Raw genomic sequence first — 56,267 nt, 5'->3', positions numbered from 1 at the left:
CCGACTGGTCCTTGATGAAGGTGCCGTTGTTCAGCTCCTTGAAGGCCTGCTTTAGCTCAGCCTGCGAGTTCATCACGATCGGCCCATGCCAAGCGACCGGCTCCTTGATCGGCTTGCCGGACACCAGAAGGAACCGGATCCCCTCGGGCCCCGAATTGACGACGATCTCGTCCCCGGTGCCGAAGCGCACCAAGGTCCGGTCGCCGGTCATGTCGCGCAGGTTGAGCTCCTCGCCGCGATACTCCTTCTCAACGAGAATCCCCTGCGGACGCGAGGCATCGCGGAACGTGCCCTTGCCCGCGAAGACATAGGCGAAGGTGTTGGAATAGGTATCGACCGGCAGCACCTTGCGGGTGTTGGGCGGCACCGAGACATCGAGCATCAGCGGATCGGCGGCGATGCCGTCGACCGGGCCGGTCTTGCCCCAGAACTTGCCGGTGATGATGCGCACCGCGGTGCCGTCGTCGTCGATCACGGTGTCGATGTCCGAACCCTTGATGTCCTGATAGCGCGGCGCAGTCATCTTCAGGGAACGCGGCAGGTTCGCCCAAAGCTGGAAGCCATGCATCTGGCCCTTGGCGTTCCCCTTGGGCATCTCCTGATGCAGGATGCCGGACCCCGCCGTCATCCATTGCACCGCGCCCGAGCCCAGCCGCCCCTTGTTGCCCAGCGAATCGCTGTGCTCGACGGTGCCTTCGAGGACATAGGTGATCGTCTCGATCCCGCGATGGGGATGCCAAGGGAAACCCTTGCGGTAGAGATCGGGCGAATCGTTGCGGAAGTCATCCAGCATCAGGAACGGATCGGATTCGGACGGATCGCCGAAGCCGAAGGCTCGATGCAGATGGACGCCGGCGCCCTCCATGGTCGGGCGGGCGCGGGTGGTCTTGGTCACGGGACGGAAAGACATGGTCGCACTCCTGTTTCAGGTCTGCAGCCAATATCGGTGCACAGGAGCGCGTTATCCAGCCCGGTCTCTGTGCGCGATGGCACAGAGCATGCGCGACTTAGTGGTCGTCGTGGGCGGCGTTGGCGTCCAGCACGTAGCGGGCGTCGCAATAGGGGCATTCGACCCAGCCGGTGTCATGCGGGATGGTCAGCCAGACGCGCGGATGACCCAGCGCTCCTTCGCCCCCATCGCAGGCAATGCGGCGGGCGTGGGCAACATGGGTTGCGGGCGCGTCATGGGCGGGCTGGGTGGCGGACATAAGCGCTTCCTTGTCTCGACGGGGCAATCGACCTAGGTGATGGGCCCATCTAGACGATTTTCGCGGGCAGGAGCAAGATGACCGACACCGTCTCCGTTAAGACGAGCGCCGAGGCGCCCGAGGGTGCCCCCGAAAGCGCCATCGAGATCCGCGGCCTGCGCAAGGTCTATGGCGCCTCGGGCAAATCCGCCCCCAAGGAGGCGCTGACCGGCATCGATCTGACCATCCCGCGCGGCTCTGTCTTCGGGCTCTTGGGGCCGAATGGCGCGGGCAAATCGACGATGATCAACATCATGGCCGGCCTCGTGCGCAAGACCGAGGGGCAGGTGAAAATCTGGGGCTTCGATCAGGACGTGAACCCGCGCCAGTCGCGCGCGGCGATCGGTGTCATGCCGCAGGAGCTGAGCGTCGATCCCTTCTTCACCCCGCGCGAGGCGCTGGAGGTGCAGGCGGGCCTTTACGGTGTGCCCCCACGCGACCGGCGCACGGATGAGATCCTTGAACTGATCGGCCTCACCGACAAGCAGAACGCCTATGCCCGGACGCTCTCGGGCGGGATGCGGCGGCGTCTGCTGTTGGGGAAGGCGCTGGTGCATGCGCCGCAGATCCTCGTGCTGGACGAACCCACGGCGGGCGTCGATATCGAGCTGCGGCAGATGCTGTGGAACAACGTCCGCGAGCTGAACCGGCAGGGGATGACGATCATCCTGACCACGCATTACCTCGAAGAAGCGCAGGAGATGTGCGACGAGATCGCCATCATCGACCGCGGCACGCTGGTGATCCGAGATTCGACCGAATCGATCCTTGCACGGATGGATTCGAAGACCCTTCTGGTGCGCGCGGCGGGTCCGGTCGGCTCGGTGGCTTTGCCCGAGGGCGTCACGCGTGAGGACCGCGCCGACGGCTGGCTGGCGCTGGGCTACAAGCGCAGCGCGATGGGCGCGGGCGCGTTGATCGCGGCCCTGCAGGCAGGCGGGGTGGAGATCCTCGACCTCTCGACGGCCGAGCCAGATCTGGAAGATGCCTTCCTGCAGCTGACCGCGCACAACGCGTAATCGCCGGATTTGAAAAGGCCCGCCCGGTGCATGACCGGGCGGGCCTTTCTGTACCGTATCCGGGGCCGCAACCGTTAGGAACAGCCCGGGTGCCCGCCACGCACCAGCTGGCGGCGCGCCGCGAAGACGTTGATGCGGGTGAACTCGTCGCCAACCGTGGGGCGGCTGACCGTGACGCCGGTGCATTGCAGGGCTTCGAGGATCTGCGCCACCGTCGCGTTGGGGACCGCGTCGCGCAGCAGGGCAAAGGCTCCGGCCACATGCGGCGCGGCCATCGAGGTCCCGCTGAAAGACACGGTGCCACGACGTGTGCCAGCCGCCGCAGCACGGATGCCGACGCCGGGCGCCATCAGGTCAACCATCCCGGGTGCCTGGTTCGAGAAATTCGCGATGTTGTCGTTGTCGTCCGTCGCGCCGACGGCGATCACGTTCGACAGGCAGGCCGGGAAGCCGATGCCCAGATTATAGCCGTTGTTTCCCGAGGAGGCGATGACGGCAACACCCATCGAGACAAGGTTTGCAACGGCTTGAACATAAGCAGGGTTGGCCGAACTATCGCAATCTTCCCGGAAGTAATTGCCCCCCAGGCTCATGTTCACCGCGACGATGTTATGCTGCGAGGCGATACGCGCAACGTATTCCAAGGCTTCGATTTGATCCGAGTCGTAGCTCAACACGCAGTCGCTGTAGATGCCAAACCGCTCACAGGCGGATTGCGGCGAGTGCGAGAACACCTGGATCGGGATCAACTGACCCTGAGGCGCCACGCCACGGTAGGCGCGGGGTGCACGACCCATGACGGTCGACGAGGTGTGGGTGCCATGGCCGCAGCCATAGAACGACGTGTCACATTCTCGCGCGGCCAGCGGAGCGATGTGTACTTCGCGCTCACCCCGGCACAGCGAGGTGACGCCCCCCGCCGCATAGTTGCTCGAGAAGCACGCCGCAGCCGCATGAGCATCGTTGAAGGCGCGGTGGCGAAAGGTGATGCCGGTGTCCAGCACGGCCACCGAGGTGTCGGTACCGTTGATCCCGGCGCGCCATAATCTGCGGGCGCCGATCAAGCCGGTGCTGGTGTCCATATGCGGCTGCGACAGCCCGTCCACGGTGACCGAAGTCACTTCGGGATCGGTCAGCAGCGCCTCCAGCTCGGCCGGGGTCACGGTCATCGTCACGAAGGGCACGGTCTCGAAGCGGTTTACCACCGATGCCTCACCGATGCGTCCGATGACCGAGCTTTGAGCGGCCGCGATCCGGCTGCGCTGATCACCGCGGGCGGCTTCGGACAGGCCGCCTTCGGGGGCTGCCGGGCTGCGGACGCCGACGATCACGCGCACGCTGCCTTCCGCTGCCGCCGCATTGCGCAGTGCCTGCGTCGCCATCGGGCTCGGCTCTTCGGGGGCACCCTGCGCGAAGGCGGGCGAGGTGAAGGGCGCGGCGAATGTGGTGCAGGCAAGGGCGGCAAGGGCCCCTAAGGTGCGGAAAACGAAACGAGACTTGTGCATCGGCAAACCCAGTCTGCGTGGAAAATTGACAACTAGAATCGCGCGATAGCATAGCGGAAAAAACCGGCCAAGTCACAAGGGCCGGTTTGAGGGCTTGACCAAAGGTCGCCTTGACAGGCTCAGGGCTGTTTCAACGCCTTGGCCAGCGCGCTGATGCCGAGGGCCAGCACCGCCACCAGCCAGAAGGCCACCGGCAGCCCGGCCAGATGAGCGATCCCACCAATCAGAGCCGGCCCCAGCACCATGCCGCCATAGCCCAGCGTCGCCACGCCCGCGATGGCCCGGCCCTGCGGCGTGTCGGGGTCGTTGGCAGCGCGCGACATGGCCAGCGGCATGACGACGGAATAGCCCAGACCCAGCAGGACGAAGCCGGCCAGCCCCGCCTCCAATGTCTGACCCAGCAGCGCGACGGCCAGCCCGGCGAAGGCCAGAACCCCGGCCACCCGCGCGGTCGGCACCGGGCCGAGGCGGTGAATCACCCGGTCGGCGCTGATCCGGGCCACGAACATCGCGGCGGAATAGACCGAGTAGCCCAGCGCGGCCCGGGCCTCGTCGGTGCCGGCGATGTCGATCAGGAAGACGGCCGACCAATCCGCCATCGCCCCCTCGCCGATGGACGAGCAGAAGGCGACCACCCCGGCCAGCACCAGAGGCTTCGTCGGCAGCGCAAAGCCGACGCCACCCCCGGCCCCCCGGCGCGACTCCCACGGGACCAGCGCGATCCAGAGGGTCAGCCCGCCCAGCAACGCCGCGACCAGCGTGAAATGGATCAGCGGCGTCAGCCCCAGCGCCACTGCCGCCCCGCCGCTCAGCGCGCCCAGACCGGCGCCGAGGCTCCACATCGCGTGGAACGAGGACAGGATCGGCCGGCGATAGACGCGCTCGACCTCGGCGCCCCAGCCGTTCATCGCCACATCCATCGCCCCGTGCCCCGCGCCGAACAGCAGAAGCGCCCCGGCCAGCGCCCAGGTGTTCGGCGCCAGCGCGATCAGGGGCAGGGCCAACGCGTAATAGAGGCCGATCCAGCGTGTGGCCCGGTCGGCGCCGATGCGGTCGCTCAGCCAGCCGGCCAGCGGGAAGGCAAGGATCGCGCCGCCTGCAAGGCACAACAGCAGGCGACCCAGCGTCGCCGGGTCCAGGGAGAAGGCCTCGACAAAGGCCGGCACCCGCGCCGCCCAGGCGCCGAACAGGATGCCGTTGAGGAAGAACATCGCGACGACGGCAAGGCGGACGCGGGACAGACGGGGTTCAGGCATGAAGGATCTCGAAAGGGGCCTCGGCCAGCGCCGGAAGGGCCCGGTCGGTGATCACGAGGTCGATGGTCTCGGGCGGCAGGGTCCGGTGCCGCGCGCGGGTGCCGACTTTCTCGGCCCCGGTGAGGATCAGGCAGCGCGGTGCACAGGCGGCCATCGTCGCCTTGACCGCGCTTTCGCCCGCGTCGTCGGAGGACAGGCCGAACTCGGCGTCCAGCCCGCAGGCGCCCAGCACGGTGACATCCGCGGCGATCCGTGCCAGCGCGGCGCAGGTCTCGGCCCCCGTGGCGATGCCGCCGCGGGCCGACATTGTGCCGCCGATCAGGGCGACTTCGATGCCGCAGGCCTGCGCGGCAAGGGCCACGGCGGGGGCGGGGGTGACGACCAGCAAGCCGGCCCGGGGTTGCAGCCGCGCCGCAAGCGCCGCGACCGAGGTTCCGCCGTCCAGCACCAGCGTGTTCGCGCCCGCCACTTGCGCCAGCGCCAAAGTTAGCACTGCCTCGGACAGGACATTGCGCCGCTCGGTCATCGGGACGGCAGGCACGGCGCGCGGCACGGCCCCGCCGCGCACCCGCTCGACCAGCCCGCGTTCCTCCAGCGCGATCAGGTCGCGCCGCATGGTGTCGGTGGACACGCCGAATTCCCCGGCCAGCGCGGCCAGATCCAACTCGCCCCCTCGGGCCAGCCGCTGCGCCAGCGCGCGCTGACGGATCTCGGGCGTGTTGAGGCTCATCGCATTGCCCTGCAAAAACTTGCAGAGAAATGCATCAGATTGCAGAAATCCGCAATCCCCCCTCACCTTGTTTCAAATACTCTGTCGCGGTCGCCAGCGCCCCGGTCAGCCCAGCTCGTCCGAGGGGATCACCGGGAAGAACTTCCCGCCGGACCACAGCCCGAACCAGCGCTTGCCCTGATGCTCGTGGTGAACGCCCAATTCCACCAGCCGATAGAAGCTCTTGCGGTCGATGAGGGCCTCCAGTCCGGCGCGGATCATCACATAAGGCGAAGGCTCGCCGCTCTCATCGCGCACCACACGGATCGGATGCTCGGGCCCGGCCTCGGCGAAATCGCCGACGTTCGTCTCGAAGCGCAGCAGCTGCCGCTCGCCCTCGCCCGAGACAGTGAAATCCACCGCCACGAAGGGCGCATCGTCGACCGTGATTCCCACCTTCTCGACAGGCGTGACGAGGAAATACTTCCCGTCCTCCAGCTTCAGGATCGTCGAGAAGAGCCGCACCAAGGGCTGCCGGCCGATCGGCGTGCCGAGGTAGAACCACGTCCCGTCGCGCGCGATCCGCATGTCCAGATCGCCACAGAACGGCGGGTTCCACAGATGGACCGGCGGCAATCCGCCCTTTTTCGCGGCCTTCTTCGCCTCGGCGGCCAGACTGTCCGCATTCGCTGCGGGAGGGGGGGTCACATTGTCTTGTGGCGCCATCATTTTATCCAACTTGGTCTGTGCGAAGGGCTTGCCCCTGACATATAACCCTGAACCAATGAAGGTCACACCTAAGAAGGTCACCGGAGGTACGCGCCCATGAGCGACACGTTGGTCCCCGCGATCGAGGCGCTGGGCGCCCGGCTGCAACAGGCGCGCGCCGCCATCGCCCCCCGTTTCATCGGGCAGGAGACGGTTGTCGACCTGTCGCTGACGGCGCTGTTGTCGGGCGGGCATGCCCTGCTGGTGGGTCTGCCGGGCCTCGGCAAGACGCGGCTGGTCGATACCTTGGCCACCGTCATGGGCCTGCACTCGAACCGCATCCAGTTCACGCCGGACCTGATGCCCGCCGATATCCTCGGCTCCGAGGTGCTGGATACCGACGCCGACGGCCGCCGCGCCTTCCGCTTCATCGAGGGCCCGATCTTCTGCCAGCTCTTGATGGCCGATGAGATCAACCGCGCCTCGCCCCGCACCCAGTCGGCTCTGCTGCAGGCGATGCAGGAGCGTGAGGTGACGATCGCCGGCCAGCACCGCAAGCTGGGCCTGCCGTTCCACGTCCTCGCCACGCAGAACCCGATCGAGCAGGAGGGCACCTATCCGCTGCCCGAGGCCCAGCTTGACCGCTTCCTCGTGCAGATCGACGTCGAATACCCCGATGCCGCGACCGAACGCGCGATCCTGCTGGCCACCACCGGCACCGAGGAAGGCGAGGCGCATGAGGTCTTCACCGCCGCTGACCTCTTGGCTGCGCAGACCCTGATCCGCCGCATGCCGGTCGGCGAGAGCGTCGTCGACACGATCCTGCAGCTGGTCCGCGCCTGCCGCCCCGGCACGCCCGAGGCCGACCCGAGCCTTGGCGACAGCCTCTCTTGGGGCCCCGGCCCGCGGGCTGCACAGGCGCTGATGCTGGCCGTCCGCGCCCGTGCTCTGCTGGAGGGGCGGCTCGTCCCCTCGGCCGAGGATGTCGCGGCGCTGGCCCGCCCGGTCCTGTCTCACCGCATGGCGCTCAGCTTCGCCGCCCGCGCGCGCGGCGAGACCTTGGGCGCGGTGATCGACCGTGTCACCGCCCGCGTCACCGACAAGCGGGGGAAAGCCGCGTGAGTTCAGCCGCCCCACGCGGAGCCGACCTGCGGCGCGCGGGCGAGGCGCTCTCGGGCGGGTTGCCGCCCCTTCTGGTCGCCGCCGAGCATCTGGCGCAATCGGTGCTGCCCGGCGCGCATGGTCGCCGCCGCTCGGGGCCGGGGGCCGAGTTCTGGCAATTCCGCCCGCTGATGCCCGGCGACGGGATCACCCGCATCGACTGGCGCCGCTCGGGCCGGGGCGATGATGTCTACCTGCGCGAAAGCGAATGGCAGGCCGCGCGGGCCGTCAGCCTCTGGGTCGATAGCGGCGCGGCGATGGGCTTCTCCGGCGACGCGGGACGCGAGACGAAATCCGACCGCGCGCGTCTGTTGGCGATGGCGCTGGGCCTCGTGCTGCTGCGCGGGGGCGAACGCGTCGGGCTGGCCGAGGCCGACATGCCGCCGCGCGCCGGACGCGCACAGGCGAATGCGCTGGCCACCGCGCTGGCCGAAGAGCCGCGCGCCGAGGGCGAACACGGCGCTATCGACCTGCATGCCGCGCCCTCGGGCGGGCATGTGGTGATCTTTTCTGATTTCCTCGGGGATCTGGGCAGCATCGAGGCCGCTCTGGCGCTGGCCGCCGCACGGACGATGCGCGGGATCCTTGTGCAGGTGCTCGATCCCAGCGAAGAGGCCTTTCCCTTCGACGGTCGCACCCGCTTTGAAAGCATGTCCGGGCATCTCAGCTTCGAGACCCTGCGCGCCGGCGACCTGCGAGCCGAATACCGACAGCGTCTGGCCGAGCGCAAGGATCGCCTCCACGCGTTGGCCCGCCAATCGGGCTGGCACGCGACGACGCTGCACACCGACCGGCCGGCAGCCGAGGGGCTGTTGTGGCTCTATCAGGCGCTGGGAGGCAGCCGATGAGCATGATCGGCTTCACCACGCCCGTGCTGCTGTGGGCGCTGCTGGCGCTGCCGATCCTGTGGTGGCTGCTGCGCGCCGTGCCGCCCGCGCCGGTGCGCCGCCGCTTCCCCGGCGTGGCGCTGCTGCTGGGCCTGCGGGACCGCGACCCCGAAAGCCAGCGCACACCGTGGTGGTTGCTGCTGATCCGGCTTGTGGCGCTGGCCGCGCTGATCGTCGCGCTGGCCGGGCCGGTGCTGAATCCTTCGCGCGCGCTGCCGGGGCAGGGGCCGCTCCTGATCGTCATGGACGGCAGCTGGGCCAGTGCCCGCGACTGGCCGCGCCGGACCGAACGCGTGGCACAGGCTTTGGACGAAGCGCAGCGCGCCGGGCGCACCGTCGCCGTCGTCTCGCTGACCGAACCGCAGGACGGCCCTATCGAGTTCCGCGCCGCCGATTACTGGCGGGAGCGTCTGCGGGGCCTCGCCCCGCGCGCCTGGGCCGCGGGCGCCGATCTGCCCGACTGGCCGGAAACCCTGCCCGAGGCTGCCGAAACCCTCTGGGTCTCGGACGGCTTGGCGCGCGACGGACGCGGGGCGCTGCTGTCGGCGCTGGAGGATCACGGCCCGGTGCAGGTGTTCCAGCCGCAAAGTCCGGTGCTGGCCCTCGCCCCGCCCAGCTTCGATGGCGAGACCGTCCTCTTGACCGCCCGCCGCACGCCCGGCCCGGCGCAAAGCCTCACCCTGCGCGCTATCGGTCGGGACCCGGCCGGGGCCGAGCGCGATCTGGCCCGTGCGCCGCTGGACTTCGCCGAAGGGGCCGTCAGTGCCGAGACCCAGTTCGACCTGCCGCCCGAATTGCGCAACCGCATCACCCGCTTCCAGATCGACGGGCAGCGCGGCGCGGGTAGCGTGACGCTGGCCGATGACAGCCTGCGCCGCCGCAAGGTCGGCCTGCTGTCGGTGCGCGAAGGCAACGAGTCGCTCGCCCTGCTGTCGCCGCTGCACTACCTGCGGCAAGCCTTGGCGCCGGATGCCGACCTGATCGAAAGCGCCTCGCTGGACGATCTGCTGCTGACCGGCCCGGATGTGATCGTGCTGGCCGACATGCCGGCGATGACCGGCGCGGAAACGCGCGAGCTGACGGAATGGGTCACCAATGGCGGCCTGCTGCTGCGCTTCGCCGGGCCGCGCATGGCGGGGGCAGGGGCCTCGGCCTCGGGCTTCTCGGCGGTGACCGAGGATGCGCTGCTGCCCGTGCCGCTGCGCGCCGGTGGCCGCACGGTCGGCGGCGCCATGAGCTGGGGCGATCCCCGCTCGCTGGCGCCCTTCCCTGAGGATTCGCCCTTCGCCGGCCTGCCCATCCCCGAGGATGTCGGCATCCGCGCGCAGGTACTGGCCCAGCCCGGCCCCGATCTGGCCGACCGCACGATCGCCGCGCTGGCCGATGGCACGCCCTTGGTCACGCGCGCCGCGCGCGGGGCGGGGCAGGTGGTGCTGTTCCACGTCACCGCCAATGCCGAATGGTCGAACCTCCCGCTCTCGGGCCTGTTCGTCGAGATGCTCGAACGGCTGTCGGTCTCGACCCGCGGCGCGGTGCCTGAGGCCGGCGAGATGGCCGGAACCCATTGGCAGCCCGAGGAAATCATGGACGGCTTCGGCCTGCTCACCGATGCCGACGACCGCGCCGCTGTGACCGGCGAGGCCCTCGCCCCCATCCTGCGTGGCGAGGCACGTCCGGGCCCCGATCTGCCGCCCGGCCTCTATGCCGGAACGGCGCTGCGGCTGGCGGTGAACGCGACCGACGCCCAGACCCCGCTGACGCCGGTGCAATGGCCTGCGGGCACGGCGCTGGACACCGGGGTCGAGACGCCGGAGCAGCCGTTGGCCGGCTATCTGCTGGCCTTGGTCGCGGGGGTGATGATGCTCGACGCGCTGGCCACGCTGGCGCTGGGCGGTCGATTGCTGCGCGCGGCGATGCTGTTGCTGGCGTTGGGTCTCGCCGCCCCGCGGGCCGAGGCACAGGCCCTCGACGCGCCGGTCGATCCGCGCATTCTGGAGGCCACGGAATCCGTGGTCCTCGGCGCGGTGCGCATCGGCGACACGCAGATCGACGACGTGGCCCTGGCCGGGCTTCGTGGCCTGTCCGCGGCGCTCTATGGCCGGTCCTCGGTCGAACCCGCCGCGCCCATGTCGGTCGATATCGAGGCCGACGAGCTGTCCGTCTTCCCCTTCCTCTATTGGCCGATCACCGCCGAGGCCCCGCTCCCTTCGACCGAGGCCTATGACCACCTGAACCGCTATCTCCGCACCGGCGGCATGATCCTGTTCGACACCCGCGACGCCGAGGCCGCCCGCCTGTCCGGCGGCACGACCTCCGCCGCGCGCCGCCTGCAAGAGATCGCAGCGGGCCTCGACATCCCGCCGCTGGAACCCCTGCCCGAGGATCACGTCCTGACCCGCACCTTCTACCTGCTGGGCGATTATCCCGGCCGCTACCAAGGCGGCACCGTCTGGGTCGAGGCCGCGCCGCCCGATGCGCAGCGCGCCGACGGCATGCCCTTCCGCAACCTCAACGACGGGGTGACGCCGGTGGTCATTGGCTCGAACGACTGGGCCTCGGCCTGGGCGGTCGACGAGCGCGGCATGCCCCTGTTGCAGGTCGGCCGCGGCACGACCGGCGAGCGTCAGCGCGAACTCGCCCTGCGCTTCGGGGTGAACCTCATCATGCATGTACTCTCCGGCAATTATAAATCCGATCAGGTCCATGTGCCGGCGTTGCTGGAAAGGCTGGGCCAATGAACGGCGCCTCCCTCGTCTTCGACCCGCTGCTGCCCTGGCCGGTGATCGCCGCGCTGGGCGTGGCCGCGCTGCTGGTGACCATCCTGTCCCTCTGGCGCGGGCTGGCCGGCTGGGCGTTCCGCTTCCTCGGCTTCGGGCTGGTGCTGGCGGCGCTGGCCAACCCGTCGCTGCAGACCGAGGACCGCCAGCCCCTCAGCGACATCGCCCTGATCCTGCGCGACGAGACCGGCTCCAACCGGCTGGCCGACCGCGCCGCGCAATCCGAAACCGCCGTCGAGGCCCTGAGCGCCGAATTGGCGCGGCTGGGCGTCGAAGAGCGCGTGGTCTCTGTCCCCGACGCGCCGGACAACGCCGGCTCCACGCTGAACGCCGCGATCGAGGCCGCCATGGCCGACCTGCCGCGCGACCGGCTGGCCGGGGTTTTCGTCGTCTCGGACGGGCTGGCCCATGACACGGCGGGCGTGACGCCGCCCGCGCCGGTGCATGTGCTGCAAACCGGCGAAGACAGCGACTGGGACCGCCGCCTGATCGTCCGCAACGCCCCGGCCTATGGCATCCTCGGCGAGACGCTGACCCTGACCCTGCGGATCGAGGACGAGGGCAATGTGCCCGAAAACCTGCGCGACCGTCCGGTGCAGGTGGGCTTCGCGCTGAACGGCGAGGACCTGCGCTATGCCACCGCGCCCGTCGGCACCGACATGCAGCTGGACCTCACGCTGGATCGCGGCGGGCTCAACGTCCTGCGCTTCGTCCTGCCGACCGAGGACGGCGAGCTGACCGACCGCAACAACGCCGCCGTCGTGCAGATCAACGGCATCCGCGACCGGCTGCGCGTGCTGCTGGTCTCCGGTGAGCCGCACACGGGCCAGCGTACCTGGCGCAACCTGTTGAAATCCGACCCGTCCGTCGACCTCGTCCACTTCACCATCCTGCGCCCGCCAGACCGTCAGGACGGGGTGCCGGTCAATGAACTCTCGCTCATCGCCTTCCCGACGCGCGAGCTGTTCATCGAGAAGATCGACGAATTCGACCTGATCATCTTCGACCGCTACCGGCGGCGCGGGATCTTGCCGACCTCGTATTTCGACAATATCCGAAGATATGTGATGGAGGGCGGCGCTTTGCTGGTCGCCGGCGGGCCGGAACTAGCCTCGGCCGAGTCGATTTACCATTCGCCGCTGGGCCGCATCCTGCCCGCCGAGCCCACCGCGCGGGTCTTCGATCAGCCCTTCACGCCGCATCTGTCCGACATCGGCCAGCGCCACCCGGTGACCGCCGGGCTGGACGCGGACTACCCGCCGCAGGGCGGGGGAGAGCTTCCCGGCTGGGGCCGTTGGCTGCGTCAGATCGAACTGACCCCCAACGCCGGCGACGTGGTGATGCAGGGGATCGGCGACCGGCCGCTCTTGGTGCTGGACCATGCCGGTGAGGGCCGTGTGGCGGAACTGGCCTCGGATCAGGCCTGGCTCTGGGATCGTGGCTTCGAAGGCGGCGGCCCGCAGGCGGAATTGCTGCGCCGTCTGGCCCATTGGCTGATGCGCGAGCCGGATCTGGAAGAAGAGGCCCTCTCGGCCACCGCGCAGGGTCAGACGCTTCAGATCACCCGCCGCTCGCTTCAGGACGGCCCGCATTCGGTGACGATCGCCCGGCCCGACGACAGCACGATCACCCTCGATCTGACCGAGAGTGATCCGGGCCGTTTCACCGCCGAGTGGGACGGGCCCGAGCCCGGCCTGTATCGCCTGCGCTCGGACGATCTGGATACCGTGGCCGTTCTGGGCACCGCCAACCCGCGGGAATACGAGCGGGTGGTGGCGGATGGCAGCGCGATGCAGCCGGTGCTGGACGCCACACGCGGCGGCATGGTCGCCATCGCCGCCGGGATGCCCGGCTTGCGCGCGGTCGAGGCCGGGCGCCAGGCCTATGGTCGCGGCTGGCTGGGGATCACCCCGCGTGAGGCCTATGTCACGACCGACCTGCGCCTCAGTCCGTTCCTGCCCGCTTGGGCTTGGCTGCTGCTGGGCGCGGGGCTGATCCTGCTGGGCTGGATCCGCGAGGCGCGCCGCTAAGGGATCAGGCGGGGATCGACACGCTCCCCGCCGAGATCGCCACCGCCGACCCCGCCACGCGCACGGCTTTCAAGGCACCGCCTTCGACGACCACGGTCAGCCCGATGGCCGAGGGGCGGCCCATCTCGACGCCCTGTTCCAGCGCTACCGGCGTCTCGCCCTCGCCCACCAACCCGCGTGCGTGCAATTCCGCCGCGAAGATCGCACTGGCCGAGCCGGTCGCCGGGTCCTCAGGAATGCCCGCCGTGGGCGAGAACATCCGCGAGCGGTAGCCCGTGTCCGTCTTCACGTAGCACCAGGCGCTGTCGACCCCGGCGGCGTCCATCAGCTGCGACCATTGTGGCTCCATCGGGCGGGCCTTGGCCAGCGTCGGCAGATCCGGCAGAGGCACATAGAGGAAGCGCGGACCGCCCTGCCAGATCGCCGGGGCGATGTGCCCCTCGGTGCCGATCTGCGCCACACCCAGCGCGGCGGCGGCCAGCGCTGGATCAGCTTCGCCGGGGGCGGCGAAGGGGGTGACCGGGGCGGTGAACTCGGCCCGGACGCGGTTGCCTTTGCGGGTCACATGGACCGGGACCAGCCCGGCCTCCTCCTCCAGCACGAGGTGTTTTTCCGCGTCCGGCCCCGGCTCGACCAGACCCGAAAGGCAGATGGCGCAGCCGATGGTCGGATGGCCGGCGAAGGGGATCTCGGCGGTGGGGAAGAAAATCCGCACGCGGGCGGTATGCGCCGGGTCGCGCGGGGGCATGACGAAGATCGTCTCGGAAAGGTTGAACTCCCGCGCGAGAATCTGCATATGCGCCGTGCTCAAGCCGCCCGCGTCATGCACGATGGCCAAGGGGTTGCCGGAAAACGGGGTTTCGGTGAACACGTCCCAAGTCTCGAAGCGCAGCATTGGATCCTCCTGTCAGCCCGCAGGAAGATGGTCGGAGCCGGGCGCCGGGGCAAGCCTTGCCAGCGCAAGCGCGGGGGGCTATGTCGGCAGGGCTGAAAAATGGTTGGCCGGTACGGTTACCCCGGCCCCCGCGCGGCACGCCCCGCCCGGGATTTAGTCTCACGAACCCGCAGCGCCCTCCCCAACCGGGGTGCGCGGCGCATGAGACCGGCACCCCTTGTCCAAGGACCTGCCGATGCAACCGAAACCCATCCTTCTGACCGCGCAGCTGATCATCTCGGGCCTGATGGCGCTGATGATGAGCGGGATCATGCACCTTCTGCACGTGGGCGTTCACCCCGGCATGGTGCAGGCCTGGCTGATGACCTTCCTCACCGCCTGGCCCATCGCCTTCGTGCTGTCGCTGGGCGTGGGGCCGCTGGCCTTCCGGCTGGCCTATGCCCTCGCCGGCAAACGCCCGTAAGAAAAGGGCGCGCCCATCGCTGGGCACGCCCTCCTTCACGCTTCGGCGGCGGAGACCTCAGGCCGCCGAGGCGTCAACCAGTTGATTGCTCTGCTTCGCGCTGGCGATCTCGATCCGGCGCGGTTTCAGCGCCTCGGGGATCTCGCGCACGAGGTCGACATGCAGCATGCCATCGGCATGGGTCGCCCCGGTCACGCGGACATGGTCCGCCAGATGGAAGCGGCGCTCGAAGGCGCGGGTGGCGATGCCGCGGTGCAGATAGCTGCGCTCGGCCTGCTCATCGCCCTTGCGACCGGCGATCAGGAGACCGTTCTCCTTCATCTCGACGGTGAGTTCCTCGGCGCTGAAGCCGGCGACCGCGACCGAGATGCGATAGGCATTCTCGTCGGTCTTCTCGATGTTGTAGGGCGGGTAGGTCGGCTGCACGGGCTCGGCAGCGAGGACGCGATCCATGAGGTCGGCCATCCGGTCGAAGCCAACCGAGGCACGGAACAGCGGGGTCGGGTCAAACGTACGCATAGTGTCATCCTTTGATAAGCGATGTCAGTGTGTTGCCCGCCGGTCTGTCCGGCCGGGCCGATGTCCGAGCCCCTGTCTGGGCACCCGGTAAGACTGATGTGGGAAGCCGAAAACGGGGTTTCAAGACCCCAGCGTTTCAGGGGTTGGCGGGCGGCCGGATGAAGCGCGCATCCGACCTTGCCCCGTTCGACCCTGGGCTGCTGACCCCCGAGACGTCCTGATCGAGCGCGGTTTCCAGCGCGGCGACGCGGCCCGCAAAGCGCATGCCCAGCGACATCGGCGTGTCCGAGCTTTCCACCCGCGCCGAAATCACCGAGACGATCCGCCGCTCTCCATTGACCGTGGCCAGCACGGGCGAACCCGAGGATCCGTAGTCGATGTCGCAGGAGAACACCGACACCCCGTCTGGGCGCTGCTGCAGGACGTGGCAGGTCTCCTGGATCGAGGGCGCCTCGGCCCGGTTGCGGGCATAGGAGACCACGGTTACCGACCCGCCCGAGGCCAGGGGCGGCAGGTCGGCCACGCCGAAGGGGTGGATCGTGGTGCTGCGGATGGGGCGGTCAAGCTCCAGGACGGCGATGTCTTCGGAGACATTGTCCATGCCGGCGCCCGAGGCGAAGTTGAAGCGCGGCCAGATCGCGATCCGGTTGATGCCGCGTTCGGCCTCGGCCCGGCCAGTGCGCCAACCGGCGAGGAATTGCAGGTGCTCGGCCGGGATTCGGCCGCCGGTGCGCCGGTCATAGAGGCAATGCGCGGCGGTGAGGATGCGGTCGGGGGCGATGAGCGTCGCGGTGCAAAAGCCGACGCCCGCCATGTCGAGCCGCCCGATGGCTTCCCACCCTTGGGCGGCAAAGCCGGTCTGCAGGGATTGCAGGCGGCTGTCCTGCGCCTGAGCGGGCAGGGCGGCGAGGAGTGTAAGGGCAAGGACACGGATCAGGGACATGGCACCGGCGTGGTCTGGGGCGGGTGCAGGATGTCGCGCGATGGTGGCGGAAATGGGGCACTTGCGGCGGTGGGAGGTGGGGTGAAACCCCACCCTACAGGCGCGGCGTAGGGAGGGATTTCATCCCACCGATCCCTCACCTCAGGATGGGCACGCCCTTGGCACTGAGGCCCCGCGGCTTCGGCCCACCGGTCGCCCAATCGACCAGCTCGATCGTATGCACCACCGGCACTTCGGTCCCCGAGCCGATCTGCATCAGGCAGCCGATATTCCCCGCCGAGATCACATCGGGCGCCTTCGCCTCCAGCGTCGCCACCTTCCGGCGCTTCAACTCGCCCGAGATCTCGGGCTGCATCAGGTTGTAGGTCCCTGCGGACCCACAGCACAGATGCGGATCGGCGGGTTCCAGCACCGCGAAGCCCAGCCGTTTCAGCAGGGCCTTCGGCGCGTCCTTGATCTGCTGGCCGTGCTGCAGCGAGCAGGCCGCGTGATAGCCGACGCGCAGGTCCTCGGGCGCCTGACCCTCGGGCTTCAGGGCCGTCAGCACCTCGGTCACGTCCTTCGCCAGCCTCGACACCGTCGCCGCGTCGCCGGCCAAGGGGTCGTTGCGGAACATATGCCCGTAATCCTTCACTGTCGTGCCGCAGCCCGAGGTGTTGATGACGACCGCATCCAGCCCCTCGCCCTGAACCTCGGCCATCCACGCCTTGATGTTCTTCGCCGCAAAGGCGTGGCTCTCGTCGGTGCGGCCCATGTGATGGGTCAGCGCGCCGCAGCAGCCCGCGCCCTTCGCCACCACCACCTCGCAGCCCAGCCGCGTCAGCACGCGGATCGTCGCGTCGTTGATATCGGTGTTGAGTGCCCGCTGCGCGCAGCCGGTCATCAGCGCCACCCGCATCCGGCGCGGCCCCTGCGCCGGGAAGACCTGCGGCGTGTCGTTGCGGCTGACCGGCGGGATCTCTTTCGGCGCCATCGCCAGCATCGCCTTCAGCCGCGCGTCGGGCATCAGGAACGCAAAGGGCCGGCCGATCTTCGCGCCCAGAAGGGCCAGTCGGAAGCGGGTCGGATAGGGCAGGATCTGCGCCAGCGTCCAGCGCAGGAAGCGGTCCATCAGCGGGCGGCGGTAGGTCTTCTCGATATGGTCGCGGGCGATGTCCACGAGATGCATGTAATGCACGCCCGAGGGGCAGGTCGACATGCAGGACAGGCAGGAGAGGCAGCGGTCGATATGCTTGACGGTTTTCTCGTCGGCCGGCCGGCCCTGCTCCAGCATGTCCTTGATCAGGTAGATGCGCCCGCGCGGGCTGTCCAACTCGTCGCCGAGCACCTGATAGGTCGGGCAGGTCGCCGTGCAGAAACCGCAATGCACACACGAGCGCAGCACCTCGTTGGCGCGCTGGATCGCCGGTTCGCGCAGCTGCTCCGGGCTGAAGGTGGTTTGCATCGCTTACTCCATCAGGCCGGGATTGAGGATCCCGCGCGGGTCGAATTTCTGCCGCAGGCCCCGCGTCAGCGCGGCGATCGGCGCGGGCTCGGGCTGGAAGGGCGGGATGGTGCGACGGGTGTCGAGGCTGGCGCGGATCAGGGTCGCATGGCCGCTGAACGCGCCGAGTTTGGCGCGCAGATCGGTGCCTTGCGGCAACAGGAGCCAGACCAACCCGCCGCCCCAGTCGAACAAGGCTTCGCCTCCGGCCTTCGCAGCCAGCGCGGGCGCGTCCGAGGGTTTCACCGACAGCCGCCAGACATCGCCTTCGCGCCCGTGGAACGGCGCCACGTCGCGCACGGCGTCCCAAAGGGTCGCGGTTTCCTCGCGGTCCAGGGTCACTGAGCGGCCGAAACGGGCCAGCGCGACTGCCAGCTCATTGGCACGGTAGGCGACGGAGCGGGTAAAGCCCTCGATCCGCAGCAGCGTCCGCCCGTCCGGCAGATGCGCCGCGCCGTTGACCTCGTAGGGCGTCCCCAAGGCGGCCGACATCAACGCCACCGCCTGTGCCGCGTCGAGCCCCTGCCAGACCAACGTCGCCGCGCTCTCAGGGCGCGGGAGCAGCTTGAACGAGACCTCGCTGAGGACGCCCAAGGTCCCCCAGCTGCCCGCCAGCAGTTTCACCAGATCATAGCCGGTGACGTTCTTCATCACCCGCCCGCCGTTCTTCACCACCGTTCCCATGCCGTCGACAAAGCGCACGCCAATGAGGCTGTCGCGGCAGGCCCCGGCGACCACGCGGCGGGGCCCCGAAGCATTGGCCGCGACCATCCCGCCCAGCGTTGGCGTGCCCATGGTGCCCAGAAGGCCCCGATAGTCCATCGGCTCGAACGGCAGGCGCTGGCCCTCGGCCGCGAGGGCGACCTCGACCTCGGCCAAGGGCGTGCCGGCGCGGGCGACCAGCGTCAAGGCGCCGGGCTCGTAGAGAGTGATGCCACTCATCGCGCCGGTTTCCAGCACCGCGCCGGGCAGGGGGCGACCGACAGGCCGCGTGCCGCCGCCACGAATGGCGATTGGGGCGGAGGCCTCGCGGATCGCCTCGGACAGATCGGCTTCCGAGGCCGGGCGGAGGACCGACGCGGTGTCGACGCTCATGGGATTTCCTTTCGCTACCACGGCTGGGCCTCAGCCCGCGCGCCGCGCTTCGCTATGGGCCAGCGGGAAGACCTTGGCCGGATTGAGCAGCCATTTCGGGTCGAACACGTCCTTCACGCGCATCTGCGCTTCCAGATCCTGCGGCGCGAATTGCACGTCCATCAGGTCGCGTTTCTCGACCCCCACGCCATGCTCGCCGGTCAGGCAGCCGCCGACCTCGACGCAGAGCTTGAGGATCTCGGCCCCCATCGCCTCGCAGGTCTCCAGATCGCCGGGCTTGTTGGCGTTGAACAGGATCAACGGGTGCATGTTGCCGTCGCCCGCATGGAAGACATTGGCCACATCCAGCCCGAATTCCTTGGACAATTCACCGATCCGGCGCAGGACATAGGGCAGTTCCGAGACAGGGATCGTGCCGTCCAGACAGATGTAATCGTTGATCTGCCCCATCGCCCCAAAGGCGGATTTGCGGCCAAGCCAGATGCGCTTCGATTCGTCCTCGGACTGGCTCTCGCGGAACTCCACGGGGTCGTGGCGCTGGGCAATCTGGCGGATCAGGCCCAGCTGCTCGGCGATCTCATCGTCCGAACCCTCGACCTCGACGATCAGCAGGGCCTCGCAATCGGGATAGCCCGCATGGGCGAAGGCCTCGGTCGCCTCGATGCAGGGGCGGTCCATGAATTCGATCGCGACGGGCAGGATGCCGGCCTTGATGATGTCGGACACGCATTCCCCGGCGATCTCGTTGGCCGAGAAGCCGATCAGCACCGGACGCGCGCCCTCGGGCTTCGGCAGGATGCGCAGGGTGGCTTCGGTCACGACGCCCAATTGCCCCTCGCTGCCGCAGATGACGCCCAGCAGGTCCAGCCCCGAGGGGTCCATATGCGCGCCGCCGATCTCGACCACGGTGCCGTCCATCTGCACCAGCGTTACGCCCAGCAGGTTGTTGGTCGTCACCCCGTATTTCAGGCAATGGGCGCCGCCGGAATTCATGCCGATATTCCCGGCAATCGCGCAGGCCAGCTGCGACGAGGGGTCGGGGGCGTAGAAGAACCCGTCCGCTTCCACCGCGCCGGTGACCGAGAGGTTTGTCCGGCCGGTCTGCACGCGGATGATGCGGTTGTCGTAGTCGGTCTCCAGCACCTCCCGCATCCGCGCAACGCCCAAGATCACCGAATCCGCCGTCGGCAGCGCGCCGCCCGCGAGCGAGGTTCCGGCCCCGCGCGGCACAACCGGCACGCCTTCCTCATGGCAAATCCGCAGCACGGCCGAGACCTCGGCGGTCGAGCCGGGCAGCACGGCGGCCAAGGGCGGGCAGCGATAGGCGGTGAGGCCGTCGCATTCATAGGCACGTGTCTCGTTCGGATCGTCGATCACGGCTTCGGCCGGCAGGACATCGCGCAGGCGCGCCACGATACGGGCGCGCCGGTCCAGAACCGAAGCACTGGGGGCTGGCATCTGCATGGCGTCCTCCTCTCGCCGCTTTGGTAAGAAAATATAACCAATTCACCCGGTCTGTCCAGAGCTTGGCGCCGTTTGGGTTGACAGGCGGGCAGGGGCCGTCGGACAGGGGAGGAAAAGGACAGGGGCCCCGATCGTGCCAACGACGCTGACCGCAGTTTTCGAGCTGATCTCACCGCTGGAATGGGCGGTGCTGCTGCTGACCGCCATCGCGTGGTTCACGCTGCAATGGCGGATCGAGACGGCCAGCGCCAAGACCCCCTCGGTCACCGTCCTGATGGCGCAATACCGGCGCGAATGGCTGGAGCAATTCGTCACCCGCCAGCCCCGGATCTATGACGCGACGGTGCTGGGCGGCCTGAGGCAATCGACCAACTGGCTGGCCTCGACGACGTTGCTGGCCTTGGGCGGTTTGCTGGCGGTGATCGGCAATCCCGAGCCCTTGCGGGAGGTGGCGGCGGACCTGTCGCTGGCCGCCCCCTCGACCCAGGCGTTTGAAGCGCGGATGCTGCCGGCCGCGCTGTTCCTGTCGCATGCCTTCCTGAAGTTCCTGTGGTCGAACCGGCTGTTCGGCTATGCCTTGATCATGATGTCGACGGTGCCGAACGACCCCGCCGACCCGTTGGCCTATCCCCGCGCGCGCCAGTCGGCCGAGATCAACATTCGCGCGGCCTTCAACTTCAACCGGGGCCTGCGCGCGACCTATTTCGCGCTGGGCTCGATGGCGTGGCTGCTGGGGCCTTGGGCGCTGCTGGCGGCGATTTCGGTGGTTAGCTGGCTGATCTGGTCGCGCGACTTCGCCTCGCATTCGCGCGAAGTGCTGCTGAACCCGCCGCCACGCGACTGGCCGAAACCTTAGGCGTCCAGCGCGTCGATTTCGGCCGCGACCAGCTTCTGCATGCGCCAAAGATAGCTGTCATGGATGCCGCTGTCCTCAAGGTGAGAGACGGTGTTGAACAGGTATTCCACATTCGCCCCCTTCGGCCCGCAAGCCAGCGCAATGCGCTTCGCCTGTTCGTCCAGCGGCAGGTGCAGGCGCTGGGGCGCCTCGGGCGGGGTGCAGTAGAAGGTCAGCGCCCGGAACGACTCGCCGCCGCCGCGCAGGTTGAGGAATTTCAGCCAGCGGAGATGCTCATGGAAGCCCATCTCCCGCTCGACGAGCCGGAACATGCGCTCCTCGCGGTCGTCATCGGGCATGCGGTAGGCCATGCCGACACAAGAGCCGCCGGGCGAGAGGGCCAGCATCAGGCCGGGCTGCTCGGGCGTGCCGCGCCAGCCGTCGAGATGGATGCAGAAGTCGCGCTTCCAGCCATGCGCAGTGGCGCGGCGGGCTTCGGCGAATTCAAACGCCGGGTTCCAGATCAGCGAGCCATAAGCGAACAGCCAGAACGGCGCGTCGCCCAGTTCCGCGACCAGATCGCGGGCGATGGCGCGTTTGTCGTCCTCGGTCAGCAAGGTCATGCCGGGGCGGTGGTCGTCAGTTTCTGGCACCTCGCGGAAGACGCGGGTGACATGGGCTTCGGTCAGGGCCATGCGGCGCTTGCGGGCGGGGCGGGGTAGGGTGTCGAGCATACGGATCTCCGGCTGCCGATAGGATGGCGGCCCCGGGCGGTCGGGGCAAGGGATGGGGTGCGGTCGGGTCGGCACGGGGCGGCCGATGCCCGCCGGACAGGCAGGCGCGGAGCTTGTGCGGCGCGAGCGGGGCGCTATCGTCTTTCGGCAGGAGGCACCCATGGCCAAACCGACGATGCTGACCGGAGGTAATCCGCAAATTCCCAAAGGCGAGGGGGAAGCGCCCGTTCGCGCCTATCTCGACGCGTTGGACGGCTGGCAGCGTGAGACCTGCGAGGCGGTGGATGCGCTGGTCGTGGCCACTCTGCCCGAGGTGCGAAAGGCCGTGAAATGGAACTCGCCGTTCTACGGACTGCCGGGGGGTGAGTATTTCCTCAGCTTCCACGTCATGAAGCGCTACGTGAAACTGGCGTTCTTCGCCGGCGCGCAGCTGGACCCGCTCCCGCCCGAGGGCTCGAAGGATCCCAACACGCGCTATCTGCATCTGGGCCCCGGCCTGCCGATGGACGAGGGCCAGTTGGCCGAGTGGATCCGTCAGGCCAGCCGTTTGCCCGGCTCTAGCAAGGTCTAGGCGCGGTTCGCCACGGGTTCGCCCGGCTCATGCCCGCGCGCGACACGGCCCGAGCCCGGCCCGACCGGATCGAGGTGGATGATGACCTCGGCGCCGGTGATCTGCTCCTCCAGCTCATGCTCCAGCGCATCGGCGATGGCATGGGCCTCGTTCAGCGTCTGGCGGCCATCGAGTTCCACATGCAATGAGATGAAGGTCTTGTGCCCGGCCATCCGGGTCTTGACCTCGTGATGGCCGGTGATGCCCGGCCAATCGGCGGCGATGACGTCGATCCGGCGCAAGACTTCGGGCGGCGCAGCATGGTCCATCAGCGCGTCCCAGGCGCCACGGCCGATCTTGATCCCTGAGCGCGCCAACCAGAACGCCGCGAGCAGCGCGATCACCGCATCGAGCCGCGCATAGCCGCCCCAGCGCGAGGCGGCCAGCGCCACCAGAACGCCGGAAGTGGGCAGGAGGTCGCCGAGATAGTGCAGCGAATCGGCGGCTACGACACGGTTGCCGGTGGCCTTGGCGACATAGCGCTGCCACAGGACCAGCGCGCCGGTCAGGATTACGGCGATGACCATGACCACGATGCCCGCGCCCTCGGCCTGCGGAGCAATGGCGTCCTCGGCCAAGAGGCGGTTCACGGCCATCGCGCCGATGATCCCGGCCGAGACGAGGACCAGCGCGGATTGCACCAGCGCCGCCAGATCCTCGGCCGAGGAATGGCCGAAGGCGTGGTCGCTGTCGGCCGGGCGGGCGGCATAGGCGATGGCAGCCAGCGCCGCGACCGACATCATCACATCGAGCGCGTTGTCGGCCAATGAGGCTGCGACCGACAGCGCGCCCGTGGCGATCAGCGCCCAAAGCTTAAGCAACACCAAGGTGATGGCCACGCCGACCGAGGCCACGCCTGCGGACAGGTTCAAGCGCTGGAAGCGCCGGGAATCGGGGGCGGCGGGTTTGATCATCGGTCTGAGCATGGCGCGGACCTAAACCCCGGTCCAGTCCGCTGCAACGCAGAGACGGTGGATAACTCGGGAATGAGGCGGGTGCTGTTGCCGCGGGGGCATGGGGCAGGGCAGGATGCTGCGGATTCGTTGACGGAGGCCGAGAATGCCCATGCCCTGGACCTATCGCCACGCCTCGCGCGAGTGGCGGGCGTTCCTCGATGACGTGCGCGACTATGCCGGGTTGGAGACAGACAACGTCGCCTATACGGCCATTCAGGGCGTGTTGCAGACCTTCCGACGGCGGCTCACGCCTGAGGAGGGAATCGCCTTCGCACAGGTCCTGCCGGCGGTGCCCCGCGCGATTTTCGTCGAAGGCTGGGATCTTGCAACAAAGCCCGCAGGTTTCGGCACGCGCGAAGACTGGCGCGCCGAGGCCAAGGCCCTGCGCCCGCATCACAATCTGACCCCGGACACTGCCGTCGAGGCTGTCGCACGGGCCCTGTGGCGACAGGTTAATCATATTGATCTTCAAAGGGTTGTTGCCCGGATGCCGGACGGCTCTGAAAGCTTCTGGTCAGTGCCCGGCGCGGCGCCCGAAGAGCTTGCTGTCCGGATCGTCTGAACATTCGCGCCTGTTACAATTCGTAAGGATTGCGACAAACTGCGGCAAAACTCGCCCCCCACGACTATGGGTGAGTGCGACGGGACCGGTGGGAGGCGGGCCTGTCGCGCGACCTGGGAGGAGAGAGACCGTTGACCACCAACGCTGCGCAAGCTGCGCTTCAATCCGTGCCCGCCCTTCTGGCGCGCAACGCCAGCCAATGGGGCAACCTGACCGCGTATCGCGAGAAGGAATTCGGCATCTGGCAATCCTGGACCTGGAAGCAGGCGGCGGACGAGGTCCGGTCGATGGCTCTGGGCTTTCTCGCGCTGGGGATGGCCAAGGGCGACCATGTGGCGATCATCGGCCGCAACCGTCCGGCGCTGTACTGGTCGATGGTCGCGGCGCAATCGGTGGGGGCAATCCCGGTCGCGCTGTATCAGGACGCGGTGGCCGAAGAGATGGCCTATGTGCTGGAACATTGCGGCGCGCGCTTCGCGATCTGCGGCGATCAGGAGCAGGTCGACAAGGTCATCGAGGTTCAGGAGAAGGTCTCGGGGATCGAGCAGATCCTCTATCTCGATAAGCGCGGCATGCGGAAATACGACCACGGCCACATGAACTGGCTGGAGGATGTGCAATCCGAAGGCCGCGCCGGCCAGAGCCGCTTCGAGCCCGAGCTGAAGAAACGCACCGATGCGCTGGATTACGACAGCACCTGCGTGATGCTCTATACCTCGGGCACCACGGGCAAGCCGAAGGGCGTGGTCCTGTCCAACCGCAACATCATCGAAACCGCCCGCGCCTCGTGCGAATTCGACAAGCTGACCTACAAGGATCAGATCCTTGCCTATCTGCCGATGGCCTGGGTCGGGGATTTCATCTTCTCGATGGGGCAGGCGTTCTGGGCCGGCTTCTGCGTGAACTGCCCGGAAAACGCGACGACGATGATGTCGGACCTGCGCGAGATCGGGCCGACCTATTTCTTCGCCCCGCCCCGCGTGTTCGAGACCATGCTGACCACGGTGATGATCCGCATGGAGGACGCCGGGCCCAGCAAGAAGCGCATGTTCGACAAATACATGGCGCATGCCCGCAAGGTCGGCGGCGACATTCTGGACGGCAAGCCGGTCTCGGGCGGTGACAAGCTGAAATACCGCATGGGTGAGATGCTGGTCTATGGCCCGCTGAAGAACACGCTGGGGCTGTCCAACATCCGCGTGGCCTATACGGCGGGTGAGGCGATCGGGCCGGAGATCTTCGATTTCTACCGCTCGCTGGGGATCAACCTGAAGCAGCTCTATGGCCAGACCGAGGCCTCGGTCTTCATCACCCAGCAGCCCGATGGCGAAGTCCGTTCGGACACCGTGGGCGTGCCCTCGCCGGGCGTCGAGGTGAAGATCGCCGAGTCGGGCGAGGTCTTCTACCGCTCGCCGGGCGTCTTCGTCGAATATTACAAGAACCCGGAATCGACCGCGTCGACCAAGGATGCCGAGGGTTGGGTAGCCACGGGGGACGCCGGTTTCTTCGAGGAAGGAACCGGCCATCTCCGGATCATCGACCGCGCCAAGGACGTGGGCAAGATGGCCGATGGCAGCCTGTTCGCGCCGAAATACGTCGAGAACAAGCTGAAGTTCTTCCCGAATATCCTCGAAGCCGTGGTCTTCGGCGCGGGCCGGGATCGCTGTGTGGCCTTCATCAACATCGACCTCACGGCGGTGGGCAACTGGGCCGAACGCAACAACATCGCCTATTCCAGCTATCAGGAACTGGCGGGCCATCCGCGCGTCTTGGGCATGATCCAGGAGCATGTCGAGGAGGTGAACGCCTCGGTGGCGCAGGACCCGATGCTCTCGGGCTGCCAGATCCACCGCTTCCTCGTGCTGCACAAGGAACTCGATGCCGACGATGGCGAGATGACCCGGACCCGCAAGGTGCGCCGCAACATCGTCGCCGAGAAATTCGCGGACCTGATCGCCGGGCTCTATGACGGCGCCGAGAGCGTCTACACCGAGACCGAGGTCAGCTACGAGGACGGCCGCAAGGGTGCGCTCAAGGCGACCGTGCAGATGCGCGACGCCAAGGTTGTGCCTGGCCAGACGCAGCGCATCGCGGCCGAATAAGGAATTAGGGACATGCTGGACAACACCCAGGACGGCTACGTCACTGCCGACGGTCGCCAGATCGGCCCGGTGGTGCTGGAGCTGAAGAACATCACCCTGCGCTTCGGCGGCGTCGAGGCGATCAAGAACATCTCCTTCGACATCCGCACCGGCGAGATCCGCGCGATCATCGGGCCGAACGGCGCGGGTAAGTCGTCGATGATGAACGTCATCTCGGGCTTCTACGTACCGCAGGAAGGCGAGATCATCTACAAGGGCTACAAGCGCGCGAAGATGGCGCCCTATCAGGTCGCCCGCACCGGGATCGCCCGGACCTTCCAGAACATCGCTTTGTTCGAGGGCATGTCGGTTCTCGACAACATCATGACCGGCCGCATGAACCTGATGAAATCCGGGTTCCTGAGCCAGGCGATGTGGTGGGGCAAGGCCTCGCGCGAGGAGGACGAGCATCGCGAGAAGGTCGAGAAGGTCATCGACTTCCTCGAGATCCAGCACATCCGCAAGACCCCGGTGGCACGTCTGCCTTACGGTCTGAAGAAGCGGGTCGAGCTGGCCCGCGCGCTGGCGGCGGAACCGCAGATCCTGCTTCTCGACGAGCCGATGGCCGGCATGAACGTCGAAGAGAAGGAGGACATGTCGCGCTTCATCCTCGACGTGAACGACGAGTTCGGCACCACCATCGTGCTCATCGAGCATGACATGGGCGTGGTCATGGACCTCTCGGACCGCGTCGTGGTGATGGATTACGGCAAGAAGATCGGGGACGGCACGCCGGACGAGGTGCGCAACAACCAGGACGTGATCGACGCCTATCTCGGCGTGTCGCACGACGAATAAGGGGGCACAGGGATATGTCGGATACCGTCCTTTTCGCGCTGGAGGCGGGGCTCAACGGCCTCACCGTCGGCATCATGTACTCGCTGGTCGCGCTTGGCTTCGTGCTGATCTTCAAGGCCTCGGGCATCTTCAACTTCGCTCAAGGGGTGATGGCGCTCTTCGCGGCGCTGACGCTCGTGGGCTTCCAGACCGGGCAGGTGCCGTTCTCGCATCTGATCAACGCCATCTTCGGCGCCCATGTCAGCGATTTCGGCTTCACCATGCCGGCCTTCCTCGCGATCATCCTGACGGTCGTGGTGATGGTGCTGCTGGCTCTGCTGATCGAGCGACTGGTGCTGAAGCATCTGGTGAACCAAGAGCCGATCATCCTGTTCATGGCCACCATCGGCCTTGCCTATTTCCTCGAAGGCCTTGGCGACATCATGTGGGGCGCCGAGGTGAAGCGCCTCGACGTGGGCATCCCGCAGGGCATGTCGTCCTGGGTCGACGAGACGACCTACAACCTCTTCGGCTACGGCTTCTATATCGACACGCTGTCGCTCTGGGCGCTGCTGATCGCGGCGGTGCTGGTGACCGGCCTCGTCGTCTTCTCGCAATACACCAAGCAAGGCCGGGCGCTGCGCGCCGTGGCCGATGACCACCAGGCCGCGCTGTCGGTGGGCATCTCGCTGCGCTTCATCTGGGTGCTGACCTGGTCCATCGCCGGCATCGTCGCGCTGGTCGCGGGGATCATGTGGGGCTCGAAATCCGGCGTGCAGTTCTCGCTGTCGCTGATCGCGCTGAAGGCCCTGCCCGTGCTCATCCTCGGCGGCTTCACCTCGATCCCGGGCGCCATCGTCGGCGGCCTTCTGATCGGCGTGGGCGAGAAGCTCTTTGACTTCTTCATGCAGCCGGTCATCGGCGGCGCCACCGAGAACTGGTTCGCCTACATGCTCGCCCTCGTCTTCCTGCTGTTCCGTCCGCAAGGCCTGTTCGGCGAACGCATCATCGAAAGGGTCTGATCCATGCTTTACCGTGAAGCGGGCGACTTCAAGACGTCCTACGCCAGCGACAACCAGACCTTCCCGATCCGGTTCGACCGTGCCGCCTATTGGGTAGCCATTGCTGCAGCCTTCCTCGTCGTGCCGATGGTGCTGGGGGATTACTGGGCCAACTCGATCGTCATTCCCTTCCTGATCTACGTGATCGCGGCTTTGGGCCTGAACATCCTGATCGGCTATACCGGCCTTCTGTCGCTGGGCACCGCCGCCTTCATGGCCGTGGGCGCCTATGCCACCTTCAAGCTGACCACCGCCTTCCCCGGAATGCCGATCTACATCGTCTTCCTGCTGTCGGGTCTGGTGACCTCGGCCGTGGGGGTGCTGTTCGGCCTGCCATCCCTGAAGATCAAGGGCTTCTATCTAGCCGTCGCGACGCTGGCCGCGCAGTTCTTCCTGATCTGGCTGTTTACCCGCGTCGAATGGTTCTACAACTACTCGCCCACCGGCCAGATCTCGATGCCCGAGCGCTCGATGTTCGGCGTGATCATCACTGGCGCCTCGGCCTCGTCCACCGCCGTCTATTTCACCTGCCTGATCTTCACCGTGGCGATGGCCTGGTTGGCGCGCAACCTGACGCGCGGCACGATGGGCCGGACCTGGATGGCGATCCGCGACATGGACATCGCCGCCGAGATCATCGGGGTGAACCCCCTGATCGCCAAGCTGTCGTCCTTTGCCGTGTCCTCGTTCTTCGTGGGCGTGGCGGGCGCGCTGACCTTCGGCGTCTATCTCGGCGCGGCCGAGGCGGGCGAGGCCTTCAGCATCAACAAGTCGTTCCTCGTCCTGTTCATGGTCATCATCGGCGGGTTGGGCTCGATCCTCGGGTCCTTCCTCGGCGCGGCCTTCCTCGTCGTGCTGCCGGTGCTGCTGAAACTGATGCTGGTGGACGGCTTCGGCTGGCCCGCCGACCTGGCCCGCCATCTGGAGGTGATGATCATCGGCGCGCTGATCATCGTCGTGCTGATCGTCGAGCCGCATGGCATGGCCGCGCTGTGGCGCACCATCAAGGAAAAACTGCGTCTTTGGCCCTTCCCGCATTGAGGAGTGCGGGCCGGGCCCGAGGAAAGACCGTTCGAGCAACGAACGAAACCGTCATCGACTGGGAGGAGAACCAATGAAGATGATGAAGATCGCCGCCCTTCTCGCGGCAAGCGCTGTAGCGGCCCCGGTGGCTGCACAGGACCTGCACTTCCCGATGCTGAACTACCGCACCGGTCCCTACGCCCCCGGCGGCATTCCCTTCGCCGACGGCTATCAGGACTACCTGACGCTGATCAACGAGCGCGATGGCGGCATCGGTGGCCTGCCGATCCGCACCACCGAGTGCGAGACGGCCTACAACACCGAGCGCGGCGTGGAATGCTATGAATCGGTGCGCGGCGACAACCCGCTGGTCATCCAGCCGCTGTCGACCGGCATCACCTACCAGCTGATCCCCCGCGTGACCGCGGACGGCATCCCGCTCCACACCATGGGCTACGGCCGGACCTCGGCCATGGAAGGCGAGACCTTCCCTTGGGTCTTCAACTACCCGGCCAACTACTGGGACGGCGCCTCGGTGGCGATCAACCACCTGCTGGCCCAGAACGACGGTTCGCTGGACGGCAAGAAGATCGTTCTGGTCTACCACAACTCGGCCTATGGTCGTGAGCCGATCCGCACGCTGGAAATCCTGTCCGAGCGTCTGGGCTTCGAATTCCTGCCGATCGCCGTGGATCACCCCGGCCAGGAGCAGGGCTCGCAGTGGCTGCAGATCCGCCGCGAGCGTCCGGACTACGTCCTGATGTGGGGTTGGGGCGTGATGAACGCCGTCGCCATTCAGGAAGCCGCCAACATCCGCTTCCCGATGGACCACTTCATCGGCATCTGGTGGTCGGGTTCGGAAAATGACGTGCTGCCCGTGGGCGCTGGCGCCGATGGCTACACCGCGCTGACCTTCCACGGTGTTGGCACCGACTATCCGGTCTATTCCGACATTCAGGAATATGTCGTCGGTCGCGGCCTTGCTGCCGGTGCCGGTGACCAGATCGGTTCCGCCGTCTACTCGCGCGGTCTCTACGCGGCGATGCTGGCCGTCGAAGCTGCCCGCACCGCGCAGGAGCTGGCCGGTCACGCCCAGATCACGCCCGCCGAAATGCGCGCCGGCATGGAAGCCCTCAGCATCAGCGAAGAGCGTCTGACCGAACTGGGCCTGCCCGGCTTCTCGGCACCGTTCGACGTCAGCTGCCAGAACCACGGTGGTTCGGGCGCGGCGATGCTGCAGCAGTGGGACGCCGACACCCAGAGCTGGAGCCTGATCTCCGACTGGATCGAGGCTGACCGTGAGCTGATCGGTGAGCTGGCTGCCGAGGACGCCTCTGTCTTCGCGCAGGAAAACAACATCACGCCGGGTTGCCTGTAATCCGCGCCTGACATCCGGAGGGGCGCCCGCGCGGCGCCCCTCCACCCCCCAACGAATTCTGACGGGATCGCGCCCATGTTCGACCATCGCCCAGACGCCGAGACCCTCCTCGAGGTCAACAACATCGAGGTGATCTACAACCACGTGATCCTCGTCCTGAAGGGCGTCAGCCTCTCGGTCCCGAAGGGCGGCATCACCGCGCTGCTCGGCGGCAACGGCGCCGGCAAGTCGACCACGTTGAAGTCGATCTCGGGCCTCTTGAAATCCGAGCGCGGCGAGATCACCAAGGGCTCGATCAGCTATCGCGGTCAGGTTCTGGACGGCTCGAACCCCGCCGATCAGGTGTCCGCGGGCCTCATCCAGGTGATGGAAGGCCGCCATTGCTTCGAGCACCTCACGGTCGAGGAGAACCTGCTGACCGGCTCCTATACCCGCAAGGACGGTCGCGGTGCGATCGCTGCGGATCTGGAGATGGTCTACGACTACTTCCCGCGCCTGAAGACCCGCCGCAAATCGCAGGCCGGCTACACCTCGGGCGGCGAGCAGCAGATGGTCGCCATCGGCCGCGCGATGATGGCCCGGCCCGAGATGATCCTGCTCGACGAGCCCTCGATGGGTCTGGCCCCGCAGCTGGTGGAGCAAATCTTCGAGATCGTGAAGCGTCTGAACGAAGAGCAGGGCACGACCTTCCTGCTGGCCGAACAGAACACCAACGTCGCGCTGAAATACGCCCACACGGGCTACATCCTCGAGAATGGCCGCGTCGTGATGGACGGCACCGCCAAGGCCCTGCGCGAGAACCCGGACGTCGCCGAATTCTACCTCGGCATGTCGGACAAGGGCCGCAAGAGCTTCCGCGACGTGCGCAGCTATCGCCGCCGCAAGCGCTGGCTTGCCTGATCCGCTTCGTACCTCGGCCCATAACGACCCGGTCCCAACCCCAAGAACCGGGCACAACAACGGGAGGCCCCCGTGGGAACCATGAGCAAGAATTTCGACACGCTGGAAACCCGGACTGCCGATCAGCGCGCGGCCGATCTGGCGCGGGACCTGCCGCAGCTGATCGCCCGAGCTCAGGCGACTGCCGGCATGGGCGCGACGCTGGCGGGCATCGACGCCGCCGCCATCACCTCCATCGAGGCGCTGGCCGCGCTGCCCGTGTTGCGCAAATCGGCGCTGGTGGCCTCGCAGGCCTCGACGCCGCCGTTTGGCGGGTTCGCGTCGCTGGCTGTGGCCGAGTTCGACCATGTCTTCCAGTCGCCGGGCCCGATCTATGAGCCGGGCCGCGCCCAGCCCGATTGGTGGCGTCTGGGCCGGTTCCTCACGGCCTCGGGCGTGGGCAAGGGCGACATCGTGCAGAACTGCTTCTCGTATCACCTCGTGCCTGCCGGCATGATGTTCGAGAACGCGGCCCGCGCCGTCGGTGCTGCCGTGCTGCCCGCGGGCACCGGCCAGACCGAGCTGCAGGTCCGCGCGGCCAAGGACATCGGCACCACCGCCTATGCCGGCACGCCGGATTACCTGAAGATCATCCTCGACAAGGCTGATGAGATGGGCGAGCGGCTGGCGATCACCAAGGCGGTGGTCGGTGGCGGCGCGCTGTTCCCCAGCCTGCGTCAATTCTATGCCGACCGCGGCATCACCTGCCGTCAATGCTATGCCACCGCCGATCTGGGCAACGTCGCCTATGAGACCGACGCGCTGGATGGCATGGTCATCGACGAGGGTGTGATCGTAGAGATCGTCCGCCCCGGCACCGGCGATCCCGTCCCGCACGGTGAGGTTGGCGAAGTTGTCGTGACCACTCTGAACCGCGACTACCCGCTGGTGCGCTTTGCCACCGGCGATCTGTCCGCGATCATGGCGGGCACCAGCCCCTGCGGCCGCACCAACCTGCGGATCAAGGGCTGGATGGGCCGGGCCGACCAGACCACCAAGATCAAGGGCATGTTTGTCCGGCCCGAGCAGGTCGCCGACCTCGTCTCGCGCCACGAGGAGGTCGCCCGCGCCCGCGTCATCGCCACCCGAGAAGGGGAAATGGACGCGATGACGGTGAAGATCGAAACCCGAGCGTCGAATCCTGCGTTGTATGAGCAGAGTGTGCTGGATACGCTGAAATTGCGGGGGAAGGTCGAACTCGTGCCGCATGGGAGCCTGCCGAATGACGGCAAGGTGATCGAGGATCTGCGCAGCTACGAGTAACCTGTAAGCCTCCGCCAAATGGGAGGTTTTGCATGACGATCCGCTTTCCCGCCGCCACCGCCGTGGCGCTTCTGTCCCTCGGGCTGCCCGCGCTGGCCGATACCGGCGCGGTGATGATCGTGGCGAACGAGGATTACGCCACCCTGCGCGATGCGCGGGGCGCGCGCGGGATGGTCCAGCTGGAAAGCACCTTCGCGGCGCAGGGCTTCGACGTCGACATCGCCACCGACCTGTCCACCAATGCCCTGCGCTCGGCCCTGTCGGCGCTGGGCGCGACCCTGCGCGAGGGCGAGGATGAGCGCGTGGTCATCGTCTTCGCGGGCTATACCGTCAGCTCTGACCGTGCGGTCTGGTTGATGGGCACCGAAAGCCAGACGCCGGATTTCGCCAGCGTCGAGGGCTACGGCGTCCGGCTGGAGACGGTGCTGGCGCTGGCCGGGCAGTTGCAGGGCGGGGCTGTCGTGGCGCTGGCCGATTACGGCTTTCCGGACGATACGGGCTCGGGCTTCCGGGGCGGCTTGCCGCCGGTGATCGACGTGCCGCAGGGCGTGACGCTGGTGCGCGGCCAGCCCGCCGCCGTCGCCGCCTTCCTGCGCGACCTCGCCGAGCCCGGCACCTCGGTCGGGCTGGCCGCGCAGGGCTCGACCCTGACGCTGGAGGGATTCAACCCGCCCTATCTGACCTTCCTGCCCGAGGATCACGTCGGCGCCGCCCCGGTGGACCGCACGGCCGAGGATCGGCAGGCGTGGCAAGCGGCGGTGGATGCCGACCGGCTGGATGGCTATGAGGCCTATCTCGCCGCCTTCCCGCAGGGGCTTTATGCCGAGCAGGCCCGCAGCGCCCGCCAGCGGCTGATGAACACGCCCGATCGCATCGAGGCCGGTTTGGCCCTGACCCGTGACGAACGCCGGGCGATCCAGCGCGATCTGACGATCCTTGGTTATGACCCGCGGGGGATCGACGGGATCTTCGGCTCGGGCACCCGCACGGCGATTCGCGGCTGGCAGGGGGCGAACAACTTCCCGGCCACGAGCTATCTCAACCGCGACCAGATTTTCGAGCTGGCCCATCAAGGCGCCCGCCGCGCCGCGCAGCTGGAGGAAGAGGCTCGCGCCCGCGCCGCCGAGCAAGAGCGCGAGGATCGCCGCTTCTGGCGTGACACCGGCTCGGGTCAGGACGAGGTCGGCATGCGGGCGTATCTGGAGCGGTTCCCGGACGGCATCTTCGCGCAGGTGGCGCAGGACCGGCTGGCGCAGATCGAGGCCGACCGCCGGGCCGCTGCGCAGGCGCGCGACCGGGCGGCCTGGGATCAGGCGGCACAGGCCGATACCGAGCAATCCTACGCCATTTACCTGCAGAATTACCCGCAGGGCGCCTTCGCCGATCAGGCCCGCGGCCGAATCGAGGAATTGCGTCGGCCGGGGCGTCCGAATGTCGATTTCGCGGCGGCCGAGGCCGAGGAGAACCTGATGGCCCTGCCGCAATTCACCCGCGTCATCATCGAACAGCGGCTGGCGCGGCTGGAGCTGGATCCGGGCCCGCAGGACGGGGTGTTCGACCAACAGACCCGTCGCGCGATTCGGCGCTATCAGCGGCGGGCGGATCTGCCGGTGACGGGCTTCCTGACGCAGCCGATCGTTGCGCGGCTGCTGACGGGAGGGGTGATCGATATCCTGCGATAGGGGCGGCGAATCGGGCGGGCGAGGGGGCGAGACGACATGCACCCTCTGCCTGCCCGCACCGCGTGGCGTCTGGCACAACGAAAAAGGCCACTCCCGGAGGAGTGGCCTTTCCTGTCCCTCGGAAACCCGAGAAGACCCAGCGTATTAGCCCTGACGAGCTTTGAATTTCTTCTGGGTCTTGTTGATCACGTAGATCCGGCCTTTGCGGCGCACGATCTGGCAATCGCGGTGGCGCTGCTTCAGCGAGCGCAGGGAATTCTTGACCTTCATCGGTCGTCTCCTCTTCGCGGCGCTGAGCGCCTTGAAACTTTAACGCCCCTTGGGATTTCTCCCCGGGGGCGCGATGATCACCCGCCTCACCCGAAGGGAGGCAATGGTGGGCACGACAAGGTTCGAACTTGTGACCCCTACGATGTCAACGTAGTGCTCTACCACTGAGCTACGCGCCCTGACTGCCGGCCCTTCCGCAAGGTTGGGTCCGCGTCCGTGGAGGGGTCTATAAATAGACTCGCGGACCTGCGCAAGGGCTTTCCGCACGAGAATTTTGCCCGATATACTCGACACAAAGGACGACCCCATGCCGAGCCCTGTCGAGATTGCCGAACCCGCCGAGATCACCTCGCCCGTGGTCTTTGCCTCCCCCCATTCGGGGCGGGTTTACCCGGCGGACCTGATGGCCCGCGCGCAGGTCAACCAGCGTGTGCTGCGGTCCTCGGAAGATGCCTATATCGACCTGCTTCTCAGCGATGCGACGCGCCATGGCGCGCCGGTCGTCACCACGCAGGTGCCGCGCGCCTATGTCGATTTCAACCGCGCCGCCGATGAATTCGACCCCGCCCTGATCGAGGACGCGCCGCGCGCCAGCCTGAACCCGCGCATCGCCTCGGGGCTGGGGGTTCTGGCCCGCGTGGTGTCGAACGGACGGGCGATCTATCGCGGCAAATTGCCGATGGCCGAGGCCGAGCGCCGAATCGCCCGCTACTGGACGCCCTATCATGCGGCGCTGTCCGATCTGCTGCTGCGGCAGAAGGCGCGATTCGGGCGGGTCCTTTTGTGCGACATGCATTCGATGCCGCATGAGGCGCTCAACGGCTATGTCGCGCGCGGCGGCGCCCGCCCCGATGTGGTGCTGGGCGACCGCTGGGGGGCCTCGGCCGCGCCCGGGGTCGTCGAGGCGGTAGAGCGTGTCCTGCGTGACGCCGGGTTCACGGTGGCCCGCAACGCACCCTTCGCCGGGGCCTATATCGTTCAGCGTTACGGTCAGCCCTCGCAGGGGATGCACGCGATCCAGATCGAGATCGACCGCGCGCTCTATCTGGATGAGCAGCGGGTGGAGCCCTTGCCCGCGTTCGAGGACTTCCGGCAGGTCATGGCCCGCGTCGTGGCCCGGCTGGCGGCGCTGGATCTGGCGGCCTGTGTCGGTCCGCGCAGGGCGGGGATCAGCGATCTGGCGGCAGAATAACCGGACGCATAGCCAGCCCGTGCAGGGCTATTCTTCGGGTTCTGCGACAAGTGTTTCAGGCGAATATCGAAACCCGCAGGCAAAGTTTGCCATAATCTTGGGCAGATCGTGCGATTCTCGCCTGCCCAATGGGCGGCCATCGCCGCGATCGTGCAAAGCGAACGGTGACTCGTGCCCAGCGACGGGGGAGCGCCGACAATGACGTCAATCCGTTGCACATGGGAGCCCTCGACGTGACTCGTACCCTTCTTCTTGCCAGCCTGATCGGCGCCAGCCTCGCCGCGCCGGCCTTTGCCCAGACCGCTGTTCCCTTCACGCTGGACTGGCGTTTCGAGGGCCCTGCCGCGCCCTACTTCCTTGCCATCGACAACGGCCACTTCGCGGAAGAAGGCCTTGAGGTTGAAGTGTCGCAAGGTCAGGGCTCGCTTGATGCGATTCCGAAGGTCGCGACCGGCGCCTTCCCGATCGGCTTTGCCGACATGGCCTCGGTGATCAAGTTCATCGACCAGAACCCCGACGCCCCCGTCACCGCCGTGATGATGATGTACGACGTCCCGGCCTTCGCCGTCGTCGGCCGCCGCAGCCTCGGGATCGAGACGCCGGCCGATCTGCAGGGCCATGTGCTGGGCGCCCCGCCCCCCGATGGCGCTTGGGCGCAGTTCCCGGTCTTCGCCGCCGAGCAGGGCCTCGACATGAGCACCATCACCGTGGAGCCCGTCGGCTTCCCGACCCGCGAGCCGATGCTGGCCGCCGGTGAAGTCGATGCCGTGACCGGCTTCTCCTTCACCTCGTCGCTGTCGACGATCCGTCTGGGCGTGCCGGAAGACGACATCGTCGTCATGCTGATGGCCGATTACGGCGTCGAGCTTTACGGCAACGCGATCATCGTCAACACCGACTGGGCCGAAGCCAACCCTGAGCTGGTCACCGGCTTCCTGCGCGCCGTGGCCGCCGGTGTCCGTGACGCCGCCGCCGACCCGGCCGCCGGTGTCGCCGCCATCGCCGCCCGCAACCCGGCGCTGGACAGCGAGCTGGAAGTCGACCGTCTGGAAATGGCGCTGCGTGACAACATCCTGACCGAATGGGTCATGGAACACGGCCTCGGCAATATCGACGCTGACCGCTTCGCCACCGCGCTCGAGCAGATCGGCATGGGCTACACCTTCACCAACACTGCCGAGCCCTCGCGCTATTTCACCGACGCCTACCTGCCGACCGACGGCAGCCTGATGATGCAGTGACGCAACGGCCGTCGTGACAGCGAAAGGCCCGGCCGTCATGGTCGGGCCTTTCTCGCAAACAGGGGGACGCGGGTGGAAAACCTGATCGAGATCAAGGGCGTGACCCACGCCTACAAGACCAAATCCGGGCCCTTCCCGGTGCTGAACAACCTCAATATCGCCATCCCGCAGAACAGCTTCTGCGCTGTCGTCGGCCCCTCGGGTTGCGGGAAGTCGACGCTGACCCGCCTCATCGCCGGGCTGATGTTCCCCGATCAGGGCGAGGTCTGGCTGCATGGCGAGCTGGTGAAGAGCCCGCGCAAGACCGTGGGCATGGCGTTCCAGAACCCGGTGCTGCTGGAATGGCGCACGATCCTGCAGAACGTGATCCTGCCGTTGGAGATCGTCGCGCCGACGATGCCCAAGGCGCAGAAAGAGGCCCGCGCCAAGGAGCTTTTGGCCATGGTCGGCCTTGAAGGCTTCGAGAACAAGCGCCCCTCCGAACTGTCAGGCGGCATGCGCCAGCGCGCCAGCCTGTGCCGGGCGCTGGTGCACAAGCCCGATATCATCATCCTCGACGAACCCTTCGGTGCGCTCGATGCCTTCACGCGCGAAGACCTGTGGCAGACCATGCACCAGCTACGCGCGAAAGAGCCCTTCACCGCCCTGCTGATCACCCATGACCTGCGCGAGAGCGTCTATCTGGGCGATCAGGTCGTCGTGCTCTCGGGCCGTCCGGCGACCACGCAATATGTGATGAAGATCGACATGCCGGGCCCCCGCCCGCTGGAGATGCTCTACGACCCCGACACGGTCGAGCGCCTTGCCGTGCTGCGCCGTGAAATCCAGATCGCCCAAGGGAGGGTCGAGGCATGATCGACTGGAAAAAGATCCTGATCCCGATCGCGGCGATCGTGGTGCTGCTGCTGTTGTGGGAGGCGCTGGTCTGGGTCATGGGCTGGCCGGACTACAAGATGGCCTCGCCCTCGGACCTGTGGCCGGCCTTCCAACGCTATCAGAACCTGTTCTGGCTCTATGGCTGGCAGACTCTGTGGCGCACGGTGGTGGGCCTTGGCGTCGCCGTGGTCTTCGGCACGCTTCTGGGCATGGTCATGGGCCTGTCCAAGACCATGAACGACGCGCTTTACCCGCTGCTGGTGGGCTTCAACGCCATCCCCAAGGCGACGGTCGTGCCGGTCATCGCGCTGATGTTCGTGGGCCAGCATGATTTCAACACCGTGCTGATGGCCTTCATGATCTCGTTCTTTCCGATCGCCGTCTCGGTCGCCATCGGCCTGTCGACGCTGGAACCCGAATACCGGGACATCCTGCGCTCGCTCGGCGCCAGCCGGATGACGGTGTTCTGGAAGATCGCGCTGCCCAAGACCCTGCCCGAGTTCTTCGGCGCGCTGAAAGTGGCGGTGACGCTGGCCTTCATCGGCACCAACCTTGTCGAGATCATCACCCCGCACGGGCGCGGCCTCGGCCACCTGTTCCAAAGCGCGCAGACCCGCAGCGACTTCCCGCTGATGTTCGCGGTGCTGCTGGCGCTCGCGGCGCTGGGGATCGTTCTGTACTATGCGGTCGTGGCGCTGGAATACGTCTTCGCAGGCTGGGCGGTGCGCACCGCGCATTGATCGCGGCGCAACGGCCCGATCAATGCACGACGGGTTTGGCCGGGTCTTCGGATCCGGCCTTTGCCTTTGCAGGGGCACGGCGGGCGGCGGGCTTGGCCGCAACCGGCGCCGCAGCGGGCTTGGCGGGCGCGGTCTCGACCTTGGCCGCCGGGGCTGCGACGGGCGTCGGTTTGGGGGCCGGTTTGAGCGCAGCCTTGCGGGCCGCCGGGCGCGGCGTGGTGCCGGAGACTGCCGATTTGGCGGGCGCGCGGGTGGTCTTGGCGGTGCTGGCGCGGGCGGTGCGGACCACCGGCTTCATCATGTCAGCTTCTGCCGAGAGTTCGGCGGCGTTTTCATGGGGCACATATTGCGCCAAGGCGCCCCACAGACGGAGGCTCTGTTCCAGCTGCGTCTGCCACAGGCTGCACCAGAAGCTGATGGCCGGGGCGAAGGGATTGGCGTGAAATTGCGGGGTCATGGACGTGGCCTCCTCATCAAGCGTCACTAACCGGGTATCGCGCTTTGAACCCTGTCTACGTTGACCTAGCGCAAGTTTCATGACAACGCGCCGGTCCCGGACCGATAAAATTGACGCAAGGGAAGGCCCACAACGCCCGGCTTTTGGGCCGGGCGGGCAGGTCGTGCGCAGGATACGGGCAGTCTGGCCCGGACTGCGGTCAGAGCTTGTGTTCGGTGACCGGCGGCTGCGAGCGCAGGAAGGCAAGGCTCTCGGCCAGATAGCCGGGGGGCAGATCGCGGCCGATGACGACGATGCGCGTTACCTTATCGTCCTCGGGCCAATGCGACAGCGGCACCGGCGGGTGGAAGATGTGCTGCACGCCATGCAGGGCGAAGGGATGCTTCATCCCCTCCACATGCACCACGCCCTTCAGCCGCAGGATATCGGCAGCGGCCGAGTTCATCAGGCTTTCCAGCCAGAGGTCGAAGACGATGGGCGAGATCGGCGTGTCGATCTCGATCGACTGCGACGAGACGCGGCCATCATGGCTGGTCGGACGCGGCGACGCCGTGCCGCTGGCGAACAGGCCATGGCTTTGAGGCAGGCCCAGGGGGTTGGTGTTCTTCAACCCCGAGAGCGGCGGCAGCGCCGGTTTCTTCGGCGCCATCGCCACCCAGTCCAGCGCCTGTTTCTTGGTGCTCTCCTGATGCAGCGAGACGCCGAACAGGATCTTCGGGTCGATCCGCCCGTGGTCGGCCTTGGTCCGTGTGGCGCCGGGGTTGATCGCCTCGATCCGCTTCTCGAAGGCGGCCAGCTGGCCCTCGGTCACGAGGTCGGTCTTGGTCAGCACGATCCGGTCGGCCATGGCGATCTGCTGCACGGCCTCGAAATTCTGATCGAGCGTGCGCGCGCCGGTGGCGGCATCGGCGGTGACCAGCACACCGTCGAGCGCGAAGTCATAGGACAGGTCGCCATCCATCACGAGGGTCTGCACGATGGGGCCCGGATCGGCGATGCCCGTCGTCTCGATCACCACGCGGTCGAAGTCGATCTCGCCGGCCTCGCGCCGGGTGCGCAGGTCGTTCAGCGTGTCCGCCAGATCCCCGCGCACGGTGCAGCACAGGCAGCCCGAGCCCATCAGCACCATCGTCTCGGTCGAGCTTTCGATCAGGTCGTGGTCAAGGCCGATTTCGCCGAATTCGTTGATCACCGCGGCCGCGCGGTCCATGCCGGGGTCCTTCAACAGCGCGTTCAGCAGCGTGGTCTTGCCCGAGCCGAGGAAGCCGGTGAGGAGGGTGACGGGAATGGGCGCGGTCATCGGGATCTCCTTGCAGACGCGACTGAGCTAGGCGCTCGGGGGGCGGATGGCAACCGGGTTAAGGGGAAGAAGGGGGCAGTCAGCCTCCTCGCGTAGCGCGCGCTCCCGGCCCTTCGCTTGCGCTGCGGGCGTTCGGGGCTGAAGGCGCGCCACCGGCGCCCCGTCCGGGCGCCCCTCACCCCCTTGGATGTTTTCGGGACGAAGAGGACGTGCGGCTTGGCGCGGTGGCTTTCCCCGGCCCGGCGGGCGCTCTACATTGCGGGCATGGCCGATCTGTTCGATTCCACCGCCGATGTTTCGCCCGCCTCGGACGCCCCGCGTCCCTTGGCCGACCGGCTGCGCCCGCAAACCCTGGAGCAGGTGATCGGGCAGGAGGCGGTGCTGGGGCCGGACGGGCCTTTGGGCGCGATGTTGGGGGCGGGGGCCTTGTCGTCGCTGATTCTCTGGGGCCCGCCGGGCGTCGGCAAGACCACCATCGCGCGGCTCTTGGCCAAGGCCACCGCGCTGCATTTTGTGCAGATCTCGGCGATCTTCTCGGGTGTGCCCGAGCTGCGCAAGGTCTTCGAGGCGGCGAAGCTCAGGCGGCAGAACGGGCAGGGGACCCTGCTCTTCGTCGACGAGATCCACCGTTTCAACAAGGCGCAGCAGGACGGCTTCCTGCCGCATATGGAGGACGGCACGATCCTTCTGGTCGGCGCGACCACCGAGAACCCCTCGTTCGAGCTGAACGCCGCCGTGCTGTCGCGCGCGCAGGTGATCGTGCTGTCGCGTCTCACGCTCGCCGATCTGGAGCGGATGGCCGAGCGGGCCGAGCATGAGCTCGGTCGCCGGATGCCGTTGAGCAACGAGGCGCGCGATGCGCTGCTGGAAATGGCCGATGGTGACGGGCGGGCGATGCTGAACCTGATCGAGCAGGTGATGGCTTGGAAGGTCACCGGGACCCTTACGCCCGAGCAGCTGTCCAAGCGCCTGATGCGGCGCGCGGCGAAATACGACAAATCGGGCGACGAGCATTACAACCTGATCTCGGCGCTGCACAAATCGGTGCGCGGCTCGGACCCGGATGCCGCGCTCTATTGGTTCGCGCGGATGCTGGAGGGGGGCGAGGATCCCCGCTTCCTCGCCCGGCGCCTGACCCGGATGGCGGTCGAGGATATCGGCCTCGCCGATCCGCAGGCCCAATCGGTATGCCTCGACGCGTGGCAGACCTATGAGCGGCTGGGCAGCCCCGAGGGAGAGCTCGCGCTGGCGCAGGCGGTGGTCTATCTCGCCCTCGCGCCGAAATCGAACGCGGTCTATGTCGCCTACAAGGCGGCGCGGCAGCTGGCGACGAAGACCGGCTCGGCGATGCCGCCCGCGCATATCCTGAACGCGCCGACGAAGCTGATGGAGAGCCAGGGCTACGGCGCGGGCTATCAGTATGACCACGATGCCGAGGACGGGTTCAGCGGCCAGAATTACTTCCCCGAGGGGGTGAAGCGTCCGGTCCTCTACGCGCCGCCCGAACGGGGGTTTGAGCGCGAGCTGAAGAAGCGCACCGACTACTTCGCCAAGCTCAGAACGCGGCGAAACACTGGGGGAAATGGGGGCTCTGCTTGACTCTGGCCCCCGGTCAGGCGAAGGCAGCGGCATGTTGACAACGCTTCTCCAAGTCGCCCTCGGCGGCGCCATCGGCGCTTCGGGCCGCTACCTCACCGGGGTCGCGGCGATCCGGCTCATGGGGCCGGGCTTCCCTTGGGGCACGCTGGCGGTGAACCTGATTGGGTCCTTCGTCATGGGTGTTGTCGTTGTCGTGCTGGGTCATCTCAGCGCCAACCGTCTTGCCCCCCTGCTGATGACCGGCGTGCTGGGCGGCTTCACCACCTTTTCGGCCTTCTCGCTCGATGCCCTGACGATCTGGGAACGCGGGCAGCAGGGGCTCGCGGCCCTCTATGTCGGGGTCTCGGTCGCGGGATCGCTCGCGGCCATCGCCCTGGGCCTCTGGATCGCAAGGAGCATCACCGCATGAGCGGCGTTCAGACTGTTACCATCGGCCCCGAGGAGGGCGAGCAGCGGCTCGACCGCTGGCTGAAGAAGAAATTCCCGCAGGTCACGCAGGGCATGGTCGAGAAGTTCTGCCGCAAGGGCGAGCTGCGCGTCGACGGCAAGCGCGTGAAGGCGAATGACCGGGTCGAGGCCGGCCAGCAGGTCCGCATCCCGCCGCTGCCCGATACCGCCCCGCCGCCGCCGACGCGGGTGCCCGGGATCTCGGACGCGGATGCCGAGATGATCCGCGACTGCGTGTTGTGGAAGGACGAGCATATCATCGCGCTGAACAAGCCCGCAGGCCTGCCCTCGCAGGGCGGTTCGGGGCAGGGCGACCGGCATGTGGACGGCCTGACCGAGGCGCTGAAATTCGGCTACAAGGACCGGCCTGTGCTGGTTCACCGGCTGGACAAGGATACCTCGGGCGTGCTGCTGCTGGCGCGCACCCCGCGCGTCGCCCGTCGTCTGGGCGAGGCTTTCCGCCACCGCACCACGCGCAAGATCTACTGGGCCATCGTCGCCGGCGTGCCCGCGCCCGCGATGGGCACCATCCGCTACGGTCTCGTGAAGGCCGGGATGCGGGGCGAGAGCGAGAAGATGCGCTGCATCCATCCCAACGAGATCGAGAAGACCGAGGGCGCCAAGCGCGCGACCTCGGATTACGCGGTGCTCGAACGGCTGGGCAGCCGTGCCGCCTGGGTGGCACTGGTGCCGATCACCGGGCGCACGCACCAGCTGCGCGCGCACATGGCCGAGATCGGCCATCCGATCATTGGCGACGGCAAATATGGCGGCTCGGGGCAGGAGAATCTGGGCGACGGCTGGGGCGCGCAGCTGGGCGGGGATATCTCGCGCAAGCTGCATCTGCATGCCCGCCGCATCAGCTTCGAGCATCCGGTGACCGGCAAACCGATCACCCTCGAGGCCCCGCTGTCGCCGCATATGGCGCGCAGCTGGCAGACGCTGGGCTGGAAGGAAACCGACGTGCCGGCGGACCCGTTCGAGGAGCTCGAATGACCTCGCTGCGACTGGTGATTTTCGACGTCGACGGCACGCTCGTCGACAGCCAGGCCGATATCATTGCCTCGATGCGCGCGGCTTTCGCCGGGCAGGGGCTGGAGGCGCCGACGGACGAGGCCACGCGCGGCATCGTCGGGCTCTCGCTGCCCGTCGCCATGGCGGTGCTGGCGCCTGAGCAGACCACGGCCGTGCAGGACGCGCTGGTCGCGGGTTACAAGACCAGCTACCAGGCGCTGCGTCTGGCGCATGGGGCCGAGGGCAGCCCGCTGTTCCCCGGCGCCCGCGCGTCGCTGGACCGGCTGACCGACGACCCGTTCCTGCAACTCGCCATCGCCACCGGCAAATCGCGTCGCGGGCTGGACGGGCTGATCGATGCGCATGGGCTGCAGGGCATCTTCTCGTCGCAGCAGGTGGCGGATGACCATCCGTCCAAGCCGCATCCCTCGATGGTCGAGGCCTGCTTGCGGGAGACTGGCGTCGACAAGGCGCAGGCCGTGATCGTTGGCGACACGGAATACGACATGGAAATGGGCAAGGCCGCGGGCATCCACACCATCGGTGTGACTTGGGGCTATCACCCGCGCGAACGGCTGGCCAAGGCGGATGTGCTGATCGACGGCTACGATCAGCTGGACGCCGCGCTGGCCAAGATCTGGGGGCAGGCATGAGCGGCTGGGGCAAGAAGGTCTTCTGGAAAGAGGTCACCGTCACCGAGACGCCCGAAGGCTTTGCCATCGCGCTGGACGGTCGGGCGATCAAGACGCCGGCCAAGGCCTCGCTGGCGCTGCCCACGCGGGACATGGCCGAGCTGATTGCCGCCGAATGGTCCGCGCAGCAAGACGAGATCCGTCCCGAATCGATGCCCGCCACCCGTGCCGCCAATGCCGCCATCGACAAGGTGCGCGTGCAATTCGACGAGGTTGCCGCACTGATCGCCGCCTATGGCGAGACGGATCTGTTGTGCTACCGCGCCGAGGGCCCTGAGGAACTGGTCGCCCGCCAGCGCGCGCATTGGGACCCGCTGCTGGAATGGTCGGCGGGACGCTATGGCGTGCAATGGTCGATCACCCAAGGCATCATGCCGACCGATCAAAGCCCCGAAACGTTGGGCCGTCTGGCGGCCGAAGTCAGCCGTTTCACCCCCTTCCAGCTGACCGCGTTCCACGACCTCGTGGCGATGTCCGGCTCGCTGGTGATCGGGTTGGCGGTGACCGAAGGCGTGCAGGCGCCCGAGGCGCTCTGGCAGGTCTCGCGAATCGATGAGGACTGGCAGATCGAGCAATGGGGCGAGGACGAGGAAGCCACCGCACAGGCGGCTCACAAGCGCGCGGCCTTTCTTGATGCTGCCCGTTTTTTCACCCTCTGCGGCTGTTAGCGCCCAACAGGTTTGCGGCATGAAAAGGCGGCTTTGAGGCCCCTTGTGCCACTTGCTTAGGCATCACCATCTGGAATGATTGACTTGACGGCCAATAATAATCGGCACAAATTCGCCTACGCAGCATCGCTATGATGCGCCGCATGGCACAGGCCATGCAGAGCCGGATCCAACCGGCAGCAATGGGTCCCCAAGGGGGCCGAACCGCCCGCCCGAAAGGGGTGGGGAAACAGGAAGAGGTAAAGATGAAAAAATCGGTATTTCTGGGCACGCTCGCCACGGCTGCTCTGGTCGCAGGCTATGCCTCGGCCACGACGCTTGAGGACGTGCAGGCCCGGGGCTCGCTGAACTGCGGCGTGTCGACCGGCGTGAACGGCTTCTCGGCCCCGGACGCAAACGGCGTCTGGCAGGGCTTCGACGTGGCCGTGTGCCGCGCCGTAGCTGCCGCCGTTCTGGGCGACCCGATGGCTGTCAACTTCGTGCCGACCACCGGCCAGACCCGCTTCACCGCGCTGGCCTCGGGCGAGATCGACATCCTGGCCCGTAACACCACCTGGACCTTCTCGCGCGACACCGACCTGGGCTTCACCTTCGTCGGCGTGAACTACTACGATGGTCAGGGCTTCATGGTGAACCGTGAGCTCGGCGTGTCGTCGGCCACCGAACTCGATGGCGCCACCGTCTGCATCCAGACCGGCACCACCACCGAGCTCAACCTGGCGGACTACTTCCGCATCAACAACATGAGCTACGAGCCGGTTCCGATCGAAACCAACGCCGAAGCTCAGCAGCAGTACCTGGCCGGTGCCTGCGACGTCTACACCACCGACGCTTCGGGCCTCGCCGCCACCCGCGCTTCGTTCGAAGCTCCGGGCGATCACGTCATCCTGCCGGAAATCATCTCGAAAGAGCCGCTCGGTCCGCTCGTTCGCCAGGGTGATGACCAGTGGGCCGACATCGCCCGTTGGACCCTGAACGCGCTGATCGCCGCGGAAGAGCTGGGCGTCACCTCGTCCAACCTCGAGCAGATGGCTGCCGGCACCAACAACCCGGAAATCAACCGCCTGCTCGGCGGCGAGGGTGACCTCGGTGCGATGATCGGCCTGGACGCCCAGTGGGCCATGCATGCCATCGCCGCCGGCGGCAACTACGGCGAGATCTTCGCTGCCACCATCGGCGAAGCAACCCCGATCGGTCTGGCCCGCGGCCTGAACGCTCAGTGGACGCAGGGCGGTCTGCTCTACACCCCGCCGTTCCGCTAATTTGAGACTTGGCGGCGCGCGATGAGACCATCGCGCGCCGTTTTCCTATTGGACAACGCATAACCGTGCCGCCCGACACCCCCCTCCCAACTCAGGGGTGCGAGGCAGAAAAAACCGGGCACGGATGCAGGGAGACAATCTATGGCAATGGACAGCGGGGCTCCACGGGAGTCATTTCGCCTGAGCATGCTGCTTTACGATTCGCGGTATCGCTCACTGACGATCCAGATCTTCGCCTTCTTCGTGCTGATGTTCGGCGCGGCATGGCTGGTCTACAACACCAAGACCAACCTCGAGGCGCTGGGCAAGCCGTTCGGCTTCGACTTCCTCTGGGCCACGTCCGGCTATGACATCGCGCAGCGGCCGATCGAGTATTCCTCGACATCGACCCACGCACGCGCGGCTGTCGTCGGCTTGCTCAACACGCTCATTCTGGCCGTCATGGCCTGCGCCACGGCCACCGTGCTGGGCGTCGCGGCCGGCGTCCTGCGCCTGTCGAACAACTGGATCATCTCGAAGCTGATGACGATCTACATCGAGACGTTCCGCAACGTCCCGGTGCTGATCTGGATCATCGTCGTCTCGGCGGTGATGTCGGAATCGATGCCGGCCCCCTCGGCGTTCCGGGGCGACGACCCGGCCGCTTCGATGATCCTCTTCGATTCGATGGCCTTCACCAACCGCGGCGTCTACGTGCCCGGCCCGCTGTTCGCCACCGACCTCGGCGCGATGTTCGGCATGTCGGACCTCGGCACCGGGCTGAACTGGCTGCTGATCATCGCGGTCCTCGCCGTGGCCTTCGTGATCAACAAGGCTATGCTGGCCAACGCCACCAAGGTCCAGAACGCGACCGGCACCCGCCCGGTGACCTGGTGGAAGAGCCTCGCGCTGTTCCTCGTGCCGCTGATCGTGGTGCTGGTCGCGCTGGGCTTCCACCTGGAATACCCGGAGCTGCGCGGCTTCAACTTCTCGGGCGGGATCCAGATGCGGAACTCGCTGCTGGCGATGTGGATCGGCCTGTCGATCTATACCGCCGCCTTCATCGCCGAGATCGTCCGCGCCGGTATTCTGGCCATCTCCAAGGGCCAGACCGAAGCCGCCTTCGCGCTGGGGCTGCAGCCCAACCGCACCATGCGGCTGGTGATCCTACCGCAGGCGCTGCGCGTCATCGTGCCGCCGCTGATCTCTCAGTTCCTGAACATCACCAAGAACACCTCGCTCGGCCTCGCCGTGGGTTACATGGACCTGCGTTCGACACTGGGGGGCATCACCATCAACCAGACCGGCCGCGAGCTGGAAGGGATGCTGCTGATGATGCTGATCTATCTGGCGATCAGCCTGATCATCTCGACGGTGATGAACATGTACAACAACCGCGTCAAGCTGAAGGAACGGTGACATGAGCGATACCCATGCCCAAACCGTCCCCTATGTCCGCGAGACCATGCTGCCCCAGCAGGAGCCGCCCTCCAGCCAGGTCGGCGCGGTCAAGTGGATGCGCGAGAACTTGTTCAACGGGGCTATCAGCACGGTCCTGACCCTGCTGTCGCTGGCCGCGATCCTGTTCTTCGGCTACGAGCTGCTGCCTTGGCTGGCCAATTCGGTCTGGAACGCCTCGTCGCTGTCGGAATGCCGGCAGATCCTTGACGGTGCCACCGGTGCCTGCTGGGCGGTGATCCGGGTCAACTGGCTGCAGCTGATGTTCGGCTTCTACCCGCCCGAGCTGTACTGGCGCCCGATCCTGGCCTTCGTAATGCTGGCCGTGGCCGTCGCGCCCGTGCTGTTCCCCTCGGCCCCGCGCCAGTTGCTGGGCTTCTCGGTGGTCTATCCCTTCATCGCCGTCTGGCTGTTGTGGGGCGGGCCGATCTGGGGTGTCACCGTCGCCGCCATGGGCTTCGTCCTGGGCTATGTCGCCCTGCGCGCGCTGACCTCGCGCGGGTTGCTGATCCAGACCATCGCTGCGGTCGCCGTGGCGCTGATCTGGTGGCTGTTCCTGGCCGGTCCGGTGGCCGACGTGCTGTCCTCGGCCCTGCCGCTGGCGATCGAGCCGGTGCCCTCGCGGGAATTCGGCGGCTTCATGATCTCGGTCGTCATCGGCGTCGCGGGCATCGCGCTGTCGCTGCCGCTGGGCATCCTGTTCGCGCTTGGCCGTCAGTCGACCATGCCGATCATCAAGTGGATCTCGGTGACCTTCATCGAATTCATCCGCGGCGTGCCGCTGATCACCCTGCTGTTCACGGCCTCGCTGCTGCTGAACTACTTCCTGCCCCCGGGCACCAACTTCGACCTGATCCTGCGCGTCATCATCATGGTGACCCTGTTCGCCACGGCCTATATGGCCGAGGTGATCCGGGGGGGCCTCGCCGCCCTGCCGCGCGGCCAGTACGAAGCGGCCGACGCGCTTGGCCTGGACTACTGGAAGGCACAACGTCTCATCATCATGCCGCAGGCACTGAAGATCTCGATCCCGGGGATCGTGAACACCTTCATCGGCCTGTTCAAGGATACCACGCTGGTGGTGTTCATCGGCATCCTCGATCCGATCGGTCGGGCCAGCGCGATCCGCGCGACCTCTGACTGGCAGGGGGTCTACTGGGAGCTGTTCATCTTCATCGGTGCGGTTTTCTGGGTCTTCTGCTTTGGCATGTCCCGCTACTCGATGCACCTCGAACGTCGTCTCAAGACCGACCATCGCTAAGGAGTTCCCCTCATGGAAACCATGGACAACGCCGCGATCGACCGCAGCCACATGCAAGTGAGCGATGAGGTCGCGATCCAGATCACCAACATGAACAAGTGGTACGGTCAGTTCCACGTTCTGCGGGATATCAACCTCACCGTGAACCGCGGCGAGCGCATCGTCATCGCCGGGCCCTCGGGCTCGGGCAAGTCGACGATGATCCGCTGCATCAACCGCCTTGAAGAGCATCAGCAGGGCCAGATCATCGTCGATGGCACCGAGCTGTCGTCGGACCTGAAGAACATCGACAAGGTTCGGTCTGAAGTCGGCATGGTGTTCCAGCACTTCAACCTGTTCCCGCATCTGACGATCCTCGAGAACTGCACGCTGGCGCCGATCTGGGTTCGCAAGATCCCCAAGAAGGAAGCCGAAGCCACGGCGATGCACTTCCTGGAAAAGGTGAAGATCCCCGAGCAGGCCAACAAATACCCCGGCCAGCTTTCGGGTGGTCAGCAGCAGCGTGTGGCGATTGCCCGCTCGCTCTGCATGCGTCCGCGCATCATGCTGTTCGACGAGCCGACCTCGGCGCTCGACCCCGAGATGATCAAGGAGGTGCTCGACACCATGATCCAGCTCGCGGAAGAGGGCATGACCATGCTCTGCGTGACGCACGAGATGGGCTTCGCGCAGGCCGTGGCGAACCGCGTGATCTTCATGGACCAAGGCCAGATCGTCGAGCAGAACGAGCCGAAAGAGTTCTTCAACAACCCGCAATCGGAACGCACCAAGCTGTTCCTCAGCCAGATCCTGGGTCACTGACCCCGGACCGGCATCGCGGGATGACGAACGAAGGAGGGGGGCTGTCTGCCCCCCTCTTTGCATTCGCAAATTCACCCCCCGAGGATATTTCCAGAGCAAAGATGCGCGCGATTTGATTCAAATTGTCCGGATCGCGCTCTTTCACCTTGTTCCAAATACTCAGGCGGCGCCGGTTACCCCGCGCCGCCTTTGTGCATTCACTCTGCCGAAAATACGCTGACCCGCTGTCAGGCCACGATTTCCTTCGGCACGATGAAATCTCGGACCGAGCCTTGGTGCCAGTCGAGGTCCTTCCAATCGGCGATCTCGAAGCTGACGACCAGCGTCGCGCCGGTCGGGTAGCGGCTGAACTCGGCATTCGCGGGGGCTTGAGCCACCAGCCGGGCGGCGAATTCGGCGATGCCGGGGTTGTGGCCGATCATCATCACCGTCTCGGCCGTGGCATGGCGCAGGACGGCCAGCATCACATCCGGGCCGGCGTGGTACAGCGCGGGCTTCAACGTTGCCTCAGGCGCGTCGGGCAGGGCGGGGGCAATGCCTTCCCAGGTCTGGCGCGTGCGCAGCGCGTCCGAGCACAGGACCTCTTGCGGCAGGTCCCCGCGTGAGGCCAGCCAGCCGCCCAGATCCGCAGCGGCGGCACGGCCGCGCGGGTTCAGCGGGCGGTCGTGGTCCGACATGGTGGGATCGTCCCAGCTCGATTTCGCGTGGCGGGTGAGGATCAGACGCTTCATCATCGGTGGAACCTGCTCATGTGGTAGGCGGATTGGGAATCCACTCTGGCATGGCGCACCGATATCGGGCAAGCGCGGCGCGCAAGGCAACCGCGGGTGAGGCAATCCGTCCCGGCCGGGGTGTCGAGGTAGGCGTGGCAGCGCGGCACGTCATAGGCCGTGGCCGAGAGGGCACCGACCGGGCAAGCCGCCTCGCAGGGGCGCGTGTCGCAGCTGTCGCAGGGGCGTTCCGCGGGGGGCAGGGGCAGCGTGAAGGGAAGCGCCAGAGCGCCGCGGAACGAGACCCAGAGCCCTTGGCGGGCGTGCACCAGCATGCCGACCGGGCTTTGCCACAGGGCGCCCGAGTCTTGTGCCCAGCGGAAGAACGGCGGGTAGGGCGGGCCCTCGGAGGGAAACAGGGCCATGCCGCCGAACCGGGTGGCGAGGCCGCCGAGCGCGCGTTTCGACCAGCGGTCAATGGGGTCGGGCGCGCCGTCCAGCCATTCGGGCGAGGCCTGCACCTTGTCCCACCAGCGCGCGCCGCCTTGGGGGCCGATCAGCAGCAGACAGCGGGCGTCCGGGGGGCAGAAGTCGGGATCGGGCGCCAGCACGGCCAGCGCCTCCAATCCCAGGTCATCAAGGGCGGCGAGAGCTTCAGAGGCTCCCGAGTCAGACGGGCTCGCCACGGGGCGTCACGCGCGGCGGGGTGGCCCGGATCATCGAGCCGGCGCCGTGTTCCGTGAACAGCTCCAGCAGGCAGGCGTTCGACACCCGGCCGTCCAGAATCACCACGGCGCGCACCCCTTTGTCGATCGCTTGCAGGGCAGTCTCGGTCTTGGGGATCATGCCGCCGGCGATGGTGCCATCGGCGATCATCGCGCGGATCTGGTCGGGGTGGATCTCGGTCAGGACATGGCCTTCCTTGTCTTTCACGCCCGACACATCGGTCAACAGCAGCAGGCGGTCAGCCTCCAGCGCGCCGGCAATGGCACCGGCAGCCGTGTCGCCGTTGACGTTGAAGGTCTCCAGCGCGCTCATGCCGGTGGCGACGGGGGCCACGACGGGGATGATGCCCGCCTTGAACAGGTCGCGCAGCACCTGCACGTTCATCTCCACGGGGCGGCCGACGAAGCCCAGTTCGGGGTCGTCCACCTCGCAGACCATCAGGTCGTCGTCCTTGCCCGAGAGGCCGACGGCGCGGCCACCCTCGTCCATGATGGCCTGCACGATGCGCTTGTTCACAAGGCCCGTCAGCACCATCTCGACCACTTCGACCGTGGCCTTGTCGGTCACACGCTTGCCGCGCACGAATTCCGACTTGATGCCCAGCTTGCCGAGCAGCTCGTTGATCATCGGGCCGCCGCCGTGCACGACGACGACATTGATCCCCACGAGGCGCATCAGCACCACGTCGCGGGCGAATTCGGCCATGGCCTCGTCGTCGCCCATGGCGTTGCCGCCGAACTTGACGACGACCACGGCCCCGGCAAAGCGCTGCAGATACGGCAGGGCTTCCGAGAGGGTCCGGGCGGTAGCTTTCCAGTCGCGGTTCATATTCTGCTGTCTCATGGTCTTACTGCATGGTGGCGATGAGGGCACGAAGCGTCTCGATACCCTCGCCCTTTTCCGACGAGGTGACAAGCAGCTCGGGGAAGGCGGCGGGGTGCTTGGACAGGGCCTTGCGCACCTGCGCGAGAGTTTGCTCACGCTGGGCGGCGTTGATCTTGTCGGCCTTGGTCAGCACCACCTGGAAGGTGACGGCGGATTTGTTCAAGAGGTCAAGGATCTCTTCGTCGACCTTCTTGATGCCGTGGCGCATGTCGATCAGCACGAAGGCGCGGCGCAGGGTCGAGCGACCCGACAGGTAGTTCTTCAGCAGCGCCTGCCATTGCTTCACCACCGCGACCGGGGCCTCGGCGAAGCCATAGCCCGGAAGGTCGACCATGTAGAGCTGGCCGCCCACGTCGAAATAGTTGATCTCCTGCGTCCGGCCCGGCGTGTTCGAGGTTCGCGCCAGCGACTTGCGGCCGGTGAGCGCGTTGATCAGGCTGGATTTCCCCACGTTCGAGCGCCCGGCGAGGCAGATCTCCAGCCGGTCGGCGGGCGGCAGGCCGGACATGGCCACGACGCCTTTGACGAAATCCACCGGGCCCGCGAACAGCTTGCGGCCGGTCTCGGCATCCTCGGGGGTGGGCGAGGGGGTCATCGGGAAGGGAAGCTGTTGGGTCATCAAAGGATCTCCACCGCGTCGCCAAGGGCGATCTCGCCGCTTTGCAGGACGCTGGCATAGACGCCGAGGTCACGATGGCCCCAGCCGGATTCAAGGGCTGCGAGGGTGTCGCCATCCTTCTTCCCGGTCATCGGGTCAAAAGTGGTGGCCACGCAGCGGGTGATGGGCTCTTCGATCTTGAGCCGGACCTGACCGACGCGGATCTCGCGCCCGACGAGGTCGAATTCCTCCCAAGGCGCCCAGCCGTCGACCCAAAGATTGCCGCGGAAGCGGTGGATCGACAAGTCCTGCCCCATCCGCTGACCCAGAGCCCGCAGCGAGGACAGGCCCAGAAGCGCAACCCAGGCGCCGGGCACATCGGTCAGGGCACCACCGTCCCGGCGGCTGACCAACCCGCGCGGGGCAGGGCGGTTCGCAGGCCACAGGGGACGCAGCCAGTCGACCAGGGCCTCGCCGTCCTGCGGCAGCTGGCCGTGGAAATCGGGGCGCTCCGGATGGGTCAGCCGCAGGGTGTTTGCCCCATCGTCGAAGGTTGCGCGAATGGCTTGCAGGCTGCCCTCGGCAGCGCCGCGGACGAAGTTCATCTTGGCCGCCCAACCCTCGGGCGCCGCGTCGAATTTCGCGGAGTCGGTGGCAATCGCCCAGACCCGGTCAAAGGGCATCGGGCGGCCCTGTATCAGGGCCGCCCGGTCGAGTTCCTGGTACCCGGCGGATTTCACCGGGTGCCGGACGATATGCGCAAGATGGGCGCTGGTCACTTCGCCTTGCCGCCCTTGGGCGCCTTGTCGGAGTTTGCGGCCTTGGGCTTCTTGAACGACGACTTGATGTTGCCGAACAGATCCGGCCGCGAGCCATGCGCCGTCATGATCGAATATTGCTGGATGAAGGTGATGATGTTGTTCCCGATCCAGTACATCAGCAGGCCCGAGGCGAAGCCGCCCATCACGAACATGAACACGAAGGGCATCCAGTTGAAGATGGTCTGCTGCATCGGATCGGCCGGGGCCGGGTTCAGGCGCATCTGGAACCACATCGACAGGCCGAACAGCAGCGGCAGCACGCCCAGGAACACCGTCGCCAGCATCGAGCCGGTTTCAGGCGCGGCCCAGGGCAGCAGGCCGAAGAAGTTGTACAGCGAGGTGGGGTCGGGCGCCGAGAGGTCGTCGAACACCCAGAACCAATGCGCGTGGCGAAGTTCGATGGTGTTGAAGATCACCTTGTAGAGCGAGAAGAAGATCGGGATCTGCAGCAGGATCGGCAGGCAGCCCGCGGCGGGGTTCACCTTCCGGTCGCGATACAGCGCCATCATCTCCTGCTGGAGCTTCTGGCGGTCCTCGCCGGCGCGCTCCTTGATCTTCGTCATCTCGGGCTGGAGTTCCTTCATCCGCGCCATCGAGACGTAGGACTTCCACGCCAGCGGCAGCAGCAGGGCCTTCAGCGTCAGGGTCAGTGCCAGAATGGCCCAGCCCATGTTGCCGATCACGCCGTGGTAGAAGTTCAGCACGCGGAAGATCGGGCGGGTCAGGAAGAAGAACCAGCCCCAGTCGATCGAGTCGGTGAAGCGCTCGACGCCGGTTTCCTCATAGGCGCTGAGGATGTCGAAGACCTTGGCGCCGGTGAACAGCATCGACGAGGCGCCGGCGGTCTCGCCGGGGGCGATGGTCACGGTCGGCTGACGCAGGCTGGCCTGATAGATGTCGGCGCCCGGCACATATTGCGCCACGGCGGTCGCGGGCTGCCCCGGCATGCCGACCAGCGAGGCCATGAAGTACTTCGAGGTGAAGCCGATCCAGGCGTTGTTGGTCACCTCGGTGGCCTGCGTCGGGATGCGCTCACGCTGATCGACGGTGTAGTCGACCATGTCCTTGTAGTCGGCTTCCAGCAGGGCACCATCGGTCATCTGCACGAGGCCCTCGTGCGAGATGTAGTAGTTCTGCATGTCCTGCGGCGTACCGTGCTGCGCGAGGATCGAGTAGGGATCCAGCGAGACGGCGGCGTCGGTGGTGTTCTCGACCGTCTGTTCGACGGTGAACATGTAGTTGTCGTCGACGCGGATGGTGCGGTTGAAGATCAGGCCCGCGCCATTGTCCCAACGCAGCGTCACCGGGGTGTCGAGGGTCAGGGCGTTGTCGCCGACCTGCTGCCACGGGGTCGAGGGGCCGGGGACCTGCTCGTAGGTCAGCCCGCCGCGCGGGGTCCAGCCGAACAGCGCGTAGTAAGCGTGACGGTCGCCGCCATTGGGGTTCAGTAGGTGAACCAGGTCGCTGTCGTCCTCGACGGTCTCCTGGTAGTCCCGCAGCTGCATGTCATCGAAACGGCCGCCGGTGACGGCGATCGAGCCCGACAGGCGCGGGGTGTCGATGACGATGCGCGCGGTTTCCGGCGCGGGTTCGGCCAGCGTGGCCTCACCGTCGACATTGCTCTCGGCCGAGGGCGGCGGGAGCAGTTCGGACTGCGAGACAGTCTCGCCGGGTTGGGGTTCGGGCGGCGGGAACAGCGCGAACCAGCCCATGATGACCGCGAGGCTCAGGGCGAAGGCGAGGATCAGGTTCTTGGTTTGATCGTCCATCGGGGATTCCGGTGACCTTTGGAAGCGACTTAGAATGCTGGGCCGGTTCAACAGGCCTTGCCTTCAAAGGTCAAGCGGATTCCCCCAAGGCCCAAGGCCCCGCGCGGATTTTACGCGGAGGCCGAGGCGGTGGATGTGACCCCCGACTTCGGGATTGTGCTTGGCCCGCCGGGGCAGGGCCCCGCTTTGCCCACCTGATGTCTGGAGGTTAGGGGGGGGGAAGGGCCAGCGCCGGTTCGTGCCCGGTGCCGGCCTTTGCCTAGGTGTTACTCGGCGGCGCGGTTGCTGGCCGCACGGGCCTGGACCGGATCTTCCACCCAAGGCTCACCGGCTTGCAGCATGCCGGCCTGTGCGCGCAGCCATCCCGGCAGGGCGTCCGCAGGCATCGGGCGCGCGATCGCGAAGCCCTGCAGGTGGCCGCAGCCCATCTGTGCCAGTTTCACCTGCTCTTCCGGGTGTTCGACCCCTTCGGCCAGCGTCGCGAGGCCAAGTTGTTCCGCCATCGACAGGATCGCCGCGACCATGCGCTGTTGCTCGGGGTCGATATGCATGTTGGTGACGAAGCTGCGGTCGATCTTCAGCCGGTTGACCGCGAAGCGGCGGATATTGGTGATCGAGGCATGGCCGGTGCCGAAATCGTCCAGATCGATACCGCAGCCCATGGTCGCCAGCCGGGCAATGGTGCGCACGGCGGTATCGGCCTCGCCCTTGGCGACGACGGTTTCAAGGATCTCGACGGTCAGGCGTTCGGGCGCGAGGTCGTGGCGGTCCAGCTCCCAGCCGATCTCATCCGCCAGTCGTGGATTGCGCAATTCTTCGGCCGAGAGGTTGATCGACACGCTCGGCACGGACAGACCTTCCATCTCCAGTGTGCGCAAGGTGCCAAGCGCCTGTCTGAGCATGGTCTCGGCGAGTTTCGGCGACAGGCCGGCCGCTTCGATCTGCGGGAGGAATTCGCCGGGCGAAATGAGGCCGGACTGCGGGTGCTGCCAGCGGGCGAGAGCTTCGAGGCCGCTGACCTCGCCGGTGTCGGTGCGCACTTGCGGCTGGAAATAGGCGCGGATCTCACCGTTGTCCAAGGCGCGACGCAGGGCGGCGATGCGGTCGCCCGAGATCGAGGCAGGGAAATCGACGACGCTGTAGCCGCCCAGGCCTGCGGGCCCGGATTGAACCGCTTTCGAGGCGGCCACTTCAGAGGCTTCCAGCATGTCGAGGCCATTGAGCATCGCCGCGCGCGGCGACAGGCAGAAGCCGACCGAAACCGAGGGCCAGATCGACGCCCCGTCGATTGATACAGGGGCTGCCAGCCGGGCCTGCACGCGCTGCGCCACGGCGAGGACATTGGCGGCGTCGAGACCGCGTTGCGCGAAAAGGGCCAC

General features: G+C 67.0%; 54 protein-coding genes and 1 tRNA gene (2 of these 55 running past the window's edge). 30 read left to right on the top strand and 25 right to left on the bottom strand.

Features of this window, described 5'->3' with window-relative positions; genetic code table 11:
- On the bottom strand, nt 1-910 hold the 5' portion of the coding sequence (locus BCY78_RS00535) for a pirin family protein (RefSeq protein WP_068296325.1). Its footprint begins 17 nt before the window's first position; the window shows 910 of its 927 coding nt (coding positions 1-910); it begins with the start codon at nt 908-910; its stop codon lies off the left edge, out of view.
- A gap of 97 nt (nt 911-1,007) precedes the next feature.
- Nucleotides 1,008-1,208 carry a zinc-finger domain-containing protein gene (locus tag BCY78_RS00530; RefSeq protein WP_068296323.1) on the bottom strand — a complete coding sequence of 67 codons (201 nt, stop codon included), beginning with the start codon at nt 1,206-1,208 and terminating at the stop codon, nt 1,008-1,010.
- A 77-nt stretch (nt 1,209-1,285) separates the two neighbouring features.
- On the opposite strand from BCY78_RS00530, the gene BCY78_RS00525 reads away from it, so the two are divergent.
- On the top strand, nt 1,286-2,266 hold the full coding sequence (locus tag BCY78_RS00525; RefSeq protein WP_068296320.1) for an ABC transporter ATP-binding protein: 981 nt from the start codon (nt 1,286-1,288) through the stop codon (nt 2,264-2,266).
- Nucleotides 2,267-2,340: 74 nt separating this feature from the next.
- On the opposite strand, the gene BCY78_RS00520 is transcribed toward BCY78_RS00525, so the two are convergent.
- From BCY78_RS00520 to BCY78_RS00505, 4 genes are all read right to left on the bottom strand, one after another.
- Nucleotides 2,341-3,771, bottom strand: a complete 1,431-nt coding sequence (locus BCY78_RS00520) for a S8 family serine peptidase (protein WP_068296318.1) — start codon at nt 3,769-3,771, stop codon at nt 2,341-2,343.
- Nucleotides 3,772-3,890: 119 nt separating this feature from the next.
- A complete protein-coding gene (locus BCY78_RS00515) occupies nt 3,891-5,027 on the bottom strand; it encodes an MFS transporter (RefSeq protein ID WP_068296316.1) in 1,137 nt (378 codons plus the stop codon).
- Nucleotides 5,020-5,757, bottom strand: coding sequence for a DeoR/GlpR family DNA-binding transcription regulator (locus BCY78_RS00510; RefSeq protein WP_068296313.1), 738 nt, complete (start codon nt 5,755-5,757; stop codon nt 5,020-5,022). Before BCY78_RS00510 ends, BCY78_RS00515 begins: the two co-directional genes overlap by 8 nt.
- Before the next feature lie 105 nt (nt 5,758-5,862).
- Nucleotides 5,863-6,462 (bottom strand): DUF1285 domain-containing protein, encoded by a 600-nt coding sequence (locus BCY78_RS00505; RefSeq protein ID WP_068297584.1) that lies wholly within the window; start codon nt 6,460-6,462, stop codon nt 5,863-5,865.
- 99 nt (nt 6,463-6,561) lie between these two features.
- Between BCY78_RS00505 and BCY78_RS00500 the strand changes: the two genes are divergently transcribed.
- The 4 genes from BCY78_RS00500 to BCY78_RS00485 are packed head-to-tail and all read left to right on the top strand — an operon-like array spanning nt 6,562 to nt 13,299.
- On the top strand, nt 6,562-7,566 hold the full coding sequence (locus BCY78_RS00500) for a MoxR family ATPase (RefSeq protein WP_068296310.1): 1,005 nt from the start codon (nt 6,562-6,564) through the stop codon (nt 7,564-7,566).
- On the top strand, nt 7,563-8,453 hold the full coding sequence (locus tag BCY78_RS00495) for a DUF58 domain-containing protein (protein WP_068296307.1): 891 nt from the start codon (nt 7,563-7,565) through the stop codon (nt 8,451-8,453). The genes BCY78_RS00500 and BCY78_RS00495 overlap by 4 nt, the downstream gene beginning before the upstream one ends.
- The gene (locus tag BCY78_RS00490) at nt 8,450-11,230 is read left to right on the top strand and encodes a DUF4159 domain-containing protein (RefSeq protein WP_068296304.1); all 2,781 of its coding nucleotides are present in this window, start codon (nt 8,450-8,452) and stop codon (nt 11,228-11,230) included. The genes BCY78_RS00495 and BCY78_RS00490 overlap by 4 nt, the downstream gene beginning before the upstream one ends.
- Entirely contained in the window at nt 11,227-13,299 is a 2,073-nt protein-coding gene (locus tag BCY78_RS00485; RefSeq protein WP_068296301.1) for a hypothetical protein, read from the top strand. The genes BCY78_RS00490 and BCY78_RS00485 overlap by 4 nt, the downstream gene beginning before the upstream one ends.
- Nucleotides 13,300-13,303: 4 nt before the next feature.
- Here the strand turns inward: BCY78_RS00485 and BCY78_RS00480 are convergent, their stop codons facing one another.
- Nucleotides 13,304-14,194, bottom strand: coding sequence for a PhzF family phenazine biosynthesis protein (locus BCY78_RS00480; protein WP_068296298.1), 891 nt, complete (start codon nt 14,192-14,194; stop codon nt 13,304-13,306).
- A gap of 235 nt (nt 14,195-14,429) precedes the next feature.
- On the opposite strand from BCY78_RS00480, the gene BCY78_RS00475 reads away from it, so the two are divergent.
- Nucleotides 14,430-14,657 (top strand): DUF2798 domain-containing protein, encoded by a 228-nt coding sequence (locus tag BCY78_RS00475; RefSeq protein ID WP_068296296.1) that lies wholly within the window; start codon nt 14,430-14,432, stop codon nt 14,655-14,657.
- A gap of 57 nt (nt 14,658-14,714) precedes the next feature.
- Here the strand turns inward: BCY78_RS00475 and BCY78_RS00470 are convergent, their stop codons facing one another.
- The 5 genes from BCY78_RS00470 to BCY78_RS00450 form a co-directional block, all read right to left on the bottom strand.
- Nucleotides 14,715-15,176: an Hsp20 family protein gene (locus tag BCY78_RS00470; RefSeq protein WP_068296293.1), complete on the bottom strand. Its 462-nt coding sequence runs from the start codon at nt 15,174-15,176 to the stop codon at nt 14,715-14,717.
- A 136-nt stretch (nt 15,177-15,312) separates the two neighbouring features.
- The gene (locus BCY78_RS00465) at nt 15,313-16,119 is read right to left on the bottom strand and encodes a serine protease (RefSeq protein WP_068296290.1); all 807 of its coding nucleotides are present in this window, start codon (nt 16,117-16,119) and stop codon (nt 15,313-15,315) included.
- A 136-nt stretch (nt 16,120-16,255) separates the two neighbouring features.
- Nucleotides 16,256-17,563, bottom strand: coding sequence for a glycolate oxidase subunit GlcF (gene glcF, locus BCY78_RS00460; RefSeq protein WP_068296287.1), 1,308 nt, complete (start codon nt 17,561-17,563; stop codon nt 16,256-16,258).
- Between the two features lie 3 nt (nt 17,564-17,566).
- Nucleotides 17,567-18,697, bottom strand: coding sequence for a glycolate oxidase subunit GlcE (glcE, locus tag BCY78_RS00455; protein WP_068296284.1), 1,131 nt, complete (start codon nt 18,695-18,697; stop codon nt 17,567-17,569).
- Nucleotides 18,698-18,727: 30 nt separating this feature from the next.
- Nucleotides 18,728-20,161, bottom strand: coding sequence for an FAD-linked oxidase C-terminal domain-containing protein (locus BCY78_RS00450; RefSeq protein ID WP_068296281.1), 1,434 nt, complete (start codon nt 20,159-20,161; stop codon nt 18,728-18,730).
- A 133-nt stretch (nt 20,162-20,294) separates the two neighbouring features.
- Here BCY78_RS00450 and BCY78_RS00445 point away from each other — a divergent pair, with 133 nt between their 5' ends.
- Entirely contained in the window at nt 20,295-21,017 is a 723-nt protein-coding gene (locus BCY78_RS00445) for a DUF599 domain-containing protein (RefSeq protein ID WP_233499320.1), read from the top strand.
- On the opposite strand, the gene BCY78_RS00440 is transcribed toward BCY78_RS00445, so the two are convergent.
- A complete protein-coding gene (locus BCY78_RS00440) occupies nt 21,014-21,730 on the bottom strand; it encodes a gamma-glutamylcyclotransferase (RefSeq protein ID WP_139103047.1) in 717 nt (238 codons plus the stop codon). The two genes, BCY78_RS00445 and BCY78_RS00440, sit on opposite strands and share 4 nt — an antisense overlap.
- A 160-nt stretch (nt 21,731-21,890) precedes the next feature.
- Between BCY78_RS00440 and BCY78_RS00435 the strand changes: the two genes are divergently transcribed.
- The gene (locus BCY78_RS00435) at nt 21,891-22,301 is read left to right on the top strand and encodes a DUF1801 domain-containing protein (protein WP_068296278.1); all 411 of its coding nucleotides are present in this window, start codon (nt 21,891-21,893) and stop codon (nt 22,299-22,301) included.
- Here BCY78_RS00435 and BCY78_RS00430 read toward each other — a convergent pair.
- Nucleotides 22,298-23,266, bottom strand: a complete 969-nt coding sequence (locus tag BCY78_RS00430) for a cation diffusion facilitator family transporter (protein ID WP_083194734.1) — start codon at nt 23,264-23,266, stop codon at nt 22,298-22,300. The two genes, BCY78_RS00435 and BCY78_RS00430, sit on opposite strands and share 4 nt — an antisense overlap.
- Before the next feature lie 133 nt (nt 23,267-23,399).
- Between BCY78_RS00430 and BCY78_RS00425 the strand changes: the two genes are divergently transcribed.
- From BCY78_RS00425 to BCY78_RS00385, 9 genes are all read left to right on the top strand, one after another.
- Entirely contained in the window at nt 23,400-23,858 is a 459-nt protein-coding gene (locus BCY78_RS00425) for a DUF2267 domain-containing protein (protein ID WP_068296273.1), read from the top strand.
- 131 nt (nt 23,859-23,989) lie between these two features.
- Nucleotides 23,990-25,960 carry an AMP-binding protein gene (locus BCY78_RS00420; protein ID WP_068296270.1) on the top strand — a complete coding sequence of 657 codons (1,971 nt, stop codon included), beginning with the start codon at nt 23,990-23,992 and terminating at the stop codon, nt 25,958-25,960.
- Between the two features lie 12 nt (nt 25,961-25,972).
- Nucleotides 25,973-26,797, top strand: a complete 825-nt coding sequence (locus tag BCY78_RS00415; RefSeq protein ID WP_068296268.1) for an ABC transporter ATP-binding protein — start codon at nt 25,973-25,975, stop codon at nt 26,795-26,797.
- Between the two features lie 14 nt (nt 26,798-26,811).
- Nucleotides 26,812-27,798 carry a branched-chain amino acid ABC transporter permease gene (locus tag BCY78_RS00410; RefSeq protein ID WP_068296265.1) on the top strand — a complete coding sequence of 329 codons (987 nt, stop codon included), beginning with the start codon at nt 26,812-26,814 and terminating at the stop codon, nt 27,796-27,798.
- Between the two features lie 3 nt (nt 27,799-27,801).
- Complete coding sequence (locus BCY78_RS00405) at nt 27,802-28,878, top strand: branched-chain amino acid ABC transporter permease (RefSeq protein WP_068296263.1); 1,077 nt, start codon at nt 27,802-27,804, stop codon at nt 28,876-28,878.
- A 73-nt stretch (nt 28,879-28,951) separates the two neighbouring features.
- Nucleotides 28,952-30,238, top strand: a complete 1,287-nt coding sequence (locus BCY78_RS00400) for an ABC transporter substrate-binding protein (protein ID WP_068296259.1) — start codon at nt 28,952-28,954, stop codon at nt 30,236-30,238.
- A gap of 75 nt (nt 30,239-30,313) precedes the next feature.
- A complete protein-coding gene (locus tag BCY78_RS00395; protein ID WP_068296257.1) occupies nt 30,314-31,138 on the top strand; it encodes an ABC transporter ATP-binding protein in 825 nt (274 codons plus the stop codon).
- 81 nt (nt 31,139-31,219) lie between these two features.
- The gene (locus BCY78_RS00390) at nt 31,220-32,440 is read left to right on the top strand and encodes a phenylacetate--CoA ligase family protein (RefSeq protein WP_068296251.1); all 1,221 of its coding nucleotides are present in this window, start codon (nt 31,220-31,222) and stop codon (nt 32,438-32,440) included.
- 32 nt (nt 32,441-32,472) lie between these two features.
- On the top strand, nt 32,473-34,122 hold the full coding sequence (locus BCY78_RS00385) for a peptidoglycan-binding domain-containing protein (protein WP_068296248.1): 1,650 nt from the start codon (nt 32,473-32,475) through the stop codon (nt 34,120-34,122).
- Between the two features lie 144 nt (nt 34,123-34,266).
- Here the strand turns inward: BCY78_RS00385 and ykgO are convergent, their stop codons facing one another.
- Entirely contained in the window at nt 34,267-34,392 is a 126-nt protein-coding gene (gene ykgO, locus BCY78_RS00380) for a type B 50S ribosomal protein L36 (RefSeq protein ID WP_068296245.1), read from the bottom strand.
- A 104-nt stretch (nt 34,393-34,496) separates the two neighbouring features.
- Nucleotides 34,497-34,571, bottom strand: a tRNA-Val gene (locus BCY78_RS00375).
- A gap of 128 nt (nt 34,572-34,699) precedes the next feature.
- On the opposite strand from BCY78_RS00375, the gene BCY78_RS00370 reads away from it, so the two are divergent.
- The 4 genes from BCY78_RS00370 to BCY78_RS00355 all read left to right on the top strand — a co-directional run bounded on the left by BCY78_RS00370 (nt 34,700) and on the right by BCY78_RS00355 (nt 38,441).
- Nucleotides 34,700-35,584 (top strand): N-formylglutamate amidohydrolase, encoded by an 885-nt coding sequence (locus BCY78_RS00370; protein ID WP_068296242.1) that lies wholly within the window; start codon nt 34,700-34,702, stop codon nt 35,582-35,584.
- A 233-nt stretch (nt 35,585-35,817) separates the two neighbouring features.
- Nucleotides 35,818-36,825 carry an ABC transporter substrate-binding protein gene (locus tag BCY78_RS00365; RefSeq protein ID WP_233499319.1) on the top strand — a complete coding sequence of 336 codons (1,008 nt, stop codon included), beginning with the start codon at nt 35,818-35,820 and terminating at the stop codon, nt 36,823-36,825.
- 72 nt (nt 36,826-36,897) lie between these two features.
- On the top strand, nt 36,898-37,680 hold the full coding sequence (locus tag BCY78_RS00360) for an ABC transporter ATP-binding protein (protein WP_068296236.1): 783 nt from the start codon (nt 36,898-36,900) through the stop codon (nt 37,678-37,680).
- A complete protein-coding gene (locus BCY78_RS00355; RefSeq protein WP_068296234.1) occupies nt 37,677-38,441 on the top strand; it encodes an ABC transporter permease in 765 nt (254 codons plus the stop codon). The genes BCY78_RS00360 and BCY78_RS00355 overlap by 4 nt, the downstream gene beginning before the upstream one ends.
- Before the next feature lie 19 nt (nt 38,442-38,460).
- Here BCY78_RS00355 and BCY78_RS00350 read toward each other — a convergent pair whose 3' ends face one another.
- Nucleotides 38,461-38,898 (bottom strand): hypothetical protein, encoded by a 438-nt coding sequence (locus BCY78_RS00350; RefSeq protein ID WP_068296231.1) that lies wholly within the window; start codon nt 38,896-38,898, stop codon nt 38,461-38,463.
- Nucleotides 38,899-39,097: 199 nt separating this feature from the next.
- Nucleotides 39,098-40,198, bottom strand: coding sequence for a GTP-binding protein (locus BCY78_RS00345; RefSeq protein WP_068296228.1), 1,101 nt, complete (start codon nt 40,196-40,198; stop codon nt 39,098-39,100).
- A 264-nt stretch (nt 40,199-40,462) separates the two neighbouring features.
- On the opposite strand from BCY78_RS00345, the gene BCY78_RS00340 reads away from it, so the two are divergent.
- From BCY78_RS00340 to BCY78_RS00300, 9 genes are all read left to right on the top strand, one after another.
- A complete protein-coding gene (locus BCY78_RS00340) occupies nt 40,463-41,797 on the top strand; it encodes a replication-associated recombination protein A (protein WP_068297579.1) in 1,335 nt (444 codons plus the stop codon).
- A gap of 31 nt (nt 41,798-41,828) precedes the next feature.
- The gene (crcB, locus tag BCY78_RS00335) at nt 41,829-42,206 is read left to right on the top strand and encodes a fluoride efflux transporter CrcB (RefSeq protein ID WP_068296225.1); all 378 of its coding nucleotides are present in this window, start codon (nt 41,829-41,831) and stop codon (nt 42,204-42,206) included.
- On the top strand, nt 42,203-43,240 hold the full coding sequence (locus BCY78_RS00330) for an RluA family pseudouridine synthase (protein WP_068296221.1): 1,038 nt from the start codon (nt 42,203-42,205) through the stop codon (nt 43,238-43,240). Before crcB ends, BCY78_RS00330 begins: the two co-directional genes overlap by 4 nt.
- Nucleotides 43,237-43,911 carry an HAD-IA family hydrolase gene (locus tag BCY78_RS00325; RefSeq protein ID WP_068296218.1) on the top strand — a complete coding sequence of 225 codons (675 nt, stop codon included), beginning with the start codon at nt 43,237-43,239 and terminating at the stop codon, nt 43,909-43,911. The genes BCY78_RS00330 and BCY78_RS00325 overlap by 4 nt, the downstream gene beginning before the upstream one ends.
- Nucleotides 43,908-44,618 carry an ATP12 family chaperone protein gene (locus BCY78_RS00320; RefSeq protein WP_068296214.1) on the top strand — a complete coding sequence of 237 codons (711 nt, stop codon included), beginning with the start codon at nt 43,908-43,910 and terminating at the stop codon, nt 44,616-44,618. Before BCY78_RS00325 ends, BCY78_RS00320 begins: the two co-directional genes overlap by 4 nt.
- A 245-nt stretch (nt 44,619-44,863) precedes the next feature.
- Nucleotides 44,864-45,880 carry an amino acid ABC transporter substrate-binding protein gene (locus BCY78_RS00315; RefSeq protein WP_068296211.1) on the top strand — a complete coding sequence of 339 codons (1,017 nt, stop codon included), beginning with the start codon at nt 44,864-44,866 and terminating at the stop codon, nt 45,878-45,880.
- A gap of 141 nt (nt 45,881-46,021) precedes the next feature.
- A complete protein-coding gene (locus tag BCY78_RS00310; RefSeq protein ID WP_068296207.1) occupies nt 46,022-47,278 on the top strand; it encodes an amino acid ABC transporter permease in 1,257 nt (418 codons plus the stop codon).
- 1 nt (nt 47,279) lies between these two features.
- Nucleotides 47,280-48,578 (top strand): amino acid ABC transporter permease, encoded by a 1,299-nt coding sequence (locus tag BCY78_RS00305; protein WP_068296204.1) that lies wholly within the window; start codon nt 47,280-47,282, stop codon nt 48,576-48,578.
- A 21-nt stretch (nt 48,579-48,599) separates the two neighbouring features.
- Nucleotides 48,600-49,379, top strand: coding sequence for an amino acid ABC transporter ATP-binding protein (locus tag BCY78_RS00300; RefSeq protein ID WP_158515893.1), 780 nt, complete (start codon nt 48,600-48,602; stop codon nt 49,377-49,379).
- A 227-nt stretch (nt 49,380-49,606) separates the two neighbouring features.
- Here the strand turns inward: BCY78_RS00300 and BCY78_RS00295 are convergent, their stop codons facing one another.
- The 7 genes from BCY78_RS00295 to BCY78_RS00265 all read right to left on the bottom strand — a co-directional run.
- Nucleotides 49,607-50,113, bottom strand: coding sequence for a histidine phosphatase family protein (locus BCY78_RS00295; protein WP_068296198.1), 507 nt, complete (start codon nt 50,111-50,113; stop codon nt 49,607-49,609).
- Nucleotides 50,110-50,700: a ferredoxin gene (locus tag BCY78_RS00290; RefSeq protein WP_233499318.1), complete on the bottom strand. Its 591-nt coding sequence runs from the start codon at nt 50,698-50,700 to the stop codon at nt 50,110-50,112. The genes BCY78_RS00295 and BCY78_RS00290 overlap by 4 nt, the downstream gene beginning before the upstream one ends.
- Nucleotides 50,701-50,758: 58 nt before the next feature.
- Entirely contained in the window at nt 50,759-51,658 is a 900-nt protein-coding gene (gene argB / locus BCY78_RS00285) for an acetylglutamate kinase (protein WP_083194733.1), read from the bottom strand.
- Nucleotides 51,659-51,662: 4 nt separating this feature from the next.
- Nucleotides 51,663-52,319, bottom strand: a complete 657-nt coding sequence (gene yihA / locus BCY78_RS00280) for a ribosome biogenesis GTP-binding protein YihA/YsxC (RefSeq protein ID WP_068296190.1) — start codon at nt 52,317-52,319, stop codon at nt 51,663-51,665.
- Nucleotides 52,319-53,077 carry an MOSC domain-containing protein gene (locus tag BCY78_RS00275; RefSeq protein ID WP_068296188.1) on the bottom strand — a complete coding sequence of 253 codons (759 nt, stop codon included), beginning with the start codon at nt 53,075-53,077 and terminating at the stop codon, nt 52,319-52,321. The genes yihA and BCY78_RS00275 overlap by 1 nt, the downstream gene beginning before the upstream one ends.
- Nucleotides 53,074-54,888: a membrane protein insertase YidC gene (gene yidC / locus BCY78_RS00270; protein ID WP_068296186.1), complete on the bottom strand. Its 1,815-nt coding sequence runs from the start codon at nt 54,886-54,888 to the stop codon at nt 53,074-53,076. The genes BCY78_RS00275 and yidC overlap by 4 nt, the downstream gene beginning before the upstream one ends.
- Before the next feature lie 266 nt (nt 54,889-55,154).
- Nucleotides 55,155-56,267 carry the 3' portion of a bifunctional diguanylate cyclase/phosphodiesterase gene (locus tag BCY78_RS00265; protein ID WP_068296183.1) on the bottom strand. 447 nt of this gene lie beyond the right edge of the window, so only the last 1,113 of its 1,560 coding nucleotides appear in the window; its start codon lies beyond the right edge, outside the window; it ends in the stop codon at nt 55,155-55,157.

Origin of the sequence: Pararhodobacter sp. CCB-MM2, assembly GCF_001691415.1 — a bacterium.
Classification (GTDB): domain Bacteria; phylum Pseudomonadota; class Alphaproteobacteria; order Rhodobacterales; family Rhodobacteraceae; genus Pararhodobacter.
The sequence above is the reverse complement of the archived record's forward strand: the minus strand, read 5'-3'. Positions and strand labels throughout refer to the sequence as shown.

Coding starts and splice junctions, on each gene's coding strand:
- BCY78_RS00530 (WP_068296323.1), bottom strand. CDS start 1,208: ATGTCCGCCACCCAGCCCGCCCATGACGCGCCCGCAACCCATGTTGCC.
- BCY78_RS00525 (WP_068296320.1), top strand. CDS start 1,286: ATGACCGACACCGTCTCCGTTAAGACGAGCGCCGAGGCGCCCGAGGGT.
- BCY78_RS00520 (WP_068296318.1), bottom strand. CDS start 3,771: ATGCACAAGTCTCGTTTCGTTTTCCGCACCTTAGGGGCCCTTGCCGCC.
- BCY78_RS00515 (WP_068296316.1), bottom strand. CDS start 5,027: ATGCCTGAACCCCGTCTGTCCCGCGTCCGCCTTGCCGTCGTCGCGATG.
- BCY78_RS00510 (WP_068296313.1), bottom strand. CDS start 5,757: ATGAGCCTCAACACGCCCGAGATCCGTCAGCGCGCGCTGGCGCAGCGG.
- BCY78_RS00505 (WP_068297584.1), bottom strand. CDS start 6,462: ATGGCGCCACAAGACAATGTGACCCCCCCTCCCGCAGCGAATGCGGAC.
- BCY78_RS00500 (WP_068296310.1), top strand. CDS start 6,562: ATGAGCGACACGTTGGTCCCCGCGATCGAGGCGCTGGGCGCCCGGCTG.
- BCY78_RS00490 (WP_068296304.1), top strand. CDS start 8,450: ATGAGCATGATCGGCTTCACCACGCCCGTGCTGCTGTGGGCGCTGCTG.
- BCY78_RS00485 (WP_068296301.1), top strand. CDS start 11,227: ATGAACGGCGCCTCCCTCGTCTTCGACCCGCTGCTGCCCTGGCCGGTG.
- BCY78_RS00480 (WP_068296298.1), bottom strand. CDS start 14,194: ATGCTGCGCTTCGAGACTTGGGACGTGTTCACCGAAACCCCGTTTTCC.
- BCY78_RS00475 (WP_068296296.1), top strand. CDS start 14,430: ATGCAACCGAAACCCATCCTTCTGACCGCGCAGCTGATCATCTCGGGC.
- BCY78_RS00470 (WP_068296293.1), bottom strand. CDS start 15,176: ATGCGTACGTTTGACCCGACCCCGCTGTTCCGTGCCTCGGTTGGCTTC.
- BCY78_RS00465 (WP_068296290.1), bottom strand. CDS start 16,119: ATGTCCCTGATCCGTGTCCTTGCCCTTACACTCCTCGCCGCCCTGCCC.
- glcF (WP_068296287.1), bottom strand. CDS start 17,563: ATGCAAACCACCTTCAGCCCGGAGCAGCTGCGCGAACCGGCGATCCAG.
- glcE (WP_068296284.1), bottom strand. CDS start 18,697: ATGAGCGTCGACACCGCGTCGGTCCTCCGCCCGGCCTCGGAAGCCGAT.
- BCY78_RS00450 (WP_068296281.1), bottom strand. CDS start 20,161: ATGCAGATGCCAGCCCCCAGTGCTTCGGTTCTGGACCGGCGCGCCCGT.
- BCY78_RS00440 (WP_139103047.1), bottom strand. CDS start 21,730: ATGCTCGACACCCTACCCCGCCCCGCCCGCAAGCGCCGCATGGCCCTG.
- BCY78_RS00435 (WP_068296278.1), top strand. CDS start 21,891: ATGGCCAAACCGACGATGCTGACCGGAGGTAATCCGCAAATTCCCAAA.
- BCY78_RS00430 (WP_083194734.1), bottom strand. CDS start 23,266: ATGCTCAGACCGATGATCAAACCCGCCGCCCCCGATTCCCGGCGCTTC.
- BCY78_RS00425 (WP_068296273.1), top strand. CDS start 23,400: ATGCCCATGCCCTGGACCTATCGCCACGCCTCGCGCGAGTGGCGGGCG.
- BCY78_RS00415 (WP_068296268.1), top strand. CDS start 25,973: ATGCTGGACAACACCCAGGACGGCTACGTCACTGCCGACGGTCGCCAG.
- BCY78_RS00410 (WP_068296265.1), top strand. CDS start 26,812: ATGTCGGATACCGTCCTTTTCGCGCTGGAGGCGGGGCTCAACGGCCTC.
- BCY78_RS00405 (WP_068296263.1), top strand. CDS start 27,802: ATGCTTTACCGTGAAGCGGGCGACTTCAAGACGTCCTACGCCAGCGAC.
- BCY78_RS00400 (WP_068296259.1), top strand. CDS start 28,952: ATGAAGATGATGAAGATCGCCGCCCTTCTCGCGGCAAGCGCTGTAGCG.
- BCY78_RS00395 (WP_068296257.1), top strand. CDS start 30,314: ATGTTCGACCATCGCCCAGACGCCGAGACCCTCCTCGAGGTCAACAAC.
- BCY78_RS00390 (WP_068296251.1), top strand. CDS start 31,220: ATGAGCAAGAATTTCGACACGCTGGAAACCCGGACTGCCGATCAGCGC.
- BCY78_RS00385 (WP_068296248.1), top strand. CDS start 32,473: ATGACGATCCGCTTTCCCGCCGCCACCGCCGTGGCGCTTCTGTCCCTC.
- ykgO (WP_068296245.1), bottom strand. CDS start 34,392: ATGAAGGTCAAGAATTCCCTGCGCTCGCTGAAGCAGCGCCACCGCGAT.
- BCY78_RS00370 (WP_068296242.1), top strand. CDS start 34,700: ATGCCGAGCCCTGTCGAGATTGCCGAACCCGCCGAGATCACCTCGCCC.
- BCY78_RS00355 (WP_068296234.1), top strand. CDS start 37,677: ATGATCGACTGGAAAAAGATCCTGATCCCGATCGCGGCGATCGTGGTG.
- BCY78_RS00350 (WP_068296231.1), bottom strand. CDS start 38,898: ATGACCCCGCAATTTCACGCCAATCCCTTCGCCCCGGCCATCAGCTTC.
- BCY78_RS00345 (WP_068296228.1), bottom strand. CDS start 40,198: ATGACCGCGCCCATTCCCGTCACCCTCCTCACCGGCTTCCTCGGCTCG.
- BCY78_RS00340 (WP_068297579.1), top strand. CDS start 40,463: ATGGCCGATCTGTTCGATTCCACCGCCGATGTTTCGCCCGCCTCGGAC.
- crcB (WP_068296225.1), top strand. CDS start 41,829: ATGTTGACAACGCTTCTCCAAGTCGCCCTCGGCGGCGCCATCGGCGCT.
- BCY78_RS00330 (WP_068296221.1), top strand. CDS start 42,203: ATGAGCGGCGTTCAGACTGTTACCATCGGCCCCGAGGAGGGCGAGCAG.
- BCY78_RS00325 (WP_068296218.1), top strand. CDS start 43,237: ATGACCTCGCTGCGACTGGTGATTTTCGACGTCGACGGCACGCTCGTC.
- BCY78_RS00320 (WP_068296214.1), top strand. CDS start 43,908: ATGAGCGGCTGGGGCAAGAAGGTCTTCTGGAAAGAGGTCACCGTCACC.
- BCY78_RS00315 (WP_068296211.1), top strand. CDS start 44,864: ATGAAAAAATCGGTATTTCTGGGCACGCTCGCCACGGCTGCTCTGGTC.
- BCY78_RS00310 (WP_068296207.1), top strand. CDS start 46,022: ATGGCAATGGACAGCGGGGCTCCACGGGAGTCATTTCGCCTGAGCATG.
- BCY78_RS00305 (WP_068296204.1), top strand. CDS start 47,280: ATGAGCGATACCCATGCCCAAACCGTCCCCTATGTCCGCGAGACCATG.
- BCY78_RS00300 (WP_158515893.1), top strand. CDS start 48,600: ATGGACAACGCCGCGATCGACCGCAGCCACATGCAAGTGAGCGATGAG.
- BCY78_RS00295 (WP_068296198.1), bottom strand. CDS start 50,113: ATGATGAAGCGTCTGATCCTCACCCGCCACGCGAAATCGAGCTGGGAC.
- argB (WP_083194733.1), bottom strand. CDS start 51,658: ATGAGACAGCAGAATATGAACCGCGACTGGAAAGCTACCGCCCGGACC.
- yihA (WP_068296190.1), bottom strand. CDS start 52,319: ATGACCCAACAGCTTCCCTTCCCGATGACCCCCTCGCCCACCCCCGAG.
- yidC (WP_068296186.1), bottom strand. CDS start 54,888: ATGGACGATCAAACCAAGAACCTGATCCTCGCCTTCGCCCTGAGCCTC.